Source organism: Enterococcus sp. 3H8_DIV0648, from assembly GCF_002140655.1.
In the GTDB taxonomy this organism is placed as follows: domain Bacteria; phylum Bacillota; class Bacilli; order Lactobacillales; family Enterococcaceae; genus Enterococcus_A; species Enterococcus_A hulanensis.
The window spans coordinates 1,205,110-1,257,092 of the sequence record NZ_NGLG01000001.1; the positions used below are offsets into that span (position 1 = coordinate 1,205,110).

At 39.6% G+C, this 51,983-nt stretch carries 45 protein-coding genes and 1 pseudogene; 7 read left to right on the forward strand and 39 right to left on the reverse strand.

Translation table 11 applies throughout. The annotated features are described in order from the left end of the window. The 21 genes and pseudogenes from A5875_RS05525 to pcrA form a co-directional block, all read right to left on the reverse strand. Positions 1–110: pseudogene (locus tag A5875_RS05525) on the reverse strand (enoyl-CoA hydratase); the annotation flags it as partial. Positions 111–280: 170 nt separating this feature from the next. Further along, positions 281–1,615, reverse strand: a complete 1,335-nt coding sequence (gene murC / locus A5875_RS05530) for a UDP-N-acetylmuramate--L-alanine ligase (protein WP_088932693.1) — start codon at positions 1,613–1,615, stop codon at positions 281–283. 101 nt (positions 1,616–1,716) lie between these two features. Continuing rightward, positions 1,717–2,166 (reverse strand): SprT family protein, encoded by a 450-nt coding sequence (locus A5875_RS05535; RefSeq protein ID WP_088932694.1) that lies wholly within the window; start codon positions 2,164–2,166, stop codon positions 1,717–1,719. Beyond that, the gene (locus A5875_RS05540; RefSeq protein ID WP_088932695.1) at positions 2,159–4,339 is read right to left on the reverse strand and encodes a Tex family protein; all 2,181 of its coding nucleotides are present in this window, start codon (positions 4,337–4,339) and stop codon (positions 2,159–2,161) included. The genes A5875_RS05535 and A5875_RS05540 overlap by 8 nt, the downstream gene beginning before the upstream one ends. Before the next feature lie 111 nt (positions 4,340–4,450). Continuing rightward, positions 4,451–5,347, reverse strand: a complete 897-nt coding sequence (locus tag A5875_RS05545; protein WP_088932696.1) for a DMT family transporter — start codon at positions 5,345–5,347, stop codon at positions 4,451–4,453. A gap of 161 nt (positions 5,348–5,508) precedes the next feature. After that, positions 5,509–6,237 carry a metallophosphoesterase family protein gene (locus A5875_RS05550; RefSeq protein WP_088932697.1) on the reverse strand — a complete coding sequence of 243 codons (729 nt, stop codon included), beginning with the start codon at positions 6,235–6,237 and terminating at the stop codon, positions 5,509–5,511. A 31-nt stretch (positions 6,238–6,268) separates the two neighbouring features. After that, on the reverse strand, positions 6,269–6,640 hold the full coding sequence (locus tag A5875_RS05555; RefSeq protein WP_088932698.1) for a VOC family protein: 372 nt from the start codon (positions 6,638–6,640) through the stop codon (positions 6,269–6,271). 103 nt (positions 6,641–6,743) lie between these two features. Further along, positions 6,744–8,135 (reverse strand): L-cystine transporter, encoded by a 1,392-nt coding sequence (locus A5875_RS05560; RefSeq protein ID WP_088932699.1) that lies wholly within the window; start codon positions 8,133–8,135, stop codon positions 6,744–6,746. Positions 8,136–8,410: 275 nt separating this feature from the next. Continuing rightward, complete coding sequence (locus A5875_RS24275; RefSeq protein WP_088932700.1) at positions 8,411–8,497, reverse strand: DUF1149 family protein; 87 nt, start codon at positions 8,495–8,497, stop codon at positions 8,411–8,413. Between the two features lie 231 nt (positions 8,498–8,728). Next, complete coding sequence (locus A5875_RS05570) at positions 8,729–9,112, reverse strand: DUF1149 family protein (protein ID WP_088932701.1); 384 nt, start codon at positions 9,110–9,112, stop codon at positions 8,729–8,731. 107 nt (positions 9,113–9,219) lie between these two features. Beyond that, positions 9,220–9,825: an HAD-IA family hydrolase gene (locus A5875_RS05575; RefSeq protein WP_088932702.1), complete on the reverse strand. Its 606-nt coding sequence runs from the start codon at positions 9,823–9,825 to the stop codon at positions 9,220–9,222. Positions 9,826–9,855: 30 nt separating this feature from the next. Beyond that, a complete protein-coding gene (locus A5875_RS05580) occupies positions 9,856–10,524 on the reverse strand; it encodes a 2,3-bisphosphoglycerate-dependent phosphoglycerate mutase (protein WP_088932703.1) in 669 nt (222 codons plus the stop codon). Positions 10,525–10,574: 50 nt separating this feature from the next. Further along, the gene (locus A5875_RS05585) at positions 10,575–10,988 is read right to left on the reverse strand and encodes a hypothetical protein (RefSeq protein WP_242550743.1); all 414 of its coding nucleotides are present in this window, start codon (positions 10,986–10,988) and stop codon (positions 10,575–10,577) included. Between the two features lie 23 nt (positions 10,989–11,011). Beyond that, positions 11,012–11,140 carry a hypothetical protein gene (locus tag A5875_RS24110; protein WP_010744982.1) on the reverse strand — a complete coding sequence of 43 codons (129 nt, stop codon included), beginning with the start codon at positions 11,138–11,140 and terminating at the stop codon, positions 11,012–11,014. Positions 11,141–11,142: 2 nt separating this feature from the next. Then, positions 11,143–12,507 (reverse strand): 23S rRNA (uracil(1939)-C(5))-methyltransferase RlmD, encoded by a 1,365-nt coding sequence (gene rlmD / locus A5875_RS05590; RefSeq protein ID WP_088932705.1) that lies wholly within the window; start codon positions 12,505–12,507, stop codon positions 11,143–11,145. A gap of 169 nt (positions 12,508–12,676) precedes the next feature. Then, on the reverse strand, positions 12,677–13,687 hold the full coding sequence (locus A5875_RS05595; protein ID WP_088932706.1) for a diacylglycerol kinase: 1,011 nt from the start codon (positions 13,685–13,687) through the stop codon (positions 12,677–12,679). Positions 13,688–13,795: 108 nt separating this feature from the next. Then, positions 13,796–15,226, reverse strand: coding sequence for an Asp-tRNA(Asn)/Glu-tRNA(Gln) amidotransferase subunit GatB (gatB, locus tag A5875_RS05600; protein ID WP_088932707.1), 1,431 nt, complete (start codon positions 15,224–15,226; stop codon positions 13,796–13,798). After that, positions 15,226–16,695: an Asp-tRNA(Asn)/Glu-tRNA(Gln) amidotransferase subunit GatA gene (gene gatA / locus A5875_RS05605; RefSeq protein WP_088932708.1), complete on the reverse strand. Its 1,470-nt coding sequence runs from the start codon at positions 16,693–16,695 to the stop codon at positions 15,226–15,228. The genes gatB and gatA overlap by 1 nt, the downstream gene beginning before the upstream one ends. After that, positions 16,695–17,000, reverse strand: coding sequence for an Asp-tRNA(Asn)/Glu-tRNA(Gln) amidotransferase subunit GatC (gene gatC / locus A5875_RS05610; RefSeq protein ID WP_010744987.1), 306 nt, complete (start codon positions 16,998–17,000; stop codon positions 16,695–16,697). Before gatC ends, gatA begins: the two co-directional genes overlap by 1 nt. A 141-nt stretch (positions 17,001–17,141) precedes the next feature. Beyond that, positions 17,142–19,160 carry an NAD-dependent DNA ligase LigA gene (gene ligA / locus A5875_RS05615; protein ID WP_088934638.1) on the reverse strand — a complete coding sequence of 673 codons (2,019 nt, stop codon included), beginning with the start codon at positions 19,158–19,160 and terminating at the stop codon, positions 17,142–17,144. A 44-nt stretch (positions 19,161–19,204) separates the two neighbouring features. Beyond that, positions 19,205–21,442 (reverse strand): DNA helicase PcrA, encoded by a 2,238-nt coding sequence (pcrA, locus tag A5875_RS05620; RefSeq protein WP_088932709.1) that lies wholly within the window; start codon positions 21,440–21,442, stop codon positions 19,205–19,207. A gap of 152 nt (positions 21,443–21,594) precedes the next feature. Here pcrA and A5875_RS05625 point away from each other — a divergent pair, with 152 nt between their 5' ends. Then, positions 21,595–23,169, forward strand: a complete 1,575-nt coding sequence (locus tag A5875_RS05625; protein WP_088932710.1) for a ClC family H(+)/Cl(-) exchange transporter — start codon at positions 21,595–21,597, stop codon at positions 23,167–23,169. A 7-nt stretch (positions 23,170–23,176) separates the two neighbouring features. Here the strand turns inward: A5875_RS05625 and A5875_RS05630 are convergent, their stop codons facing one another. Further along, positions 23,177–24,637 (reverse strand): alpha-amylase, encoded by a 1,461-nt coding sequence (locus A5875_RS05630; protein WP_088932711.1) that lies wholly within the window; start codon positions 24,635–24,637, stop codon positions 23,177–23,179. A gap of 157 nt (positions 24,638–24,794) precedes the next feature. Here A5875_RS05630 and A5875_RS05635 point away from each other — a divergent pair, with 157 nt between their 5' ends. From A5875_RS05635 to A5875_RS05645, 3 genes are read left to right on the forward strand one after another with little or no spacing between them, the layout of a single operon-like run. Then, positions 24,795–25,547, forward strand: a complete 753-nt coding sequence (locus tag A5875_RS05635; RefSeq protein WP_088932712.1) for a DeoR/GlpR family DNA-binding transcription regulator — start codon at positions 24,795–24,797, stop codon at positions 25,545–25,547. Next, positions 25,544–26,458, forward strand: coding sequence for a 1-phosphofructokinase (gene pfkB / locus A5875_RS05640; protein ID WP_088932713.1), 915 nt, complete (start codon positions 25,544–25,546; stop codon positions 26,456–26,458). Before A5875_RS05635 ends, pfkB begins: the two co-directional genes overlap by 4 nt. A gap of 56 nt (positions 26,459–26,514) precedes the next feature. Further along, positions 26,515–28,440 (forward strand): PTS fructose transporter subunit IIABC, encoded by a 1,926-nt coding sequence (locus A5875_RS05645; protein ID WP_088932714.1) that lies wholly within the window; start codon positions 26,515–26,517, stop codon positions 28,438–28,440. 45 nt (positions 28,441–28,485) lie between these two features. Here A5875_RS05645 and A5875_RS05650 read toward each other — a convergent pair whose 3' ends face one another. Both A5875_RS05650 and A5875_RS05655 read right to left on the reverse strand, forming a co-directional pair. Continuing rightward, positions 28,486–28,671: a hypothetical protein gene (locus A5875_RS05650; protein WP_088932715.1), complete on the reverse strand. Its 186-nt coding sequence runs from the start codon at positions 28,669–28,671 to the stop codon at positions 28,486–28,488. A gap of 201 nt (positions 28,672–28,872) precedes the next feature. Then, entirely contained in the window at positions 28,873–30,201 is a 1,329-nt protein-coding gene (locus A5875_RS05655) for a hypothetical protein (protein WP_088932716.1), read from the reverse strand. Between the two features lie 134 nt (positions 30,202–30,335). Between A5875_RS05655 and A5875_RS23555 the strand changes: the two genes are divergently transcribed. Beyond that, the gene (locus A5875_RS23555; protein WP_010744997.1) at positions 30,336–30,488 is read left to right on the forward strand and encodes an SPJ_0845 family protein; all 153 of its coding nucleotides are present in this window, start codon (positions 30,336–30,338) and stop codon (positions 30,486–30,488) included. Here A5875_RS23555 and yihA read toward each other — a convergent pair. The 8 genes from yihA to A5875_RS05700 form a co-directional block, all read right to left on the reverse strand. Further along, positions 30,485–31,081 (reverse strand): ribosome biogenesis GTP-binding protein YihA/YsxC, encoded by a 597-nt coding sequence (gene yihA, locus A5875_RS05665; protein ID WP_088932717.1) that lies wholly within the window; start codon positions 31,079–31,081, stop codon positions 30,485–30,487. The genes A5875_RS23555 and yihA overlap by 4 nt on opposite strands. Before the next feature lie 53 nt (positions 31,082–31,134). Continuing rightward, complete coding sequence (gene clpX / locus A5875_RS05670; RefSeq protein ID WP_088932718.1) at positions 31,135–32,382, reverse strand: ATP-dependent Clp protease ATP-binding subunit ClpX; 1,248 nt, start codon at positions 32,380–32,382, stop codon at positions 31,135–31,137. Positions 32,383–32,534: 152 nt separating this feature from the next. After that, complete coding sequence (locus A5875_RS05675; protein WP_088932719.1) at positions 32,535–33,908, reverse strand: GH25 family lysozyme; 1,374 nt, start codon at positions 33,906–33,908, stop codon at positions 32,535–32,537. A 277-nt stretch (positions 33,909–34,185) separates the two neighbouring features. Continuing rightward, positions 34,186–35,469, reverse strand: a complete 1,284-nt coding sequence (gene tig, locus A5875_RS05680; protein ID WP_088932720.1) for a trigger factor — start codon at positions 35,467–35,469, stop codon at positions 34,186–34,188. 103 nt (positions 35,470–35,572) lie between these two features. Beyond that, entirely contained in the window at positions 35,573–36,496 is a 924-nt protein-coding gene (locus A5875_RS05685; RefSeq protein WP_088932721.1) for a hypothetical protein, read from the reverse strand. Beyond that, the gene (locus tag A5875_RS05690) at positions 36,493–37,038 is read right to left on the reverse strand and encodes an RDD family protein (RefSeq protein WP_088932722.1); all 546 of its coding nucleotides are present in this window, start codon (positions 37,036–37,038) and stop codon (positions 36,493–36,495) included. Before A5875_RS05690 ends, A5875_RS05685 begins: the two co-directional genes overlap by 4 nt. A gap of 2 nt (positions 37,039–37,040) precedes the next feature. Next, the gene (gene sppA / locus A5875_RS05695; protein ID WP_088932723.1) at positions 37,041–38,069 is read right to left on the reverse strand and encodes a signal peptide peptidase SppA; all 1,029 of its coding nucleotides are present in this window, start codon (positions 38,067–38,069) and stop codon (positions 37,041–37,043) included. Positions 38,070–38,079: 10 nt separating this feature from the next. Then, a complete protein-coding gene (locus A5875_RS05700; RefSeq protein ID WP_088932724.1) occupies positions 38,080–38,367 on the reverse strand; it encodes a hypothetical protein in 288 nt (95 codons plus the stop codon). Between the two features lie 484 nt (positions 38,368–38,851). Between A5875_RS05700 and glmS the strand changes: the two genes are divergently transcribed. Continuing rightward, entirely contained in the window at positions 38,852–40,660 is a 1,809-nt protein-coding gene (glmS, locus tag A5875_RS05705) for a glutamine--fructose-6-phosphate transaminase (isomerizing) (protein WP_088932725.1), read from the forward strand. 77 nt (positions 40,661–40,737) lie between these two features. Here the strand turns inward: glmS and glmM are convergent, their stop codons facing one another. The 4 genes from glmM to nifJ all read right to left on the reverse strand — a co-directional run bounded on the left by glmM (position 40,738) and on the right by nifJ (position 47,964). After that, the gene (glmM, locus tag A5875_RS05710) at positions 40,738–42,093 is read right to left on the reverse strand and encodes a phosphoglucosamine mutase (protein WP_088932726.1); all 1,356 of its coding nucleotides are present in this window, start codon (positions 42,091–42,093) and stop codon (positions 40,738–40,740) included. A gap of 23 nt (positions 42,094–42,116) precedes the next feature. Beyond that, complete coding sequence (locus tag A5875_RS05715; protein ID WP_254911847.1) at positions 42,117–43,118, reverse strand: CdaR family protein; 1,002 nt, start codon at positions 43,116–43,118, stop codon at positions 42,117–42,119. Positions 43,119–43,191: 73 nt separating this feature from the next. Continuing rightward, complete coding sequence (gene cdaA / locus A5875_RS05720) at positions 43,192–44,076, reverse strand: diadenylate cyclase CdaA (protein WP_088932727.1); 885 nt, start codon at positions 44,074–44,076, stop codon at positions 43,192–43,194. A 216-nt stretch (positions 44,077–44,292) separates the two neighbouring features. Beyond that, entirely contained in the window at positions 44,293–47,964 is a 3,672-nt protein-coding gene (nifJ, locus tag A5875_RS05725; protein ID WP_088932728.1) for a pyruvate:ferredoxin (flavodoxin) oxidoreductase, read from the reverse strand. A 251-nt stretch (positions 47,965–48,215) separates the two neighbouring features. Between nifJ and A5875_RS05730 the strand changes: the two genes are divergently transcribed. Continuing rightward, a complete protein-coding gene (locus A5875_RS05730; RefSeq protein WP_088932729.1) occupies positions 48,216–48,731 on the forward strand; it encodes a thioredoxin domain-containing protein in 516 nt (171 codons plus the stop codon). A gap of 20 nt (positions 48,732–48,751) precedes the next feature. On the opposite strand, the gene whiA is transcribed toward A5875_RS05730, so the two are convergent. From whiA to rapZ, 3 genes are all read right to left on the reverse strand, one after another. Further along, positions 48,752–49,687, reverse strand: coding sequence for a DNA-binding protein WhiA (gene whiA, locus A5875_RS05735; protein WP_088932730.1), 936 nt, complete (start codon positions 49,685–49,687; stop codon positions 48,752–48,754). 413 nt (positions 49,688–50,100) lie between these two features. Then, a complete protein-coding gene (locus tag A5875_RS05740; RefSeq protein ID WP_088932731.1) occupies positions 50,101–51,099 on the reverse strand; it encodes a gluconeogenesis factor YvcK family protein in 999 nt (332 codons plus the stop codon). Continuing rightward, positions 51,096–51,983 carry an RNase adapter RapZ gene (gene rapZ / locus A5875_RS23560; protein ID WP_088932732.1) on the reverse strand — a complete coding sequence of 296 codons (888 nt, stop codon included), beginning with the start codon at positions 51,981–51,983 and terminating at the stop codon, positions 51,096–51,098. The genes A5875_RS05740 and rapZ overlap by 4 nt, the downstream gene beginning before the upstream one ends.

The window sequence follows — 51,983 nt, forward strand, 5'->3', positions numbered from 1 at the left end:
GTCAAACCTAAGTATAAAAGAATCTGATTATCTTCGATCGATTCCGTTAACGACAACGAGTCACCTTCCTCAATCTCGTCAATCGTTTTGCCTATTTTCCGAGCCTTCATATTATACAAATTCATTCCCTCCGTAATATGTTCTATCCATTATTTTATCAGAACGTAAGTAAAACACAAGTTTGTACATATCTAGTATAAAGAATTCTAAAGTTAAAAAGCGCTTCTTAGGTTAGAAAGAAGGGTCCTGACAAAAAATGTCCGGACCCTTCTTCTTTTATTTATAATACATTGCGTGTTGTGTTGCTTAAAAGATTTTCATAGGCACGTTCAAATTTTTGAACATCGCCGGCACCCATAAAGATCACTACTGCATTCTCATGATCTAATAATGGAGACATGTTTTCTTCTTTGATTACTTGTCCGCCTTTTTGAATCTTTTCTCCTAAGTCTTCAATTTTTACATCGCCGGCTGTTTCCCGAGCTGATGAGAAAATATCGCATAGATACACCTTGTCTGCTCGATCTAAAGCCTCAGCAAACTCATCCATCAAAGCGATCGTCCGAGTAAAGGTATGCGGTTGGAATACCGCGATCAATTCTTTTTCAGGATATTTTTGACGAGCAGCATCGATCGTTGCTTTAATTTCAGCTGGATGATGCGCATAATCATCAACGATAATCATGTCGGCAACTTTCTTTTCAGTGAAGCGGCGTTTTACGCCAGAGAAAGTCAACATTTCTTCTTTGACCTTATCCATATCTAACCCTTCAAAGTAAGCCACTGCGATTACAGATAAAGCATTTAAAATATTGTGTTTGCCAAATGACGGAACGGCGAAGCGTCCGATGAATTTTTCTTTATGATAGACATCGAAAGCTGAACCATTCGTAGTGCGAACGATATTGCGTGCTTGAACGTCATCATTTTCGGATAATCCGTAATAATAAATCGGAACATCCGCTTTTAGTTTACGTAAATATTCATCATCGCCATAAGCGAAAATGCCTTTTTTAACTTGTGAAGCCAATGTCTGAAACGCTTCGAATACATCGTCGATACTCTTGAAGTAATCCGGATGGTCGAAATCGATGTTCGTCATGATTGAATAATCAGGAGCATAGGCTAGAAAATGACGTTGATATTCACATGCCTCAAACGCGAAGAATTTCGCATCGGGAACACCATGCCCTGTTCCATCCCCAATCAGATAACTCGTCGGTGCCAAACCATTTAATACGTGAGCCAATAAGCCCGTCGTGCTAGTCTTCCCATGTGAACCGGTCACGGCAATGCTTGTATAAGGCTGAATAAATTGTCCAATGAAATCATGGTAACGTACGATCTCTAGACCTAATTCTTTTGCCCGAGCAATTTCTTCGTGGGTATCTGGAAAGGCATTTCCCTGAATGATCGTCATGCCTTCTTTAATATTGTCTTTGTCAAATGGCAAAATAGTAATGCCAGCTTTTTCTAAATCACGTTGTGTAAAAAAATATTTTTCGACGTCAGAACCTTGTACATCGTAGCCTTTTTCATGTAAAACCAAAGCTAGCGAGCTCATACCTGAACCCTTGATTCCAACAAAATGATAAAGCGTATCTTTATTATTCATTTAATCCTCTTCCTTATATGTACAAAATTGTTTGCGGTTCACATTATCATATAAATCAGCAAAAATAGCAATCTTTTATTCTCCCTGCAGCTTTGATGCAGTTAAGCTTCAATTGTCTTCAAAAATTTTAGTTTTCCCAGACAATCTCCGCATACGTATCTTTTTGTATCGAGTTTCCGACGGCGCTTGACCTCTTGACCACATTTCTCACATAGATAAACTTGGTAAGTCATCGTTACCAGCGGCGGTGTAAAACGGGAGCCGCCAGTTTTTTTCAATAACTGCTTAAATTCCCGATCTTTATGCTGATAGCCGCGACCCGCCATGTGCAAATGATAATGACAAAGTTCATGCTTGATGACTTTGACCAATTCGTCTACACCATATTTTTCAAATACTAGATGATTGAAGTCTAAGTCATGACTTTTCAGATGATAGCGTCCACCTGTGGTTTTCAATCGTTGATTAAAGCTGGCTTTATGACAAAACGGCTGTCGAAAAGATTCTTGCGAGATCTTTTCGACTAGAGCCTGTAATTCTTGATTAGTCATTTTTATCACTTTGAATCATTGTCAAACTGATGCGTCCTTTTTTCACATCGACGCCTTCGACCCAAACGGTTACCACATCACCAACGGATACGACATCTGTCGGATGTTTGACATATTTTTTGCTCAATTTTGAAATATGAACTAAACCATCTTGTTTTACACCAATATCGACAAAAGCGCCAAAATCGATCACATTTCGTACTGTACCTTGTAATTCCATTCCTGGTTTTAAATCTTCCATTGATAATACATCTTGTCTTAATAACGGTGCCGGCATTTCATCGCGCATATCGCGTCCAGGCTGAAGCAGCGCCTGTAAAATATCCTTGATCGTTTCTTTGCCGACCTCAAGCTCTTGTTGTAATTGATTCAATTGCAGCGCCTTGATTTTTTCTGTTGCTTCTGCTGAACCTAATGATTTCAAATCAACCTCAGCCAATGCCAAGATTTCTTTTGCACTTGCGTAGCTTTCCGGGTGAATCGCAGTCGTATCCAAGATATTTTTTGCGCCTGGAATCCGCAAGAACCCAATCGCTTGTTCATAGGCTTTTGGTCCTAAGCGCGGAACTTTCTTCAACTGTGGGCGTGAAGTAAAAGCGCCGTTTTCTTCACGGTAGTTTACGATATTTTGCGCAGTTGTCTTGTTCAGACCTGACGCATATTGTAAAAGCTGCGGACTGGCTGTATTAACGTTTACACCGACTTGGTTCACGGCCGTTTCCACTACAAAATCTAATCTTTCAGATAAACGTTTTTGGGAAACATCATGCTGATATTGACCAACGCCGACCGCTTTCGGATCAATTTTAACCAATTCTGATAATGGATCTTGTAGACGTCGCGCGATGCTGACCGCACTCCGTTCTTCAACTTGCAGATCAGGAAATTCCGTCCGCGCAATATCGCTGGCAGAATAAACTGATGCGCCAGCTTCATTGACGATTACATAGAATACCTCTTGTTGAATTTGTTTCAATTGTTCTGCTACAAATAATTCAGATTCACGACTAGCTGTACCATTTCCGATTGCTACCATCTCTACACCATATTTTTTAATCAGTGTTTGAAACGCAGGGCCTGCAGCCTGACGTTTTGCTTGCGGAGCCGGTTTATGAGGATAGATCACCTCAATAGCTAAAACCTTTCCAGTTTCATCGACAACGGCTATTTTACATCCAGTACGATAAGCCGGGTCAAAGCCTAATACAGCCTTTCCTTTCAATGGTGGCTGCAATAATAGATTACGCAAGTTTTCACCAAAAATATTGATTGCTTGTTCATCGGCATCTTCTGTTAATTCATTACGAATTTCCCGTTCAATCGCTGGTCCGATAAAACGTTTATAGCTATCCTTATAAGCTTCACGTACAAATTCAACTGTGATTGACCGATTGTTTACCACCAAATGACGTTCCAAATAATCAAAGATTTTTTCTTCTTCCACCAGAATGGAAACCTTTAAAATTTCTTCCTTTTCGCCGCGATTAGAAGCTAATACTCGGTGCGAAACCATTTTATTGATCGGCTCGGCAAAATCATAATACATTTCATAGACGCCTTTTTCATCTTTATCAGCATCCTTAACTTTGCTTTGATAGACCCCTTTGTTCTTCGTAAAGGTACGAACCCATGTCCGAAAATCTGGATTGTCGCTGATTTGCTCAGCAACGATCTCGTGTGCTCCTTGTAAAGCCTCTTCGGCACTTGCCACATTTTCTCCGATGAATTCCCCAGCTTTAGCATAAACATCGCCAGATTCTGGAAAACTCAGTAGGTATTCTGCTAAGGGCTCTAAGCCGTTTTCCTTAGCAATCGTCGCTTTGGTCCGGCGTTTTTGCTTATAAGGACGATATAGGTCTTCAACTTTTTGGACTTTGACTGCTTGCTGGATTTTTTGTGCCAATTCTTCAGTCAATTTTCCTTGTTCATCAATTAAGCGCAAGACTTCTTGTTTACGCTTCTCCAAATTTTCCAAGTAATTGTAACGCTCTTCAATCTCACGGATCTGTACTTCATCAAGCGTTCCCGTCATTTCTTTTCGATAACGAGCAATAAACGGAACCGTATTACCTTCATTTAATAAATTTAATACAACTTTGATTTGCTGCGGACGATAATCCGTCAATTCTTTATTCAATAGTTGAATGATTTCTTGGTTTAAACCTTCTGCCATTTCCATTCCTCATTTCATCCAAAATCCTATTTATTTTATCATATATCCGCTGAGATTGCTTCACTCGCTAAAACGAAAAAACTCACAACCTGAGGAAGTGAGCGAAAAGCGTTACCTTATTCTTTTTCTTTGACGCAAAAGGTTGGGCAGTTCGGATAGAACCAAACCTGTTAATGTCAATAAAATCCCAAATGCAGACTTGATGGTCAAGGTTTCTCCCAGTATTAACACTGACGCTAATGTTGTCAGCATGGGAATCGAATAAATATAAACCGTTGCCCTAACAGCACCGAGATTTTTCACTGAAAAATTCCACGTAACAAAGCATAAGGCCGATGCACCTACGCCTAAGAACAATAGATTCCCCAAATTTACTGTCTCGCTAAAGCGAGCAACATCAAATGAATCCACACTAAAAAATAAAACTGGCAGCATAAACAGCAGACCATAAAAGAAAATGCGCTGTGTTGTTGCGATCGTACTGTAGCCAAATTCGCTGATTTTTTTAATAATCAAAGAATACGATGCCCAGCAAACAGTCGCAATCAAAGCCAATCCGTCACCAATCGGATGAACATTCAAGGTTCCCGAGAAGCTAATCAATGAGATACCGATCATTGAACAAACAAAGCCTAAAACAAACAACCTAGGAATCTGTCCCTGCTTTAATATAAAACGGCTGATCAATGCAGTCATGAACGGACTCACTGACCCGATAATTCCAACATTCATTGCCAGCGTATAGGTTAAAGCAACGTTTTCTAAATAATAATAAAGAAATACTCCAAACAAACCAGCGATCATAAAATAAAATTCTTCCTGCCAACCCTTAAATTTCAAAACTTTTCTGGAAATCACCGTCAAGACGATAAAGCCGATTAAAAAGCGAATAAATAGAATTTCAATCGGTAAAAAAGCCTGTAGCAGAACTTTGGTAGAAATAAAAGTCAATGCCCAAATAAAAATAGTCAAACTGGCAGATAAATGTCCCTTCACTGTTTCTGACATAATCGTCCCCCTTCTCAGCTTATCCTAACTCATCTCAAAAAGATTCTCTTGTAAGATATTGATTCCTTTTTGAAGTATATAAAAAATACTATGTCATTATGCGAGAAATTAAGCAATAGGCTGCAGAAAAAAAGCGAGATTCCCTCGAATCCCGCTTGGTATCAAAAATCAGGCTGCCAAGGTCCCTTCGTATTTGGAATCTCATAATCGTGAACGATACCGGAATTATCAAAAACTACGCCATGGAGACTTCCGCCAAAGACCGCACCTCCGTCAATGCCGATTTTTCCATCAGATTGCCAAAGAGCTGTGGTCTGCATATCGCCATACAACATAGGCGTTATCGTATGACCAAAAACGATTGTTTTCCCAGTATTATTTTTGCCCTCATGGAACGGCTCGCGAATCCATAAAAAATCTTGTACAGACGTTTCATGCCAATCTTTTGTTAAGTTTACACCAGCATGAACAAAAAGATAATATCCCCACTCGCAATATAACGGACGCTCATTCAAAAATTCCAGCAATTTCTTGTAGCGGCTGCGAATCATCATGGCAATCTCCGTTGGTGAATACTCCTCAGTCGCACCTTTATGCAGCAAACTTTCGATCGTTTCCTTACCGCCATTATACAAATAGCTTGGAAACCAATCTTCAGGACTCTCCATAAATTCCAGAAAATATTGTTCGTGATTGCCCCGTAAATACACCGCTTGATATTTTTCTACCAGTTCCATACCTAATAACCAACAATCCTTGCTTTTACGGCCTCGATCATTCAAATCGCCAATCAAAATCAACTGCTGTTTATCTGGTTGAAACTTTTTTAAAATCTCCTGAAACAGCTCGTATTCACCATGAATGTCACCAATCACAAAAACTTGTTTCATTTATCTCCGCCCCTTCCAACCAAGGCCTCCGTTATCTTCCTGAAACGACAAAGTAATTCCCATCTGCATCAACAAAATTGAATACATACTCCTCACCGATTTGCGCTAAATCTCCTAACTGCACGTCGATAGTTTCTAACTTTTTGTACAGAGCAACCACATCATCACTACCAAAAATCAAAGCTGGTGATGGTTCAGTCGCTTCGTCATCGTTCTTTTCAATAAAGGCACGATCATAGATTACTAAATGGGTAGTGCTGTTTTTGCTCATAGCCACTTCGGCAACCTGTGACCCGTCCAGTTCCTCAAAGCTAATTTCTACAAAACCTAAACTTTGCCAAAAAGAACTAGCTTTCTTTACATCATTAGCATATAAAATTACTTTGACCTCTTCATTAAACAAATCATTTCGCTCCTTATTCAATCATTCCGCTATTTTGAACTTATAATATCAAAAAAAGTGTACCAAAAAAGGCTTGGTCGCGCTAGCCAAGCCTTTCAAATAATTATGAATTCACTTCAATTGAAGCATTTTCGTCATGTAGGATATCGCGGTTCAACTCATGGATTCGCTCACTAGTTACGACACCTGCTACCATACTACCGCTAACATTCACAGCTGTACGAGCCATATCAATCATTGGTTCAACAGAGATTACTAATCCAACGATAGCTACAGGCAAGTTCATAGCTCCCAGTACGATCAATGAAGCGAAAGTCGCTCCACCACCGACACCAGCTACACCAAATGAGCTGATAGTTACGATAGCGATCAACATCACGATAAATTTCAAATCAAAAACATTCACACCAACAGTTGGTGCTACGATCGTCGCAAGCATAGCGGGATAAACACCGGCACAGCCGTTTTGACCAATCGAGATACCAAAGCTGCCAGCAAAGTTTGCTGTCGCTTCGTCAACACCTAATGCTTTCGTTTGCGTTTCAATGTTCATCGGCAAAGTTCCGGCACTTGAACGGGAAGTAAACGCAAAGCTTAACGCTGGAAAAGCTTTCTTAAAGAAATTGATCGGATTTACTTTGACACCTAAGAGAATCACAGAATGTACTAAAAGCACAACAATCAATGCACTATAAGAAGCCAAAATAAATTTACCTAAGTTAACGATTGCTTCAAAATCACTCGTTGCTAAAACATTCGTCATTAACGCGAAAACACCATATGGAGTTAAGCGCAACACTAATGTTACGATACGCATAACGATTTTATATAGACTATCAATCAAATTCGCAAAAAATTCTGCTTCTTTTGGTGCTTTACGACGTACTCCTAAAAAGGCGATGCCGACAAAAGCCGCAAAAATTACCACACCAATCGTACTGGTTGGACGAGTCCCTGCAAAATCAGCAAAAACATTGGTTGGTATGAAGGATAGAATTTGTTGCGGGATTGAGAAGTTTTGAACCATTGTTTGGCGATCCGCCAATTCTTTGATTCGAGCAGTTTCTGCAGCTCCCTTAGTAAATGTCGCGCCATCTAGTCCAAAGACCATAACAGCCAAAATTCCGATTAAAGCAGCGATTGCAGTTGTAGCTAATAGAGTAACTAACACATTCGCACTGATCTTACCGAGCTTCTTGCTGGATTTCATTTTGGTAAAAGCACCGACGATTGAAATAAATACTAGGGGCATAACCAACATTTGTAATAAAGAAATATAACCATTACCAACGATCCCGATCCATTCCATCGCTTGAGAAATGACCTTACTACCATTACCTAAAAGTAATTGTAAAATTCCGCCAAAAATAATTCCGGCGCCTAATCCCGCAAATACACGATTAGAAAATTTCACATGCCTTTTTTGCATTTGATAGAATGCCACAAGCAATGCAACGAACACTAAGATCACTAATACAGTGAACAGAGTTGTCATTGTATTCCTCCTTAAAATAACTTTCTATAATGACAAGTCTGTCAAAGGAAGTAAAGGTTCCCGGTATTCACTCTTCAGTGAAATACCCTAAAATATAGCTGCGCGATTCCTAAATTTTAGTGACTTAAGAATTATAACCCAGATAAAATAATCTGTCTTACATTTTGCACTGTTGCATGGAAATTTTCATAATGATATTCATAAAAAAATCCACTTTGACTAGACTCTAATTACATGAACTAGAAGTCCCTCAAAGTGGAGGTGAAATTATCGTTTTAAATAGTATTTGAAGAAAAATTGATTTTTACACCTGGTTTATCCAAAGCAATTTCGGTGATTTCATAGACCATTCGCTCAATCAATCTTAAAACTGTCTCTTATACACATCTAGATGTGTGAAATACCCTAAAATATAGCTGCGCGATTCCTAAATTTTAGTGACTTAAGAATTATAACCCAGATAAAATAATCTGTCTTACATTTTGCACTGTTGCATGGAAATTTTCATAATGATATTCATAAAAAAATCCACTTTGACTAGACTCTAATTACATGAACTAGAAGTCCCTCAAAGTGGAGGTGAAATTATCGTTTTAAATAGTATTTGAAGAAAAATTGATTTTTACACCTGGTTTATCCAAAGCAATTTCGGTGATTTCATAGACCATTCGCTCAATCAATCTTAAAATTGGACGAATCATCTCATTGGCCTCAGCCTCAGTCAAATCATTTTGTTGTTTAACTTGGCGCCCGATCACATGGATGACTTGAGAAAATACACCGCCAATAATAAACTCTTCGAAAGGGAGTACGAACTCAATCCGAACACCCATAATACTATTTTCAGCTGGATATCCTGGGTCCATTGCTTCCAATGGACTAAAATTAATCAGCAATTTCTGTTTTACTACTTGGTCTTTCGGAGGAAGTCCATAATTAAATGACTCTACGACTTCCTGATCGCGTTGTAATTCCATTTCGCACCTCCTTGTTCAAATTAATCAAATAGTAAAAATTGTAGCTTATTATTTTTACTAATAGCTATTTTACCAACTGTTTCCTTACTCTAATTATAGCTTTCTGCTCAGAAAATTTGTACCATTTCTTTTAAATTATTTATAAAATAAGCTGACTTAATATCCTGTTTAAAATAATCTATATCAAAGAAGACCGTCTGAACACCTGCATTATTTCCTGCCTCAATGTCTAACTTGCGATCTCCGATCATTACTGTTTTATTCCGGTCTAATTGATAGTTATCAATAAAATAATTAATCGCGGATGGATCTGGTTTTCTAGGATAATTTGAATCACTGCCGATAATATCGACAATCAATGCATCCAATCCATCTCTTTTTAACAGATTCCAGGTCGACTCGACCGTTCGATGGGTTAAAATGAAATGCTGCCCGCCCTTATCCTGCAGTTTTTCTAACGTTTCTTTGGTTTCCGCAAAGGGATAAGAGGCTTTGTTTTGCTGTGCCTCGTAGGCATGGTACTTTTGATCAAAATCAGGCGCAGGCAATTGCCAATCGACGATCATTTGTCGAATCGATTCCATTTTTATCTTTTTGTAGACTGTTTCTTCATCCTTGTTTATATCAAACTCTTTAAATGTCCGCATTAATGCCTTCAACATAATTGGATAAGTATCATACAATGTGCCATCAAAATCCCAAATATAATTCATACGAACCCTTTCTAAGTAAACATAATAATTTTATAGAATCTCTTTTTGAATAATTTCTAAGCGCGAATTAAATGTGTAGACTATCGGAGTCGCATTAGGAATATCGATTTGATCGACTTGATCGGTTGGAACAGCTTCAAGAAATTGAACCAACGCACGCAAACTATTTCCATGACCACAAACTAACACTGTTTTTCCAGCCATCAAATTCGGTGCTAACTGATCCTGCCACAACGGTACGACACGTTGCGAAGTCATATGCAAACTCTCTCCGGTTGGGATCAATCGAGGATCAAGCTGATTATATCGTCGATCAAAATGATTATCTTTTGTTAAAGGCGGAACTTCATCAAAGCCCCTTCGCCACTTCTTTACTTGGTCAGCTCCAAAATGCTGGGCAATAATATCCTTATTCTTCCCAACTAATGCACCGTAATGTCGCTCATTTAAACGCCACGTTTTATATTCTGGAACAAAGCTTGCATCTGCTTCCTGCAAGATCATTTTTGCGGTTTTGATCGAGCGTTTAAGAACAGATTCAAACGCCACATCTATTAATAAGCCCGCATTTTTTATTCTTTTGCCAGCCTCTTTAGCCTGTTCGATCCCCTTTTCTGTTAAATCTACATCCATCCAGCCAGTCCAATAATTTTGGAAATTGGCTTCACTTTCGCCATGCCGGACTAAAATTAGTTTCATATTCTCACCTTCTCGTTGTAAGAATATCAGAAAAAGCCTAGTTTTAAAAACTAGACCTTCTTTACGAATTGCGTATGACAATTTTTACAAGTTACTTTGATTTTTCCTCGTCCCTTTGGTGCACGCAATTTTTGTTTGCATTCGGGACATTTAAAGTACCGATACGTACCATTCTTTCCTTTGAAGAAATCCTTCATCTGAGCAATCCATTGGATGAATTTTTGGTTTTCATTGCTTCGTGGATAGATTTTCTTCGAACAAAACCGATAAATCACTAACGCAAAAGCTGCTAACGCTAAAATGTTCCCGATGTAAAACGGAATCCAACGGTCAAAAATCATCATCACTGCCCAAACAATCAATAATGCCTTATTGATTTGATCCAATCTGCCATAACGTCCGCGCATTAAATACGCATATTTTTGATAAAATTTCGTTAGTCGCTGCATCCAAATACTTCCCAATGAAATTGCCCCTTTCTGTAATGCTACTTGTTATAAATCTTTGGTCCTTTACGCATGTTCTTGCGATCATTTTTCGGCGTTTCCATTTTTTTTGAACGTCCGCCGCCTTGTTTCTTTTTGATCAGCTCTAACATTTTCTCTTTTTGATTCATATTTACACCGCCTTTATCAGTAAAGTTACTGATTCTACATGATATGTTTGCGGAAATAAATCTACTGGCTGAACCTTAACTGCATGGTATCCAAGATCTTCATATCTTCGCAAATCTCTAGCTAAGGTAGCAGGATTACATGAAATATAAACGATTTTTTGAGGATTTACTGCTACTGATGCTTCAATGAATTTTTCATCCAAGCCTTTTCTTGGCGGATCAACAAAAATCACAGAAGGTTCGATGCCTTCACGAGCCCAGCGGGGCATAAGTTTTTCTGCCTTCCCAATCTCATAATTGGCATTTTCAATCCCATTAGCTTTTGCATTTGCTTTCGCATCCTCGATGGCCTGAGGAACTATTTCAACACCATAAACATGTTTGACTTTATCTGCTAATGACAAACCAATTGTTCCAATTCCGCAATAAGCATCAACAACGATATCTTCAGAATTTAACTTAGCAAATTCAATAGCTGTTTGATAAAGCACTTCTGTCTGTTCCGTATTTACTTGATAGAACGACTGCGGTGAAATTTGGTAAGTTTTGCCTAATAATGTGTCATTAATCGCTGATTTGCCGTACAACACTTTTTCTTCTCGACCCATGATGACATTCGTCTTTTCTGGATTGATGTTTTGAATCACAGAAACCACTTCAGGTAGTTCGGCTTTGATTATTTCAGCAATTTCAGTTCCTTTAAAGAAACGTTCTGTTCTAGTAACCAGAATCACCATCATCTCATGACTGTAATGACCGCGACGAATGATGATGTGACGAATAAAGCCTGTATTTTCACGTTCATTGTAGGCTTTGACGTTAAACCGCCGCAAAATATTCCGAACTGCGATGATTGCTTGATCAATTTTTGGATCTTGAATCAGATAATTTTCAATTGGTAATAAAATATGCGAATTTTTGCGGTAAAAACCGGTCATCAATTGATCGTCAACTTTTTGAACAGGAATCTGTGCCTTGTTGCGATATTCAAAAGGGTTCTCCATGCCTAAAGTTGAAGCTACTGGCAACTCAGGCAACTTCGCAATTGTTTTCAGAACCTTTACAACTTGCTGTTGTTTAAAGCGTAATTGATAATCATAAGTCATATGGCTTAAAGGTGCGATCCCACTTCTTAAAAGATCTAGATCTTTCACTTCTTGACGTTCAGGGTTTGCGTTGAAACGCTCCATTACTTTTCCATATCCGAATTTCTTTCCGACTTTAACTGCTTTAACTTTTATTTCCTCTTCCGGCAAAGCATTTTCAATAAATAGCGGATAACCATCGATATGCGCGACACCTAAACCTTCATGTGATAAATCATCGATCGTGACGGTGTATGTTTGATTTTTTTCTACTGTGGTCATTTCATTCTCCTTCAAGGCTGATTTGTCTATTCTAATGAATTCTAATAGAAAAAGCAAGGTAACATCAAGTCTATACTCTTAAGAGTTCCATAAGAATGAATCCTAGCCAGTTCATTAATAAATGAGAACACAAAAAACGTTCCCGTCTTACGACAGAAACGTTTAGATATTACTCGTCTGAATCTTCATCTTGGATTTTTTCATATTCTTTAACTAGTTCAATTCCGGCTTCACGCTTTTGATCATCTGGGCCTAAAATTGCGTCATCGTTAATTTCATCCGTATTGGCATAAAATTCAATATGCTGATGCAAATTCTCAAATCGCATCGGTGCATCGCCGCCGTATTCGCCATCTAAATTGATCATCATTTTCTTATCCGTATCAATTAAGCTGGCATCCAGAAAACTAGTCTTAACATACAAAACTTTTGAATCATTAACGTGCTTTCCGCCATTTAAGACTAAGGTAATCAAACGAACGATTTCAAAAAGATTTGCTGTTTTCACTACGATCAGTGAAAACTTGCCGTCATCTAATTTAGCATCCGGAGCAATCGTTTCAAAACCACCGATAGAATTTGTTAATCCTAGGAAAAACATCGAAGCATTGCCTTCGTATTCGCCACCCTCATAAACCAAACGCATTTTAGTCGGTTTGATTCGTGGAAGCATTTCGGCCCCTTTAGCTAAATAAGCTAAATAGCCAAAAATACTTTTCAATTCAGATGGCACCTCATATGTTAATTCAGTTAATGAGCCGCCGGCAGCAATATTAATAAAATAAGTACCAGCAGCCTTACCAATATCCATTTTAACTGTTTGTTGTTTTTGGATAACTTCAGCCGCGGCCTTCACACTATTACGCGGGACTTTCAAAGCGCGAGCATAGTCATTGGTTGTGCCGGCTGGAATGATCGCCATCTTGGGGCGTTCTTCTAAGCCGGCAATTCCATTGACGACTTCGTTAATGGTTCCATCGCCCCCTGCCGCAACGACTAGTTCAAAACCAGCTTTTGCAGCACGAGTAGCTTCATTTTTCGCTGAATCAGGTTCAGGAGTCGTAGCAAAGGCACTTGCTTCATAACCTGCTTTTTCGATGGCATCTAAAATATCTGCCAAATTATTGCGCATGATCTCTTTTCCAGATACTGGATTATAAATCAGTCGTGCTTTTCTCATGGTCGAGCTCCTTGTTCATTTAAAATAATTATTCTAAAAAAAGTTCACGTCGAATACAGTTCCACCAAGTGAATTTAAATTCATCGGTGAAACTGATATTGACATTTTTTACCTTTTCGCTAATTCCTCTTGAAGCAATTTATTTACTACGCCTGGATTAGCTTTTCCTTTAGTTGCTTTCATGATTTGTCCAACTAAGAAACCAACAGCTCGATCTTTTCCGTTCTTAAAGTCTTCAACGGATTGATCATTATTATCAAGTACTTCATTAATCATTGGCAACAATTGAGCTGGATCAGATAACTGAACGAGACCTTTAACTTCCACAACTTCTTTTGCATTTCCGCCATTTTGGATCAGCTCACGGAAGACTTTCTTCGCAATCTTAGAACTGATAGTGCCGTCTGCGATCAGCGTAATCATGCCTGCTAAATTACTTGGTGTTAATTTAGTATCGGCTAACTCCAGTTTTTCACTATTCAAATAAGCAGACACTTCACCCATCAACCAGTTAGATGCTTGCTTAGCATCTGCGCCTTCCTTCAGTGTATCTTCAAAGAAGTCAGACATTTCACGGCTCAAGGTTAGAACCATTGAGTCATATTCTGGTAATCCTAAATCATTCACATAACGTTCGCGACGTGCCGCTGGCATTTCAGGTAACGTTTCACGAACTTCTTCAATCCATGCATCGTCGATTTCAAAGCGCGGAATATCTGGTTCTGGGAAGTAACGATAGTCACTTGAACCTTCCTTAACACGCATCAAAATTGTTTTATTGGTCCCTTCGTCGTAACGGCGTGTTTCTTGTTGGATTGTTCCACCAGAAAGCAGAACTTTGGTTTGACGTTGAACTTCAAAGGTCAAGCCTTTTTTAACGAAACTGATTGAGTTTAGATTTTTCAATTCTGTTTTTGTACCAAATTCTTCTTGACCATAAGGACGCAAGGAAATGTTGGCATCACAGCGCATTGATCCTTCTTCCATCTTCACATCACTGACACCAGTAAATTGGATGATTGAGCGCAACGCTTCTAAGTAAGCATTTGCTTCTTCAGGCGAACGCATATCTGCCTCAGACACAATCTCGATCAGTGGTGTCCCTTGACGGTTTAAATCGACATAGGAATAGCCGCCGATACCATGCATGTTTTTACCAGCATCTTCTTCTAAGTGGACACGTTCGATGCGGATTTTTTTCTTCTTACCGTTAACATCAATTTCGATCCAACCATCATGACCAATCGGTTCGTCAAATTGTGAGATTTGATATGCTTTTGGGTTATCTGGATAGAAATAGTTCTTACGGTCAAAGTGCATATTTTTTGAAACTTCGCAGTTTAAGGCAAGAGCGGCTTTCATTCCAAATTCAATCGCAGCTTTATTCATGACCGGCAAGACACCTGGATAGCCCCAATCGATAATATTTGTATTGGTATTTGCTTCTGCACCAAAGTGAGCGGGCGCAGGTGAAAAGATTTTAGAGTTTGTTTTTAATTCCACATGGACTTCAAGTCCAATGACAGTCTCTAAGTTCATTATTTGTCCCCCCCTAAAATCACTGGTTTTTGCTTATGGAAATCAGTTGCTTGTTCAAAAGCATAAGCAGCTTTATACATAGTTGATTCATCAAAATGTTTTCCGATGATTTGCAGACCAACAGGCAATCCTTCTGAGAAGCCGGCTGGAACTGACATACCTGGTAATCCTGCTAAGTTTACAGGGATCGTTAAGATATCATTTAGATACATCGTAATTGGATCATCAATATTTTCACCGATGCCAAAAGCAACAGTTGGAGATGTTGGACCAATGATCAAATCATAATCAGCAAAAACTTTATCGAAGTCCTGTTTAATCAATGTACGCACTTGTCCCGCTTTTTTGAAATACGCATCGTAGTATCCAGCTGAAAGTGAGAATGTTCCCAGCATGATCCGACGTTTTACTTCATCGCCAAAACCTTCAGTACGTGTATTTACATAAACATCTTCCAAGTTTTGCACATCTTCCGAACGGAAACCATAACGGATACCATCGAAACGCTGCAAGTTCGAGCTAGCTTCAGATGAAGCGATGATGTAATACACTTCTACCCCATATTTTGAATGTGGCAAGCTGACTTCTTCAACAGTCGCACCTAAAGCTTTAAAAGTATCAACCGCTTTAGTGATTGCCGCCTTAACACCAGGTTCGATTCCTTCTGCCATGAATTCTTTTGGCAAAGCAATCTTCATTCCTTTGATATCACCAGTTAAACCAGCAGCAAAATCAGGTACAGAAACACCTGCTGAAGTGCCGTCTTTTGGATCATAGCCGCTGATAGCATTCAGTGCTAAAGCATTGTCTTTAACTGTACGAGTAAATGGTCCGATTTGGTCTAACGATGACGCAAAAGCAATCAAGCCAAAACGAGACACACGTCCATAAGTTGGTTTCAATCCTACAACACCATTGAAAGCTGCAGGTTGTCGAATACTACCGCCAGTGTCGCTCCCTAAAGAAACTGGTACTTCACCTGCCGCTACTGCTGCGGCCGAACCACCAGAAGAACCGCCGGGAACCTTTGTTTGATCCCAAGCATTTTTTGTCTTCTTAAAATAAGAGGTCTCGCTTGAACTTCCCATCGCAAATTCATCCATGTTCAGCTTACCAACTGGAATTAAATCTGAACTATATACTTTTTCCATGACTGTCGCATCATAAATTGGGTCGAAGTTCGATAAAATTTTAGATGCTGCAGTCGTTAATAGACCTTTTGTTACTATATTGTCCTTAATCCCGATCGGAATACCAGCCAATACGTTATCTTCTGTGATTCCTTTTGCATCAACAGCTTTTGCCATTTCTAATGCTTTTTCTTCATTCAAAGTAATGAAAGCATCAATATCTTTTTCTGTTTCCTTGATGCGATCAAAGGTTTCAGTTGTTAAATCAGTCGCTGTGATTTCTTTTGATACTAGCAGACTGTGTAATTCTTCAATCGATTTGTCATATAATTTTTCCATTATGCACCAGCCTCTCCATTGTCAATGATTGCCGGAACCTTAATGAAGCCATCTTCACTTTCCGGAACATTTTTCATTAACTCATCACGCGACCAGCCTTCATCGGCAACGTCTTCACGCATGACATTAATTGTTTCTAATACATTGGAAGTAAATGGCACACCTTCTGTATCAACTTCCCCAAGTTGTTCGACCATGTCGATTATTTTTCCTAATTGATCCGTAAAACCGGTCAATTCATCATCTGAAAAAGAAAGCTTCGCAAGTTTTGCGACATGTTTCACTTGTTCTTCATTAATTGCCATAATATCCCTCTTTCTTTTGTCAATTTTCAATCATTTTATCATATCAAACAAGTTTAAAATAATCGTATTCTAATAGAGTCAACGCTTTTTATAATACTCGTTCGATAATAGAATCGTCAACAGCCTTCTAGACAAAACTGTTTAGTCCGTCTGACTTTCTTCAATAGCTTGGATCATTTGTTTTTCGTCCCAGACTTCAATACCCAAACTTTGTGCCTTTGTCAGCTTACTCCCAGCTTCTTCGCCGGCGACCACAATATCAGTCTTTTTAGAGACACTGCCGGTTACTTTTCCGCCAAGATTTTGAATTTTTTCTTTTGCTTCCTCACGAGTATAATCGATCAGCTTGCCCGTCAGTACAACCGTTTTGTCTTTAAATGGTGACTCGATTTCTGCTAATTGACTTCTCCGGATTCCATTATATTTGAGATTTACACCTCGTTCAGCTAGTTCTTGCATCAGCTCATGGACTTCTTCATTTTCAAAGTAGGTCACAACACTGTCCGCGATCGTTTCCCCAATCGTGTTTAGATCAACGATTTCTTCTTTAGTTCCTTTGCTCATCGCTTCAAGACTGCCGAAATGCTCGGCCAATATTCCCGCGGCTTTCGCACCTACATGGCGGATACCTAATCCAAAAATCAAACGTTCTACTGAGTTTTCACGACTAGCATCAATCGCTTGTAAAATATTTTTGGCCGACTTATCTTTGATCTTATCCAAAGTCAGTAACTGTTCCTTATCTAATGCATAGAGATCAGCTACATCAGAAACTAATCCCTTATCAAACATTTGCGCTAACACGCGAGGCCCTAAACCTTCGATATTCATCGCATTGCGGGAAACAAAATGGCTTAATCCTTCTTTGATTTGTGCAGGACACTTCGGATTGATGCAACGAAGCGCTACTTCTTCATCCAAATGAACTAATTCACTGTCACAGATTGGGCAATGGGTAGGTACTGGATAAGGTTCGCTGTCTGCTGGTCGTTTTTCCAGAATGACTTGTGCTACTTCAGGAATAATATCACCAGCTTTGTAAACTAGAATGGTATCCTGCAAACGAATATCCTTTTTCTCGATATAATCACTATTATGAAGACTTGCGCGACCAACTGTCGTTCCTGCTAATCGCACTGGCTCCATGATTGCTGTAGGTGTCAAAACACCGGTGCGGCCAATCGTCCAATCAATGTCTAGTAAAGTCGTCTGAGCCTCTTCAGGGGGAAACTTGTAGGCTGTGGCCCAACGCGGGGCTTTTACAGTGAAACCTAATTCATCCTGCAAATCAAATTCATTTACCTTGATTACAATACCGTCGATTTCGTAAGGCAATTGATCTCTTGTCTCATGAAAGGTTTCAATATAGTCCCAAACTTCATCGATCGTATCACAAACCCGATGTTCAGGATTTGTTCGGAAGCCCAGACGAGACATTTCATTCAGTGCATGATCTTGTGTCGTAGATTCCAGCGGGCCGAAATCAGCAAGTGTATATAAAAACGTACTCAAATTCCGCTTAGCTGCAATCCGTGTATCTAATTGTCGTAAACTTCCAGCAGCAGCATTGCGAGGATTCGCAAAAACTTCTTTGCCTTCTTCTTCCCGCTGTTGATTCAGTTTCACAAATGAAGACTTAGGCATATAGCACTCACCGCGAACTTCGATGGATAAAGGTTCCTTCAATCGTAACGGAATTGATTTCACTGTTTTTAAATTCTCTGTAATATTTTCACCAACTGTTCCATCGCCTCGGGTCGCTCCTTGAACAAAGACCCCATTTTCATATTTTAAGGAAATAGATAAGCCGTCGATTTTTAACTCGCAGCAATAAGAAACCGGATGGCCTAAAGCTTTCTTTACACGTTCATCAAAGGCAATCAACTCTTCTTTGCTAAAAACATCATTTAAGCTATATAAAGGAATATCGTGCACAACTTTTTCAAAGCCTTCTAACACTTTTCCTCCAACTCGTTGGGTAGGTGATTCGGGTGTGATCAAATCAGGGTACTCTGTTTCGATCTCAACTAATTCTTGATACTTTTTATCGTAAACAAAATCTTCCACCGAGGGTTGATCTTGCACGTAATATTCATGGGCATATTGATTCAGTTCGTCGCGGAGTTCTGCCGAGCGTTTTTCCGCCGCTTGAAAGGTCATTGATTCCAAGAAGGTCCCTCCTAATTTATTTTATATGGAAAGTTTTAGATTTTTTCAATTGGTGCAAAAGCAGCTAACAGCCTTTTGACACCTTGCTGTGGAAATGCGATATCTAATTCAACGTCTTTAGCATTACCACTGACTTTTACTACAGTCCCTACGCCCCATTTCTTATGCTGAACTTTATCACCAGGGTTCCAACTTTCATTTTCTCCCCCAGATGCTGTCTTGCTAGTAACAGGTTCACGTGTAGCATGCTGATATTTTGGCTGCATGACTTTACTTTGGAACGGATTACTGTAGCTCACTTTAGGTTGAGGCTGCATACCGACAGCGTTTAATAAACTGTCGTCAATCTCAGCGACAAAACGGGAAGGCTGGTTGTATTGAGTTTTTCCATAAAGGGTCCGGGAAAACGCATTGGTCAAATACAAACTTTCTTCGGCACGAGTAATTCCGACATAGGCAAGACGACGTTCCTCTTCTAGTTCGGCTTCTTCCATTAAAGAACGGGAAAGCGGGAAAATTTTTTCCTCCATACCGATTAAAAAGACAATAGGAAATTCTAGTCCTTTCGCTGCATGCAGCGTCATCAAAGTGACTTGCGCACTTTCTTCTTGATAATCATCTAAATCTGATACTAAGGCTAGATCATTTAAGAATACCGCTAATTTTTCTTCGGGTGCTTCTTCTTCATCTTGTGTCTCATTACGTTTATCAAATTCTTGCGTGACAGTTCGAAACTCCTCTAAGTTTTCTAAACGCGACTCAGCTTCTAAGGTACGTTGATTTTTTAATTCATCTAAATAACCAGTCCGCTCCAATACTTGGTCAACTAAATCAGTCACTGGCAAATAAGTAACCATTTCTTGGAACTGTGTGATCATCGTGCCGAATTCACCGATCATACGACCCGCTTTACCTGAAATATTAGCCAAATCAATATTCTGTGCAGCTTCTACCATCGACCAATCATGCATCGCTGCAAAGCTTCTTAGCTTTTCAACAGAAGCAGCGCCGATCCCGCGTTTAGGAGTATTAATCACGCGTTCAAAGCTGACGCCGTCTCGAGGATTATTGATGATATTCAAATAGGCGATAATATCTTTGATTTCTTTACGATCATAGAATTTATGTCCGCCAACCATCGTGTAGGGAACGTTTGATTTTACTAACGTATCTTCAATCACCCGTGATTGGGCATTGGTTCGATACAATACTGCAAAATCATTGTAGCTTCGATTATTGCTTTGAATTTCTTCTTTGATCTTGCTGACGATAAACTGCGCTTCATCTCGTTCACTATCGGCACGATAATACGTGATTTGTTCGCCAGCCTGATTGTCCGTCCAAAGGCTCTTGTCACGCCGATTACTGTTATTTTTAATAACTTGGTTGGCCGCATCTAGGATACTTTTTGTTGAGCGGTAATTTTGTTCTAATAAAATAACAGTTGCATCGTTGTAATCTTTTTCAAAATCCAAAATATTCTGCATATCCGCACCGCGCCAGCCGTAGATACTTTGATCGGCATCTCCTACGACACATAAGTTGCGAAAGCGTGCCGCTAGCATATTTACTAAGGTATATTGAGCATGATTGGTATCTTGATATTCGTCGACATGCAGGTAATGAAATTTATTTTGATAATAGGTCAAAACTTTTTCATTTTCTTCGAACAAGCGAATCGTGTTCATAATTAAATCGTCAAAATCCATACTTTGATTATTTCTCAGAGCTTTTTGATACGCATCGTAGCAGCGTGCCACAATTTCCTCAAAGAAAGAACCTTGCCGTTCAGCGTAGGTTTCTGGTGTCAGAAGCTCATTTTTGGCATTGCTGATTGCTCCTAAAATCGAGCGCGGATCATATTTTTTGGGATCAATGTTTAATTCTTTTAGAATTCGCTTCATTAAGGTTAATTGATCTGAACCATCCAAGATCGTAAAATTCCGGTCATAACCAATCGCATCTACATCGCGCCGTAAGATTCTTACACACATCGAGTGAAAAGTCGAAACCCATACATCCTCGCCGCCCTGACCTAGAATGCTGTTAACCCGTTCCTTCATTTCCCTTGCTGCTTTATTGGTAAAGGTGATCGCTAGGATATTCCAAGGATTCACATTTTTTTCTTCTATTAAATAAGCAATACGATGGGTCAGAACTCGCGTCTTTCCACTTCCTGCCCCCGCCATAATCAATAACGGTCCTTCGGTATGAAGCACCGCCTCTTTTTGTTTAGGGTTTAGTCCTGCTAACAACTCCTGTTTGTTTGGCATGCAAAACGTCCTTTCTCTATTCAATCTTTTTTATTATAGCATCTCAGAAAGTTTCGCGACACTAGCAACATTTCAAAAAAACGAATTCATTGAATGATACTTGTTTTTCTTATAAATTCGCGCTAAGTTTAATAAGGGTATGGAGGGAAAACATGAAGAACGAACATGAAATTAAACGTTTAGATAGTACCAAAGTCATTTTTATTTTAAAGGGTGTCCTGATCGGAGCGATCGCCGGCGTTATCGTCAGCCTTTTTCGACTGCTGATCGAAAAAATGATGGAACACATCGTTACTCTTTACCAATGGTTCCACGACAATCCTTTATGGTTAATCCCTTGGGCTTTAGTGATGCTGGCATTTGCCAATATCGTTGGAGCCTTGATGAAATCAGAGCCAAATATCAAGGGCAGCGGAATCCCGCAGGTTGAAGGAACCTTGCAAGGCGAGATCAAGCTCAATTGGTTTTCCATTCTTTGGAAAAAATTTGTCGGCGGAGTATTATCAGTCGGCTCTGGTCTATTTCTCGGCCGAGAAGGTCCTTCCATCCAGTTAGGCGCAATGGTGGGACAAGGCTTCGGTGAGTACACACATGCCTCTACTTCGGAAAAAAAAATTTTTATTTCCAGCGGTGCGGCAGCTGGATTAGGCGCGGCTTTTAATGCCCCAATCGCTGGTTTGCTTTTTGTGATAGAGGAAGTGCATCATCATTTTTCGCCTTTAATTTGGCTTACTTCACTGACGGCAGCCTTAACCGCAAATTTAGTGTCATTGAACTTTTTCGGTTTAAAGCCAGTTTTATTCATTGCGAATGTTCCTTCGCTGCCATTGAAATATTATGGTTTATTGATTCTGCTGGGAGTTATTTTAGGGGTTCTCGGGTATGTTTATCAAGTGGTCCTTTTAGCGCTGCCGCAAATCTATAAAAAGACCCATTTACCAGACTATCTTTATGGGATTATTCCATTTCTATTAATTATTCCTATCGCTTTCTTTTTCCCGCTTTACTTGGGCGGAGGAAATCAAATCGTTTTAGCCATTGGTGAAAATGTGTTTCCCTTAACCGTGCTGATTTTTTTATTTTTCCTACGCTTCATTTTTTCAATGGTTTCTTATGGGGCAAATCTTCCGGGAGGGATTTTTTTGCCGATTCTAACTTTGGGGGCTTTGATCGGCGGGATTTATGGAACTATTTTGCACCAATGGTTTGGTTTAGATTCGATGTTGATCCGTGACTTTGCAATCTTTGCGATGGCTGGCTACTTTACCGCTATCGGTAAAGCCCCGTTGACTGCGATTATTTTAGTAACTGAAATGGTCGGCAACATCACTCATTTAATGCCGCTGGCTGTTTGTTCCTTAACAGCTTATATCATCAATGATCTATTAGGCGGAAATCCAATTTATGAGTCATTACTTGAACGTCTGCTTAATGGACATCTGCCCAGTATTACTGGAAATAAGACGATCATTGAATTCCCTGTTACTGCCGAAAGTACATTGGATGGCACGATGGTAAGAGACTTTAACTGGCCGAAGGAAATGCTATTGATTTCGATTCGACGAGGCTCGGCAGAAATATTGACCCATGGCGATACCGTCATGAAGGTTGGAGATCTGTTAATGATTCTGACAGATGAAGGCTACACGCAAAAAATCACCAAACAGATTCGCGAGCGTTCCGACGCAGCGATCGCCAAAATACAAGACAAAGCAATACGAGGCTGAGCTATGCTCAACCTCGTATTTTTTCTGCTAATTTTTCATTTACATAAACAGATACCTGTCCATCGTTGACCGGAAATATTCCTTGACCGTTTTCATCTAAAACAACTTTTGCCTCATTATTTCCTAACAAGTCGACAAACGTTGCTCCTTCGTGAATCGCACTGACGGTCATTTCCTTTTGCCCGCCTTTTGCGTTAGTCATGATAATCGCCGCACCAGATTCAGCATCGTCAAAATCGCCTGTCAATGTCCAACCAATCACATCTGGATCATCAAAATAATCTGCTTGATTACCGAAGTTTAGGGTTTCACGTAATTTAATCAAGGCATTCAGTCCTTCTCCAACTGCCTCGGCATTTTCAGTTCCATAAAGATCACCCCAGAAAACAACCGGGGTTCCTTCGTTTCTCAACAAGATCAGGCTATAGGCGTGTAATTTGAACCAGCCTTCAACCCACGATTCTAAGCTTTGCCCATGCTGGGTATCGTGGTTGTCGACAAATGTTACGGCCCAGTCAGGTCGTGTTTCAATCAACGTACCGGCAAAGATTTGCCGCATGTCGAATGCTCCCATAGTCGAAGCTGCTTGAAATAGATTAAAGTGCAGCGGTACATCGAAAAGTGAAATCAAGTTGCCAGACGAATCTAAATATTCTTGCAGCTTCTCTAATTCGTCAGACCAATACTCGCCGACGACAAAAAGCTCTTCAGCTTTTTCTTCGCGTCGATGTAAAATCCAATCAACGAACAAATCAAATCGAATATGCTTTACAGCATCCAACCGATAGCCGTCAACACCGGTCAACTCTTGATACCATTTACCCCATTTGTCTAATTGTTCAACCGTTTCAGGATTTTCCATATCCAGGTTGCAGCCCATCAAGTAGTCAAAGTTCCCATTCTCATCATCGACTTTCGGCTCCCAGCCTTTATCGGCAAAATTAAAAATCGCATGATCTTTTTCACGTGCATCATAATCAACGCCAGAAAAATTCTTCCAGGTCCATTGATAGTCATTATATTTTCCTTTTCGGCCGGGAAAAGTAAATTTTGTCCACGCTTCGATTTCCTCTTCACCTGAACTTGGCTTGGTTCGATCATCAAAGTGATAAGAAACTGCAGAAACCACTTCTGTTTCATCCGCTCCCATAAAATGATCGAAAACGATATCCGCATAAATCTTTAATCCTGCCTTCTTCAATGCAGCGATACTGCTTAAATATTCTTCCTTTGTTCCGTACTTCGTAGCAATGCTGCCTTTTTGATCGAACTCACCCAGATCATAAAGATCGTAAGTTCCGTAACCAACATCATTGGCTCCCTCTGACCCTTTATATGCTGGCGGCATCCAAATTGCGTTCAATCCCAAATGATGCAGCTCTTCCGCTTTTTCGGCTAACGTTTTCCAGTGGTTGCCGTCTGCAGAAAGATACCATTCAAATCCCTGTAAAATTGTTTGTTTTCTCATAACCTTCACCTCTATATCCATCATACCTAAAATGAGAGTTCTTTCATAATAAGACGACCCGAAAAATAATTTTTAAATGTTTTTGAACGTTTATGACTGTTTGTGGTTGAATTGGAAAAACAATTGTGGTAGTATTTCAATTGAAGGAGGATTGAAAATGCTTACAGAAGAACGACATAGAAAAATAATTGACTGGCTAGAACGTGATGGATTAGTAAAATCACAGGATTTAATCCAATGGTTACATTCCTCAGAGTCGACAGTTCGCAGAGATTTACAGGAATTGGAAGATATGGGAATGTTAGAACGCATCCATGGCGGTGCGAAACGTCCGCAACATTTAGAGCAAGAACTGGGCATGATTGAAAAATCAGCCAAAAACGTTCAACAGAAGAAATTAGTTGCCAAGTACGCAGCAGACTGCATCACTGAGGGTGACGTAATCTATCTGGACGCCGGTACAACGACTTCTGAAATGATTCCCTTTCTGAAAGATCGTGCAGTTACGGTTGTAACGAATTCCGTTGGTCTTGCCGCTCACTTAGTTGAAGCGCAGATCGCTACGATCGTCTTGGGCGGCCGCATAAAACTTACTACTGACGCAGTTGTCGGCTCACAGGCGTTAGAACAATTAAAGCAATATCGTTTCAATAAAGCCTTTATGGGTATGAATGGTGTGCATCTCGACAGCGGCTACTCTACTCCCGACCCTGAAGAAGCGATTTTGAAAAGAGCAGCGATCCAGCAAGCAGAAGAAGCTTTTGTTCTTGTTGATCACAGTAAGTTTAACCAAACCAGCTTTGTCAGTGTCGCGCCGCTATCAGCAGCTTCAATCCTCACAGATACCTGTCCTTTGGTTATTCACGATCAAATCACAGAGCAAACTACCTTGAAGGAGGTTTCTGTATGATTTATACAGTGACACTAAACCCATCGATCGACTATATTGTTCACGTCGATCAACTTGCGATTGGCGATGTCAATCGAATGAAAAGCGATTTGAAATTACCCGGCGGAAAAGGCATTAACGTTTCACGAATCTTAAAACGAATCAATAATGAATCCACAGCCTTAGGTTTCCTTGGTGGTTTTACCGGAAACTTTATTAAAGAATGGCTGGAACGTGAGACTATAAAGACAAACTTTACACCAGTAGCTGACGATACACGAATCAATATCAAGTTAAAGGCCAATGAAGAAACTGAGATCAATGGACAGGGCCCGGTCGTTTCAGCGGATAAAATGAATGAATTAAAAAAAGTGTTGGCTCATTTAACTGCTGACGACATCGTGGTGTTATCAGGCAGCAAACCAGCCAGCATACCAACCGGCTTTTATCAAGAATTAATTGAAATCATTAAAGCTCAAGGTGCTGCTTTTGTCATTGATACCACTGGTGCTGATTTGATGGATGCTTTAGAAAAGAGTCCTTTATTAGTGAAACCAAATAATCATGAATTAGCAGATCTATATCAAACAACATTCCACTCAGTAGAAGATATTTATCCTTTTGGTCAACGTTTATTAGATGAAGGTGCTCAACATGCTCTGGTTTCTATGGCTGGCGACGGTGCATTACTTTTTACCAAAGATGGGATTTACCGTTCAAATGTTCTAAAACGCCCTGTTAAGAATTCTGTCGGCGCAGGCGACTCAATGATTGCTGGTTTTGTCGGCAACTTCACTAAAACACAAGACCCTGTTGAAGCATTCAAATGGGGCGTCGCTTGCGGCAGTGCCACTACTTTTTCCGATGATTTAGCTACCGCAGAGTTTATTCAAGAATTATTACCAGAAGTACAGATCACAAAAGTAAACTAATTTGGATCTTCCCTTCTGTAAAAATATGTATCAAATTAAAATTTGGAGGAATTATGATGGATATTAACGACTTATTGATCAAAGATGCCATGATCATGGATTTGCAAGCGACAACTAAAAAAGCAGCAATCGATGAAATGGTTCAAAAAATGTATGATGCCGACCGGATTTCAGATATCGCTGTATATAAAGAAGGCATTTTAAACCGTGAAGCGCAAACGTCTACTGGTCTAGGCGACGGCATCGCTATGCCTCATGCGAAAAACAGCGCCGTAAAAGAAGCAACCGTTTTATTCGCTAAAAGTAAAAATGGTGTAGATTATGAATCACTAGATGGTCAGCCTACTTACCTATTCTTTATGATCGCTGCTCCAGAAGGTGCCAATGATACTCACCTTCAAGCCTTGGCTGCACTATCCAGACTTTTGATTAACCCTGATTTTGTAGCAAAACTAAAGGCTGCGGAAACTCCGGATCAAGTTCAGGCAACCTTTGATGCTGCTGAAAAAGCAAAAGCTGCAGAAGAAAAAGCTGAAGCCCAAGCAGATGCAGAAGAAAAAATCAAAGACACGAATCGCCGCTACGTTGTTGCCGTAACAGCCTGCCCTACTGGTATCGCCCATACATACATGGCCGAAGACGCTTTGAAGAAAAAGGCGAAGGAAATGGGCGTGGATATCAAAGTTGAAACAAACGGCTCTGAAGGAATCAAACATCGTCTGACAGATGAAGAGATTGCTCGTGCCGACGGAGTTATCATAGCCGCAGATAAAAAAGTTGAAATGAATCGTTTCAATGGAAGAGAATTAGTTAACCGACCTGTCAGCGATGGGATTCGCAAACCAGAAGAATTAATCAACTTAGCGTTGAGCGGCAAAGCCCCTGTGTATCACGGAAGCGGAGAAGATACTTCTGCTGATGAAGAAAAAAGTGATAACGGAACTGTAGGTCAACAGATCTATAAAGATTTAATGAACGGCGTTTCTCATATGCTGCCATTCGTTATCGGCGGCGGGATCATGATTGCATTATCCTTCATGATCGACCAATTTATGGGTGTGCCTCAATCAGAACTTGCGAATCTAGGTAATTACAATCAAGCTGCCAGCTGGTTCAACCAAATCGGCGGTGCTGCATTTGGCTTCATGCTTCCTGTCCTTGCTGGATTTATCGCATCAAGTATCGCTGACCGTCCTGGTTTGATCGCAGGTTTTGCTGCTGGTGCTTTAGCTAACGCCGGTGGTGCTGGATTCCTAGGTGCATTAATTGGCGGTTTCCTAGCTGGTTATGTCATCATCTTCTTGAAGAAATTGTTTAAAAACTTGCCTAAATCACTTGAAGGAATCAAGGCAATTCTTTTCTACCCATTCTTCGGCTTAATGATTACCGGCTTCTTGATGCTATTAGTCAATGTTCCCATGAAAGCAATCAATGACGGCTTAAATGGTTTCTTAACTGGACTAAGCGGCTCAAACGCTATCTTATTGGGTGCTTTACTTGGCGGAATGATGGCGATCGACTTAGGCGGTCCTATTAACAAAGCTGCATATGTATTCGGAACTGCCACTTTAGCTTCAACTGTTGCTCAAGGCGGCTCAATCGTGATGGCAGCTGTTATGGCCGGCGGAATGGTTCCTCCATTAGCTATTTTCGTTGCTACTCGTTTGTTCAAAAACAAATTTGAAAAGAGCCAAGTTGACGCTGGTTTGACGAACATCGTCATGGGGCTTTCCTTTGTAACAGAGGGCGCAATTCCTTTTGCCGCAGCCGACCCTATCCGTGTGATCCCAAGTTTCGTCGTTGGTTCAGCTTTAGCTGGCGGTTTAGTTGGTGCTGTAGGGATCAAATTGCTTGCTCCTCACGGCGGAATCTTTGTTGTTCTGCTGTTGAGCCATCCATTGCTTTACCTTTTATTCATCGCCATCGGTGCGATCGTTTCAGGCGTTATCTACGGTTTAGTTAAAAAGCCGGTAGCACAATAACAAAATAAAAAATCCACTCTCTAATTTGCGAGAGTGGATTTTTTATTACATCCAGCGATCTTTTCTATGAACGCGGACTGGTTGAGGTTTAGGTTTGACCGCAAATAGGATCATACCAATAAAGAAAACTGCAATTGACAAAGGAATTTCTAATGATGCAAGCGGCAACGCAAAAATTATTCCAACGATCAGTAAACAACTACCCATAATCTTGATATATCTTTGATCCATAGCAAACCTCTCCTTTTTTAAATTAAAGAACTAATTTTCACATAGTATACACTACCCGAGTTTCTAAAGCTCTGATATTGCTCAACTACAGCACCTGTAAAATTCCACATCTAGATGTGTATAAGAGACAGAGTATACACTACCCGAGTTTCTAAAGCTCTGATATTGCTCAACTACAGCACCTGTAAAATTCAGCCCCTCTTAAATTTCAAGTATATCCAATTGATTTTTAGCCGACACCTTCTTTTGATCTATAAACGAAACGATCAAGTGCTTGGCTTCTTTCTCCAAGGAAAACGTAAGCGAATCATTTTTACGACTCACCTGATGAATCGTCATATCCTTTAATGCCGACTTCAATTCTTCCAAAGGAAAATCCAAGAAGGCCTTTTTAGGAATAAACAGTTGTAAAACAGCCGTATAATCCTTGTAGCGCATATCCTGAATCTCAAACTCGATCGAATCCCGAATATAATATTCAAAAGCGGCCAAGCCCTTATCCAAAGTCAGCTCTGGATACAAAATATGGTAATTCATCATCCGTTCACTCTCATCATCGATCCAAGGAAAATAAGCTAACGCATTCAATCCGCCCTTCATCCGATTGACTCGATATTGATTCGTTAAAAAATTATAGGTACGAGTCACAAAGTAAGAGGCTTCACTTTTTTCCGTTGGTTGAAATTGATCATTTTGATATTGAACTGTTTGAATCACTGTATCCTCAAAAGCAAATTCAATATACGGCTGCTTCAGCAATCCCACACCATTCGTATAAGATAACTGAGATATTCCTAATTGATCACGAAATAGCTGTTGAAACCGCAGATTCGCCTCTTCTTTCCATTGAAAAGGATCCTTATATAACTCAAAAAACACACCCGCACCCAGCTCAGCAACCTCTTCTACTTGTTGAACCTCTAGCAACAACTGCTTAGCAAAAAGCTTTTTGTAAGGAGCTCCCAAGAATAACCACCAGCAAGCAGTCAAACAAACTCCCTTATAAAAAACATCATAGCCAGGAAAAGCATTGCAATCGACAACGACATCACCATTAAGCCCTTTCATTTTCGGTAAAGCATTGGTCTCCTCTGCTGTTTCGAAGGTTCTTCGCTTAGCTAATTCGCTGGTATTATGATACAAATATTCCTCGTAAGAACGAATGTACGCAAAAAAACCATGTTCAATCAACCGAGCCTTCAAATAATCCAAATAGACGTTTTCCCAATAATAGAAATTTTTCTCTTTTAGAATAGCTTTTTCGAACAGCGTTTCTCCTAATATATGAATCGTCATTTCCTCTTCTTGATTCTTCAACTGAAGCCAACAATCTTCCTTCGTACCAAACTCATCAATCACCTGTTGTAAGTGACCAGGATCAAAAGACTGCTCTTTCCCATTAATCAACATTTTCTCTGGTTCCAGCAATAGACGACTCATGACTAACCAATCTCTGGTCTTCATTTGGATATCGGCTTGCTTTAAATCGTAAAGCTGGCTGACACTGTAAATCTTCTGATTATTTCCCATTGCCTTCCCCTTTCTCATTGCTCTATTATAATTATATCTTAAAGATTTAAAAAACCCTATGAAATTGACTACGAAGTTTGAAAAAATTGTATACTATAATAAATTGTGTTAAAACTAAAAATGGAGGTGTTCAAATGGGCTTGAAATTTGAAAAAACCGATGATTTAGATAAATTATTCGAATCGTTTGTCGTAGATCCAGACAAAAAGGTACAAAAAGACGAAGACATCCAGAAGTTCTTAAAACCAAAAACTGAACAAAATGATAAAAAAAAGGATCAGGCTTAAGCCTGATCCTTTTCGATTGCCGCTTCAATTGCCTGCCATGCTTCTTCTTTTCCTTTTTTTGTCTGAGAAGAGAAAAGAATGAAGGTGTCATTCGGATCGAAATCCAATTTCTTTTTGATAGCACTCGTATGCTTATTCCATTTTCCGCGAGGAATCTTATCTGCCTTAGTGGCAACAACAATCACAGGAATACCATAATACTTTAAAAATTCATACATTTGAATATCTTCTTTACTTGGATCATGACGTGCATCGACTAACGATACGACCGCACGCAATTGTTTGCGAGACGTAATGTAGGTTTCGATCATCTCTCCCCATTTCGCCCGTTCTGTTTTAGAAACCTTCGCATATCCATAGCCTGGTACATCAACAAAATGCAAGGCATTTTCGATCAAATAGAAATTCAAGGTTTGTGTCTTGCCGGGTTTCCCTGAAGTTCGAGCTAAATTTTTCCGGTCAATCAATGTATTGATAAAAGAAGATTTACCAACATTCGAACGTCCAGCCAAAGCAATCTCAGGCAAATCCGTTTCAGGATATTGTTTCGGTGAGACCGCACTAATCACGATCTCTGCATTATGCACTTTCATTCTTTCACGCCTTTCAAAAAGGGTTCACAAATTACTTTGTGAACCCTCACTTGCTAACCTGCTTTTTTCTTATTGTTATGGTACTCGATGATCGGTTTTCCAGATCCTTCAACAGAATCTTTTGTCACGATTACCTTTTCGATTGATTCGTCAGAAGGAATGTCGAACATGACATCCATCATAACATCTTCAATAATTGAACGTAATCCGCGAGCCCCTGTATTGCGAGCAATCGCTTTGTCGGCAATCGCATTCAAGGCGTCGGCATCAAATGCTAAATCAGTATCATCATAAGAAAGTAATTTTTGATATTGCTTAACTAACGCATTTTTTGGTTCAGTCAAAATCCGTACCAAATCTTCCGTAGTCAACTTCTCTAATGCAGTCGTTACTGGTAAACGCCCAATAAATTCAGGAATCAAACCAAATTTCAATAAATCCTCTGGGATGATCTGCTGCATAATACTTGCATCTTCATCGATTTTTTTATTGTTTTTACCAAAACCAATCGTTTTTTCGCCTAAACGATTTTTAACGATTGTTTCAATTCCATCGAATGCTCCACCGACAATAAATAGAATATTCGTTGTGTCGATCTGGATGAATTCTTGATGCGGATGCTTGCGTCCTCCTTGAGGTGGAACACTAGCAACAGTTCCTTCAAGAATTTTAAGCAATGCTTGCTGGACACCTTCACCTGAAACATCACGAGTGATCGAAACATTCTCACTCTTACGGGTGATTTTGTCTATTTCGTCGATATAGATAATTCCTTTTTCTGCGCGTTCAACATTGTAATCGGCAGACTGTAAAAGCTTCAATAGAATATTTTCAACATCTTCACCGACATAACCGGCCTCAGTTAGACTCGTCGCATCAGCGATGGCAAACGGTACATTCAGTGTTCTTGCCAATGTTTGAGCTAAGAATGTTTTACCAGAACCTGTTGGTCCAATCAAACAAATATTGCTTTTTTGCAACTCAACATCGTCAAGCCCATCATTTTCAGTATTCACTCGTTTATAGTGATTATACACTGCAACCGATAACGCTCTTTTCGCCCGATCTTGTCCAATAACATATTGATCTAAAACATCCAATAGTTCTTTGGGTTTTGGCACATCAATAAATTCACGAATAGCTTCTTCATGGAATTCTTCATCTATAATCTCTTTACAAAGGTCGATACACTCATTACAAATGTAAACTCCTGGACCCGCAACAACTTTTTTTACTTCTTCTTGGGTCTTTCCGCAAAATGAACAGCGGACTGTTTCACCTGCGCCTGTGCTTTCATACATGGCTGTCACCTCTTGCTTCTTTCTCTACAAGTGTTTCCACGATTGCAGTCTTTATCTATAATAACATAAAGCATAAAAAAGACAAAGAAACCGAAGCCAAATAAAAAGGAAATCTAAAGAAAAAAGTTCTCGAAAAATCGAGAACTTTTTGTCTATTTTGCATACCAAGCCAAGCCTTCGTATTTCCAGCCATGCTTCACTAAATTATTTTTTTCATTGGTATTTAATGTATAGTGATGGGAACCTGCTTTTGCATTCGGATTATATAATCGATGCAAAGCATTTGAACCGCCAGAATACCAAGAAATCCCTTCATAACGCCAGCCCTTTTTAATCAGATTATCCTTCTCATAAGCGTGCAGCGTGTAATGATGATCTCCGGCATTTGGATTATACAGCCGATAAACTGGATTACCTGATGTTGGTCCATTCCAGCCGATTCCTTCATATCTCCAACCCTTAGAAACTAAATTATTTTTTTCAGCAACATTTTGTGTATAGAAATGTTCGCCGCTATTTGGATTGTACAGTCGATACATTTGTATACTATTTGCTGGAGGTGTTGTTGCTGGATTACTAAAAGTAGACGTATAATCCGCATTGATATCAAAGTTTCCGCTAATTCCAGGGAATGAAAATTGCGAAGACCATTGCCAAGCACCATATTGAGTATAGAAATTCGTCGTTGAAAGATTATATGGATATGCAGCCACCCAGATATTTTTATTACCGATAGTTGCAGCATTTATCCGACCAGTAGTCAGCCAGTTCAATCCAATATAATGGCGTACATTTCCGTAACCCAAGGCCTTCAAGCGATTTTCAAAAGCTCTGGAGTTATTCGTATGGTTCCCTTTACCAAGAATTTGAGGTTCCTCGATATCGTTTACCATAACTGCACCGCTGCTCAAACCGAATTTCTTAGCAGCCGCAGCAAAATAATTTGCTTCTGCAACAGCCTGAGCATCACTTGTAAACCAGCTATAGTGGTATGCAGAAACCTTCATCCCTGCTGCCATGGCATTGTTGATCTGTGATTGAGCATAAGGATTTATATAACTCGTTGCTTCTGTTAACTTGACAACTACCCCTGTAACGCCGTAACTTTTCATTTTTTGGAAGTTCGCAACAGAGATATTTCCGTTATGAGAGGAAATATCAATAAAACTCTTGCTTGGTGTATTAGCATTCGTCGCAGATACAGAAGGTAATGATGCGAACAATTGAATCGTTGGATACAGATCTGAACGTCCTCTAGGTAAAGACATCGTACCTTCAGCCGTTTCGATCTGTGTCTCTGGTACAATTGCTTCGTCTGCATCCGTACTCTCTGTTGTTTGTTCCGCTGCGCTACTTTCAGTTGATTCTATTGTTGGTTGTGAAGCGGCTTCAGTTGAATCAACTGTCGAAGAACTTTCAACCGTTTGTTCATTAGGTACTACTTGACTCACTTCAGCAAAAGCTGGTGATACAAAGCTCAAGCATAAAACTGATAAAAAACATAAACCTAAAATTTTTTTCTTCATTTTCTCCTCCTTAGTGAATTTAAGCACAAATTACTTTTTATAATTTAAAACGAGAAATAACCTCATTTCATTAATAATTCAATATTACCAAATTTAAGAGCTATTTTGAAGGTATTCGTTATAAACATCTATAAAAAAAGTGAAAACTAATTTTTTAAACTTTTTTAATCGTGGTCATTTCTAAATCATTCAAAGGTTAAAAGTAAAAAAATGTGGCGTAAAATTACGCCACATCCCTAAATAAAGCAATTTGCTCATTTAATTTTTAGTAATAGAATTATTTTTCTACAGCTGTTCCAGTTACTAGTTCAACTGCTTTTTTCATTTTGATGTCATGTTCTAACATATCTTCTGTTAATACGCGACGGATTTGGTCTTCTGGCATTTGGTACATTTCAGCCAAATCTTTGATTTCTTTAGCGATATCTTCTTCAGAAGCTTCGATTTTTTCTGCTTCAACAATAGCTTCCATCACTAAGTTTGTTTTAACTCGGCCTTCTGCTTCACCTTCAAATTGTGTATGAAGATCTTCTTCAGTAGAGCCAGTTAATTGATAGTACATTTCTGGAGAGATTCCTTGACGTTGCATGTTGTTTAAGAACTCATCCATTGAACGATGAACTTCATCGTGTACCATTACGTGTGGAAGTTCAACGATTTCAGCATTTTCAACAGCTTGCTTGATTGCAGCTTCGTCTTTTGCTTCTTTCGCAGCTTCTTCTTTTTGTTTAGTTAGTTCATCACGATATTTTGCTTTTAATTCATCTAAAGATTCCACTTCTTCATCAACATCTTTAGCAAAATCATCATCTAATTCAGGCAATTCTTTCGCTTTCACTTCATGAATCGTTACTTTAAAGATAGCTTCTTTACCAGCTAAATCTTCAGCTTGATAATCTTCTGGGAAAGTAACCGTTACATCTAAGTTTTCTCCTGCTTTGTGACCAACTAATTGTTCTTCAAAGCCAGGAATGAATGAACCAGAACCTAATTCAAGAGAATAGTTTTCGCCTTTTCCGCCTTCAAATGCTTCATCTCCAACGAAACCTTCAAAATCGATTACTGTAGTATCTCCATTTTCAGCAGCTTCATCTTCTTTGATTACTAATTCTGCTTGAGATTCTTGTTCTGATTTCAAACGTGCATTTACATCTTCGTCTGAAACTTCAACATCTTGTTTTGGAACTTCTAATTCTTTGTAATCCCCTAATTTAACTTCAGGTTTCACAGTAACTTCGGCTTTGATGACCCAAGCTTCGCCTTTTTCCATGCTGTCTACGTCAATTTTTGGTTGAGAGACTGGATCAATGCCTGCTTCTTTTACAGCAGCTTCATAAGCTGTTGGTAATACATCATTCAAAGCATCTTCGTACAAAGCTTCTTCACCGTACATCCGGTTAAATACTTGGCGAGATACTTTTCCCTTACGGAAGCCAGGTACATTAAGATTTTTTTTCACTTTGTTGAATGCATTTGTTAATCCTTTTTGGATCTCAGTTTGTTCAATTGAGAATGTTAACACACCATCATTGGTGCCTGTTTTTTCAAAATTTGCAGTCACGTTTGTTCCCTCCGAATACTAATATACTTGCATTTTGCATACCATTAAATATTACACTACTGATTGTGAATTGTAAATATAAAGCTTTTACTCTCGGCATTTTTTAATGATAATCGAACAGCAGTTGTTTTATTTTCCCACGGATTGCTTCAATCCCTCCATCAAGCGGTTCTCTCCACTCGGAATACTCGGACAAATAACTAGCAACCCAAGCCTCAGGGTTCATGAAAGAACTCTGCAGCGGATATAAAAATGCCATTTCTACCTTCATCTGTTCCAGTAAACTTGATAATAAAACTGGATTATCATCGCCCAAATATTCATCTAATCGAGCTTCGATACTATTTTGTAAGGAATCATCAAATCCGGAATTCGCTGGAGACAGCTCTGCGATTTCATCTTGAATAGTTAAATAGCGAACCTTTTCGGTAACTCCAACACGCGCCAAGCTTTCAAATAAATAGCTGCGAACTAATGGCGCTATCTGAGGATCCAGCATAAATTTTTCAGCTAACGATTGTAACTGTTCTTCAGGCAACTGCTTAATTTTTCGAACCATCACTAGCTGCTCCATCGCTTTCATTGAGGGCAGCTGCTTTAATTCGGCTTCAATCTGTTTGATTACCGCTTGCTGTTGCCGTTGATAAAAGGCCTCTTGATCGTCAATACGCATTGACCAAAAATTTTTTTGCTCTTCTGTTAAGAATTTAGCCTTTTGTGCCCGCCACAGAAATTCACGAGCAGCGAAAAACTTTTGAGAATACAGTTGAATCTGTATAAATAAATCGATCGTTTCCGGTGTTTCAAGGTAGCTCTCTGATTCTTCTTCTGCGTATTCTAAAGCAGCAGAAAACTCCCCTTGCTCTAGAGCTAAACTGGTAATTAAACGGTTTAGTTTAGGCGAAGGATTTTCCTGATAAGCTTGTTTATAATTCTCTAATGCCTGCGAATAATTTCCTGCAGAAAAAGCGTCTTCCGCAAGTGTTAAATAATAGTGATCATTGTTTGGAAATTCAATTGGATTCATTCTTGCATAAAACCCTCTCTAGCTGCTAATAAGTTTAACGTCACAACACTTGTTTCTGAAAAATAATCTCCGATGTGTTGTTTATTTGGCGTAAAAATAGTTACAAGATAGCCTAACATAAAAAACGATCCTCGTAGAATAAAACGACAAGCACCTTCACGAACCAAAACTGTTTGCCAGCTTAATTCCTCTTCAGTAAAACAAACGACCCTGATTCCAAAAACCATCTTGCCAATTGTTTGGCCGTGGTTCATTTTTGTCAGCAAAATAAAATATGCTAAATAAATCAAAAGTGTTAAAAATCCATAAAGGCTGAATAATTCTGAACTCTTTTCTACATTGAGTAAATTTGCAGGTAATCCTAGAACGATTCTCGTAATTGCCGAGATACAGAACAAATCTAACAGGTAAGCAAAAAGACGAATCCAGAAGCCTGCATAGAAATAATCTGGATAATGATGAAATTGACGCTGCCGTTGTTTCTTCTCTAGTAATTGAGTTACAGGTCCTACTGCAGGTCTTTGACTACTTTCAACTGACATGGCTACTCACCTCCGTAGAGATACATTGCTTTAGGAGCTTGAGGAGTACCGACACTCTCAACGATATTTCTAATCAATTCTTCTTGGGATGGCTTGATCCCTTGAAGTTCAGCCAAACTGTTCCCCAACCATGTATTCATAAAATTAGTAGAACCGTTTGTATAAGATACAACTTTTGCTCCGCTCAAATTCTGATCTTTTTTCAAAGCCTGCAACGCTTGGTCAGGATAGCCGATATCATCTATTAAGCCGTTGTCAAGAGCCTGCGCTCCATCGTAAATTCTCCCATCAGCTAATTTACGCACTTGTGCTTCATCCATATCCCGTCCTTCAGCTACAGTCTTAACGAAGCGTCCGTACATGCTATCTACAAAAGCTTGCAGGACTTCTTTGTCTTCTTTCGTTTGAGGTCGAGAGGATGAACCGATATCCTTTAAAGCCCCGCTTTTAATTGTCGCATCAGTAATACCTAGTTTCTCCATCAAGCCAGAATAATTCATACTAGACATTATTACGCCAATAGATCCCGTCATAGTATCCTCTGTAGCAAAAATCCGGTCCGAGTTCGCAGCAATATAGTACCCGCCGCTAGCCGCTTGGCTTTCCATCGAAGCGTAGATTGGAATGTTCTTGTCTTTTTGAATCTCCTTTAAAGCTCTCGTAATTTCTGCCGTCTCATATACCGAACCGCCAGGCGAGTTGATTTCCAACAAAACACCTTTAACAGTTGAATCTTGTTTGATTTTATCTAACTGTTTCATAAACGAGCTATGATTATACCCGTCGGTAGAAAACAAACCGCTGGTACCATCATTGATGATCGTCCCCTCTACTACTAACTTAGCAATTTTTTCTGTACTCGATCCATCTTCTTCTACTTGTTCTTTAGGTTCATCATTTCCATATAGTATTTCATTGACTTGGCTAAGTTCCTTTTTACTATCGTTGCTACGACTGATCGTTGATGAGATCACTGAAAAGATTAACAGCACTACTGCAATACCTACTGCCACCCAACGTCTTTTATTCATTTTTTTCCTCCTAATATAAGTTACGTATAATCAAGACTTTTTCTACTGGTCCCTCAGCCTTCATTTTTTTCGCTTTTTCCGTTAAAGAGTAGCCGCCGAAAAATTCATGAGTCAAAGGATCCTCAATTTCAAAAGTTTGCGCGTCCTCAATACTCAAAGCATCAGGGATGATTTCTTGAATACTATCCCAGCCAGTATCTAGGAAAATTTTTGTTTCATCACTGATTTCAGGATTGTCAGCAAGCTGCTCTAAAAATTTGCGTAATTCACCAATTGTTAAATTTTCTGGTCGATTCATATTGTTTTCCCCTCTCGTTTGATTTTTGTGAAAAATGATTTTCACAAAAAAATCGTCTATCGTAAGTAAGCAAGTTTTCTAAACTACAAAATGCACTCTTGGAAACCGCTCCTTAAATGATACTTCTCTATTTTACCTTATTCTTCTAACAGATGAAATGAAGAAGCAACTTTGTTTTTCAGATCCTCATTTTCACAAATTTCATATATACCAATTATCTAAAAATAAAAAAAAGTTTGACTATTCGGAAAGTATGTATTATATTAGTCATTGTTTCCGATGTTAAAACAAAAAAAATCTTAGATGTACCAATAAGATAGCGCCAGACCTTTTTTAAGGTGACGAGGAAGAAGCTAATCGAAATTTTCGGCGGGTGGCTTCAGGGTTGCTGTGCTCTACAGACTATTACAAAAACTTTATAAAAGAACAAAAAAGTAGTCAGACAGCTCGGAAACATATAATGACAGGAAAGTAGGAAGACATTATGTGTGGAATCGTAGGAATTGTAGGAAATGAGCAAGCGACAAGTATTTTGGTGAATGGATTAGAAAAATTGGAGTATCGTGGTTATGACTCTGCTGGTATTTTCGTAGCAGATCAAAATGAGGACTTTTTGATCAAATCTCAAGGACGCATCAAAGAATTAGCAGAAAAAATTGGTTCTGATGTTCATGGTTCAATCGGAATTGGTCATACGCGTTGGGCAACTCACGGCGAACCAAGTGAAGAAAATGCTCATCCCCATACTTCACAAAGCAAACGATTTGTTTTGGTCCATAACGGTGTGATCGAAAATTACGATGAATTGAAGGAAAAGTATTTAGCAGATGATAGGTTTTACGGCGAGACAGATACTGAAATTGCTGTTCATTTAGTTGAATACTTTGCAGAACAAGGCCTTTCAACAAAAGACGCCTTTCGTAAAGCGTTAAAAGAGATTCGCGGTTCTTATGCTTTTGGTTTAATCGACAAGAACGATCGTGAAACAATCTATGTTGGAAAAAATAAGAGTCCATTATTAATCGGATTGGGCGACGGATTTAATGTCGTCTGCAGCGATGCCATGGCAATGTTGGAACAAACCAATCAATTTGTCGAAATCAATGACGGCGAAATGGTTATCGTGACAAAAGAACGGATTGAAATCGAAGACGAAGCCGGCAATGAAATTCAACGTGCCCCATACGAAGCTAAAATCGATCTTTCTGATATGGAAAAAGGAACTTATCCTTACTACATGCTGAAAGAAATCGATGAACAGCCTGCTACGATGCGTCGGATCATCAGTGAATATACCGATGAAACAGGAACCGTCGTAATCGAAGACGAATTGTTGCAAAGTTTATTAGACAGCGACCGGATTTATATCGTTGCCTGCGGTACAAGTAATAATGCTGGTTGGGCAAGCAAACAAATTATTGAAGGTCTAGCGAATATTCCAGTTGAGATTCATTTATCTAGTGAGTTTGGTTATAATATGCCATTGCTTTCAGAAAAGCCATTCTTTATTTATTTGACTCAAAGCGGAGAAACTGCAGATAGTCGTCAGGTGTTAGTTAAGACCAATAAATTAGGGCACCCGTCTCTTACTGTAACAAATGTTGCTGGTTCGACTTTATCTCGTGAGGCAAGCTATACTATGCTCTTGCATGCTGGTCCAGAGATCGCTGTAGCTTCTACCAAGGCCTACACAGCTCAAATCGCGGCTTTAACTGTTTTAGCTAAAGCTGTCGGTGAAGCGAAAGGTGTAGTCGCGGCGAAAGAATTCGATTTAACAAAAGAATTAGGGATCGCTGCTAATGCAATGGATGTAATGATCGCAGAAAAAGCCATGATTGAAGAAATTGCTGAAGAGTCTCTAGCAACGACTCGCAATGCTTTTTATATCGGTCGTTCCGAAGATTATTATGTTTCTATGGAAGTTGCTTTAAAACTAAAAGAAATTTCTTATATCCAAGCTGAAGGCTTTGCTGCCGGCGAATTAAAACATGGAACGATCGCTTTAGTTGAAGAAGGTACGCCAGTTATCGGCATCATTACTGAAGCCGTAACTGCTCCTCATACTCGCGGCAACCTGCGGGAAGTAGAAAGCCGTGGGGCTCACACATTAGTGATCGTCTCTGAGGAGTTAAGTAAAGATGGAGATCAAATCATCTTGCCAATCGTTCATCAATTCTTGCGTCCGCTTGTCTCTGTAATTCCAGGGCAGCTGATCGCATACTATGCTACATTGTTACGTGGTTACGACGTTGACAAACCTCGTAACTTAGCAAAATCAGTTACAGTTGAATAATCAAAAAAGGTTGAGAAATTCTCAACCTTTTTTTTACGCAGAAAAACGCCCGACCATTCAAGATCGGGCGTCTCTTATTAATCTAAGCCAATTTCCTCACGAACAACTGCTGCGATTTTGTCTACATAGTAATCAACTTTTTCATCTGTTGGTGCTTCAGCCATGACACGCAATAACGGCTCTGTTCCTGAAGGACGAACCAAGATGCGGCCATCGCCATTCATCTCTGTTTCTGCTTCTTCAATGGCCTGTTTGATTGCCGGTACATCCATCGCACCATATTTATCGCTAACACGAATGTTCACTAATTTTTGCGGATAGATTGTCACTTCACCAGCTAGCTCAGAAAGTTTTTTGCCTGTTTGTTTCATGATGTTTAATAACTGTACTCCGGTTAACATTCCGTCACCGGTTGTATTGTAATCCAAGAACAATACATGGCCAGACTGTTCACCACCAAGGTTATAGTCATTTTTACGCATTTCTTCAACCACATAACGGTCTCCAACTTGGGTAATCACATCTTCCAAACCGATTTCTTCAATCGCTTTATGGAAACCTAAATTGCTCATTACTGTAGTCACTACAGTATTTTTTTTCAAGCGTTTGCGTTCTGCTAAATATTTTGCACAGATAAACATGATACGATCACCATCGATAATATTTCCCAGCTCATCGACTGCAATCACTCGATCGCCATCGCCATCAAAAGCTAAACCAGCATCCGCACCTTTTTCAACGACCATTTTAGCTAATTCTTCCGGATGCGTCGAACCAACCCCAGCATTGATGTTCAAACCGTTTGGTGAAGTTCCCATCGTGTAAAAGTCTGTTTCTAAATCTGCAAATAAACGGTTGACGCTAGTAGATGTTGCTCCATTAGCTGCATCAACACAAACAGTTAGACCTGATAGATCTCCTGAAATTGTTTGTACAAGAAATTGTGAATATTTCAAAAGGCCTTCATGGAATTCATCTAGAGTTCCTAACCCTTCCGCTGACGGACGAGGCAGCGTGTCTTCTTCTGCATCAATCAATGCTTCGATCTCAGCTTCTTGCTCATCCACTAATTTAAAACCGTCTCCACCGAAAAATTTGATTCCATTATCTTCTGCAGGGTTATGAGATGCAGAGATCATTACACCAGCAGATGCTTTTTGTAATCTTGTTAAATAAGCTACTCCAGGTGTTGAGATTACGCCAAGCTGAAAAACTTCGATTCCTACAGATAACAATCCAGAGATCAAAGCTGTTTCTAATAATTCTCCTGATATTCGAGTATCGCGTCCAACTAACACTCGTGGACGATCTTCACTTTCATGATGCTGGCTTAAAACATAACCGCCGCAACGACCTAATTTAAACGCTAGTTCAGGTGTTAACTCCTTATTCGCGATTCCGCGTACTCCGTCTGTTCCAAAATATTTCCCCATTAAATTATATTTCCCTTCTTCATCTAGTTAGTAGATTGATTTGTCGGCTCTTCTTCACTGTTGGCTACTTTAGTAGAGCTTGTTTCAGAAGTTTTCGAGGCTCCGCCCGAACTTCCTGCAGCTTCAGTTGTCGACGAACTAGAATGATTTGTACTGCTAGTTTCTGATTCCTGGGACTTCTTAAATACCGGTGTCACTTGTGCGCTCACCGTTTTAGGATTCACTTGATAATCTCCTGACACTGGTACGTCAATGAATTTTTTAACCGTCCCTTGAATTTGACTTACATCGACTGGAATGCCGATACTGTCTATTTGATCAATTACTGACTGCACGCCGGTAATTGTTGCCTTTGTTCGATTCAAATCAATTTTGACACTTTCCACTGTTGAAGGCAGGTCACCTTCTTGAATCGGGTAAAGTGAAACTTCCTTACTGGGTGTCTGAATCTCAAAGTTTACCGTCACATTTTGTGGGTCAGATTGAATCGGCAACGCTTCTCCGCTAGCATTCAATGCTTGAACAGGTGCTTGAATACTCTCTTGATCCGTTGTCAATTTACTGCTGTCCACTGAAGCAACGACGCGATCAATCTCTTTCATCGTATTTTCGCCAGTAGTGATTTCGACTTTTTCTGGCTGAGTAGACATCTCGCCGATTTTCAATCCATTACTGCTAGTTGTACTGCTTAAAATCGGTGATACATCAAATTTCTTTTTAACTTTCTTTTCGATTGTCACGGAAATCCGCTCAGGTTCAATCGTTGCAAAAAGCGAACTTGATAAGTTCTTGGTTTTCAAACGAACTTCGTGTGTCCCAGAGGATAAATTCGTCAAATCTGCAACAACACTAAAATCCCGAGTATCCGGATCAATCTCCTTATTCAATTGAATCCGATTTGCTCCGCTTAACTTGACCGAAACATTTGATGAAAAACCATGAACAAAATATTGATCCGAATCATAAAGAACATTGATTGGTACGTTTTGAATGGATTCCTCATAACTGGTTTCGGAAGAAATCAAACGGCTAAAATTTTGACTATTAACATTAAAAAAATCAGCATATAAGGTGCATTGCTTTTTTTGAATTTGATTCTCATTTTTGTCCTCCTTTGGTCAAACCTTCCAAAAAGGTTTGCAGAAGACTCTTTTTGCCAGCATTTTTTTCATCCGGCAGTAATTCTCTGCGCATCACAGCCAAATATTCTTCTTGTGACAGGTCATGCAGAAAATCATTGTTCAAGGTAATACTGACTCCGCCTGTTTCCTCAGAAACAATGAACGTTAGAGCATCGCTGACTTCACTAATCCCCACTGCTGCACGATGCCGCGTACCAAATTCCTTTGGTATCAGCATACTATCAGAAAGCGGCAAGTAAGCTGAAGCAACTGCGAGTTTTCCATTTTTGACAATAACAGCACCATCATGTAACGGTGTATTAGGTATAAAAATGTTGATTAACAACTCTCCGGTAATATCCGCATCCAAATCAATCCCAGTTTCGATATACTCCTCTAATCCTGTAAAACGTTGTATCGTTACTAGTGCACCGATTTTTCTTTTTGACATATACTGAATCGCTTTGTCAAAAGCTAGGATCATCCGCTCATCATCACGCTCTTCTTTCTTCGATGTTTTAAAGAAAGAACTGCGACCTAAATGCTCCAGACCGCGTCGAACTTCTGGTTGAAAAATAACGATCGCTGCAATCACACCGTAAGTGATAATTTGGTTCATTAACCACGATAACGTGTGCAGACCGATCAGCTCAGCCACAATTCGAATCCCAATAAAAACCGCCACACCTTTGATCAATTGAACGGCTTTTGTTCCGCGAACAAGTTCAAACAAACGATAAATCAAAAACCAGACAACAAATATATCTAAAAGGTTGACGATGATATCCCAAGTTGAAAGGTTCTCAGAAAAAAAGCTAAGCCAGTATTCCGGTTTGAATAATTCAATTAGACGATTAGGCATAGATAACCTCTCTTTCTATCCAAAATTCTCTACAATTATACCACAGTGGTACAGGTCTAGCATAAAATTTAAGAAGGAAAGGAGCCTTAATAAACTAAGACTCCTAACTCTTAATACTAATTTCAATTTCTCGAGATAATAAACATAATATTTTAGCTTTCTAGCATTTCCTGTTCTTACTAAAACGTGTTTGTAACAGGTGCGACCTGTTTAAAGTTATTTGTTGCGTTTTTCAGCACGAGCAGCTCTGCGGGCGGCACGTCTTGCTTCCGCTTCCGGGTCAGCTTTGCGTTCCCTTTTTGGTTTTGCTCCAGCAGTTGCTTCGTCTGATTCTACTTTAGTCCCTTCAAGTTTGGCCCGAATTTTTTCTTCTTGACCTGCTAAGCGAGCATAGTTATAAAAACGTGTCTGCGCATCATTCACTGTTTTTTGGTATAGTCGCTGCGCATCATCTGGCTGGATTCTTTCAAGTGCCGAAAAACGTGTTTGTTGTTTCATAAATCCAATCATATCGTCAAAGTTCGGCTTTTTGTAATCTAATGTCATTGGATTTTTACCCTTTTCACGTTGAAGCGGATTGTAGCGATACAGTGACCAGTATCCTGAGTTTACAGCATCCTTTGCTTCTTGGAGCGTTTTACTCATACCGCCGCGTAAACCATGGTTAATGCATGGTGTATATGCGATAACTAGTGATGGACCAGGGAATTTTTCAGCTTCGTCTAGCGCTTTGATTGTTTGCATCTGGTTGGCACCTGAAGCAATTTGTGCCACATAAACATTGCCGTAGGTCATCGCCATCATTCCCAGGTCTTTCTTAGATTGATACTTACCGCCTGCGGAGAATTTTGCAATAGCTGAAGCAGGAGTAGCTTTGGACGTTTGACCACCAGTATTTGAGTATACTTCGTTGTCCATAACTAAGATATTTACATCTGCACCGCTGGCTAAAATATGATCAATTCCACCGAAGCCGATATCGTAAGCCCAGCCGTCACCGCCGAACATCCATTGACTTGTTTTAACAAAGAGATCACGATTGTCATAAATTTCTGCCAGGTCTGGATCTGATAATCCTTCTGCTTCAAGAGCCGCTGTTAATTTAGTCGCCCGTTGCTGTGTGCCATCTGATTCAAACATATGGTCCATCCAATCTTCCATCAGCTCCCGCAAGTCATCAGAAACAGTTCCTAAAACATCATTGATTTTATCGGCTAACTCTTTTCGCCGTGTTTGATTGGCTAAGAACATCCCATAACCGTATTCTGCATTGTCTTCAAATAACGAATTCGACCAAGCAGGACCCTGCCCTTTATCATTCGTCGTATAAGGACTAACCGGTGCTGCTGCTCCCCATATGGAAGAACAGCCAGTCGCATTTGCAATCATCATACGGTCACCAAACATTTGAGTCATTAATTTCACATATGGTGTCTCGCCACAGCCAGCACAGGCTCCCGAAAATTCTAATAAAGGTTGATTGAATTGCGAGCCTAAAACCGAATTCGTTTTTGCTGGATTTGCTTTTTGCTTCAAGGTCATTGAGAAAGCCCAATTAATCGCCTGTTCTTTTTCTTCTTCATAAGGCTTCATAACTAAAGCCTTACCTTTAGCAGGACAAGCCTCAACGCACAAACCACAGCCAGTACAATCTTCAACTGAAACTTGAATACGATATTTCAAGCCATCAGCTCCGCGCATTTCGCGAACGATGTACCCTTCTGGAGCTTCTTCTAACTCCTCTTCATCTGCTAAGAACGGACGAATCGCCGCATGAGGACAAACGAATGAGCATTCATTACACATCGTACAACGATCGCTGATCCAATGAGGAACCTCTAGAGCGATACCGCGTTTTTCAAACTTCGCAGTGCCTGTCGGAATCGTCCCATCAGTCATTCCATTTGCCACAAGATCGTTAACAGTTAAATCATTCCCACGTTGCGAATTGATTGGTTCAACAATCTGCTCCACGTATTGAGAAACTGGGGACTTACGAACTTGTGATGGAACTTCGACGGTTCGCCAAGCTTCCGGAACCTGAACTTGATGTAATAATTCAACCGTCTGATCGATCGCAGCGATATTTTTCTCAACAATTTCCAAGGATTTACGCCGATAGCTTTTATCGGCTTCTTCCTTCAATATCTCTAATATTTCATCAAACGGAATAATACCTGTCAGGCTAAAGAACGCCGTTTGCATAACTGTATTGATCCGCGAACCAAGTCCCACTTCCATCGCTAATTTTACAGCATTAATTGTATAAAATTTTATATCGTTTTCAGCAATGTAACGCTTCATTTTGGCAGGTAATAATTTATCGATCTGCGCATCATTCCACATCGTGTTCATTAAAAAGATTCCGCCTGGTTTCAAACCCTTCAATAAATCATAGGTATGAATATAGGCCGGCGTGTGGCAGGCGATAAAGTCGGCACTTTCAACAAGATAAGTCGAACGAATCGGCGTATCACCAAAACGCAGGTGAGAAACCGTTAATCCGCCAGATTTTTTAGAGTCGTAGCTAAAATAGCCTTGAGCAAATTTATCGGTATGATCACCAATGATCTTGATTGCTGATTTATTTGCACCGACTGTTCCGTCAGAACCAAAACCCCAGAATTTTGCTTGAAAGGTGTTTGGGTTGGTCAGGTCAAGTGTCCCCTTAGTTTCCAACGACAGATTGGTTACATCGTCAGTAATCCCGATTGTGAAGCGCTTCTTAGTTAGCTTTTTATCTTTTATAAGTTCATCGTATACAGCAATAATTTGATCAGGAGTTACATCTTTTGAGCCCAAACCAAAACGGCCACCGATAATTTTAGGTCGAACATCTGCTTCGTACATCACGCCTTGGATATCTAGTAAAAGCGGCTCGCCATCGGCCCCCGGTTCCTTTGATCGATCTAAGACAGCGATCGACTTGACTGTATTAGGCAATTTTTCTAAAAAGTTTTCAGTTGGAAATGGACGATATAAATGGATGTTTAAAAAGCCGACTTTGCGACCATTTGCATTTAAATAATCGACTGTTTGTTCGATCGTTTGCGCAACAGACCCCATTGCTACAATGACCTCTTCAGCATCATCCGCACCATAATAAGTAACTAAATCGTAATTAGTTCCACGTAGTTTGTTGATCTCGAACATATATTTTTGCACGATTGCTGGCAGTTCATCGTAATAGCGATTCACTGTTTCTCGTTGTTGGAAATGGACATCCGGATTTTGATTCGTTCCGCTGATTGTTGGATGATTTGGATTCATACTGCGTTTGCGAAACTCTCTTAACTTTTCTTGATCAATCAATGGAGCTAATTCTTCGTAATCTAATACTTCCACTTTTTGAATTTCATGACTCGTACGGAAACCATCGAAAAAGTTCATGAAAGGAAGACTGCCCTCGATAGCCGCTAAATGCGCTACCGCTGATAGATCCATTACTTCCTGAACACTGCTTTCTTGCAGCATCGCAAATCCTGTTTGACGAGCAGCCATTACGTCACCATGATCACCAAAGATATTTAAGGCATTTGTTGTAACCGCTCGACTGGCAACATGAAATACGCCCGGCAACAACTCTCCTGCGATTTTATACATGTTCGGAATCATCAATAATAAGCCTTGCGAAGCGGTATAGGTGGTCGTTAACGCGCCCGTTTTCAATGCGCCATGAACCACACCAGCAGCTCCAGCCTCCGATTGCATTTCTGTGATTGAGACAGGTTGTCCAAATATATTTTTCTTCCCTTGCGAAGCCCATTGATCCACAAGTTCAGCCATAGTTGAGCTAGGAGTGATTGGGTAAATTGCAGCTAACTCTGTGAATCCATATGAAATATAGGCTGCTGCTGTATTTCCATCCATCGTTTTTGTCTTACGCATGTTTTTCCTCCTTAATATTTAGTAGCTTTTTCCTATAGAAAAAATTACTATTCTAACGTGTAATACCATTTATTTTTATGTGATCCTTTTCAGAATAAAAAACTTAAGATATTTATAACAACGGACTTATTATAAACGAACCTCCCTTAATTTCAAACACGAGTTTCAGTATTTTTAACTTATTTAAATGAAAAGAGTTTGTTTTCTTAAAAATTTTTTGTACACTGGTAAGAGAAAGGACGTGTTTTCTCATGGATATTTCTGTTATAAAAGCAAGTTTGGTCAATGACTTTAATGGCATCAAAATCGGTTCAGATACAGCACCAAAGCGGCTGATTGAGTTTATCAATCTTCGGTGTCCTTACTGCAAGCAATGGTTTGAAGAATCTTATGACACTTTAGATCAGGCAGTCGCCGAAGGAAAAATCCAGCGCATTATCAAATTATTAGATAAAGATAAGATTAGTTTGCAACGCGGTAACGTCATGCACGAGTACATTGATGCTGATCCTAAAAAAGCCCTGATTCAGATTCAGCAGGCTTTCGAAACACAAGAAATTTGGCAAGATTTTGAACTAGAGGCGGTTGCTAACTACGCAGAAAAAACATTGTATTTCTCCCAACAAGCAAATCAAACCCTACAGGGAGAAATTCGCAACGAAGCTGAACAGGCAAATATCAAGTTCGTTCCAACCGTTATATTAGGCGACCATATTTTTGATGAGTCAATTGATGAAGCTACATTAAAAACTTATATCTCAGAATAAATAGAAAAACCGTTTGAGACTCAAACGGTTTTTTTGCGCAATTTATCTGCAAAATCATTGATTTTTCGTATCCGATGGTTGATCCCCGATTTAGAAATCGCTCCAGACGGGATCATCTCTCCCAATTCCTTTAAGCTGATTTCTGGATTTTGAATCCGCAATTCTGCAATTTCTTGCAACTTCTCAGGCAATGATTGTAATCCGACAGTTGCTTCAATAAAATGAATATTCTCAATCTGTTTAGAAGCTGCATCAATCGTTTTATTCATATTAGCTGTCTCGCAATTGACTAGTCGATTAACCGAATTACGCATGTCTCGGACAATTCGAACGTCTTCAAACTTCAACATTGAATTCGTTGCGCCGATCAACGTTAAAAAGTCAGCAATTTTTTCCGCACCTTTTAAATAGGTGATGTACCCGTTGCGTCGTTCCAGCGTTCGCGCATTGAGATCGAACAGATTCAGCAAATCGCAAATATCTTGATTATGTTCCTCGTAGATCGAAGAAATCTCTAAGTGATAACGACTTGTTTCAGGATTATTAACCGAGCCCGAAGCTAAAAAAGCTCCTCGCAAATATGCCCGTGTTTTTTCATCAGATTGTTTTACTTCATTCGATATGTGGGATTGAAACATCATTCCATCCATAATATCCAAATCTAATAATATCTTCTGTGTTTCTTGCTTCAATCGAACAATGTAAACATTATTTTTCTTTAATTTCATTTTTCGGCGTACCAATAACTCGCTGCGCACTCCATAATGTTCCTTCAACAAAGTAAAAATCCGACGAGCAATCGCCGCATTTTCAGTTTGGACATTTAAAATAAATTGATGATTACTCAAGCTTAGCGAACCATTCATACGTATCAAAGCGGCCAGCTCAGCTTGTGCGAGATTCTTTTGAACTGCCAGACCCGTTAGCTCTTTTTTTACTTCTGCTGCAAAAGACATGACGAGCCCTCCTTTTTCATAATAAAGACTTAATTTTTCTAGAGAAAAATTAGGTCTATTTTCAAGTCGTATACCATTCCACTAGTTATCTCGCATGACTATCTATCAGCTGTCTCTTATACACATCTAGATGTGTATAAGAGACAGGTGGAACTGTCATCCTTTTTCATAATAAAGACTTAATTTTTCTAGAGAAAAATTAGGTCTATTTTCAAGTCGTATACCATTCCACTAGTTATCTCGCATGACTATCTATCAGTTCTGCGTGAAAATATTATTCGTTGTTTGAATAAAAAAGTGGAACTGTCATCCTTTTTCATAATAAAGAACTAATTTTCTTTGACAAAAATTAGTTCTAATTAAGACTACATAACTATATTTTTCTTCCGTCAATCAGATGAACTGAAGATTTTTTAAATTTTTGCGCCGAATACGATTCGGAACAACTCATCTACAACCTTATCGCCATCATGAAAAACACCGCCATCACGCAATTTCAAAAAATCAGTTGAAACGACACGACAGCCCTCATCTCTCAGACCATTAAAATCATGGGTAACCTGTACCAAGTACTCGTCATAGATTTCAGGATCCATATAACCTTCAGGAACTTTTTCTGTATTGACCAAAACGGTGTCGATAAATTTGCTTTCAAGGTGCTTGTGCAGAACTCGAATATGATCTGCATCGCTAAAATGCTCTGTCTCACCTTTTTGAGTCATGATATTGCAAATGTAGACCACTTCTGCCTTAGTCGTACGGACTGCATCGCCTAATTCCTCAATCACTAAATTAGGGAGGATACTAGTAAACAATGACCCCGGACCTAGTACGACCATATCTGCTTCATGAATAGCATTAACAACTTTACGTGCTGCATGAACAGCTTGCTCACCATTTTTCTCTGTAACATAAACTTTTTCAATCGTTTTGCGATCAATAGCAATTTTTGACTCGCCTACCGCACTCGTTCCATCATCGAAATCTGCATGCAAAACTAACGGTGTTTCCGAAGAAGGATAGATGTGTCCATCGACATGCATCATCATCGAAAGCAATTGAATAGCTTCATAGGTGCTATTGCGCATTTCTGATAAAGCCGCAATCAGGAGATTTCCAATCGTATGATTCGCTAAAAATTTGTCATCCTCATGAAAACGATATTGAAATAAATCTTCATATAGTTTTGGCATGTCTGATAAAGCAGCCAATACATTTCTCAAGTCGCCTGGTGGTGCCATATCGATCGAATCACGCAATTCACCGCTGCTGCCGCCATCATCTGCGACAGTCACGACTGCTGTAATATCTGCGCTTTGGTTCCTCAGGCTTTTCAAAATAACCGGCAGACCAGTTCCCCCGCCAATCACCACGATTTTAGGTTTGCGGATACGGTATGTTTTCATTTTCATGAACGATTCACCGTCTCTTTCCGCTTATCTTTATCACGATGGGTGATGTTCACTTTATAATCAGCTTCTTTAATAGCTTTACCCACACGCTCAGTCAGGGCAACTGAGCGGTGCTGACCACCTGTACAACCAATAGCGATGGTTAATGAACTTTTCCCTTCTTTGATATAACCTGGCAAGATATCCATTATTAGCCGTACAAAATTTGTATAAAAACTTTCCGTTTCAGGAAACGACATCACATAATCATAAACAGGCTTATCTAGCCCTGTTTGCGGACGCAGCTCTGGAATATAATGCGGGTTTGGTAAGAAGCGTACATCCATGACGATATCAGCATCAATCGGCAGCCCATATTTAAATCCAAAGGAAACAACTTCCACGTGGAAACCTACATCATCTTTTTGCTTAAATGATTGATTGATTTTTTCCCGCAGCTGACGCGGTGTCAAATCGGTTGTATCAATCATTAACGTTGCGCGATTTTTTAGATCTTCCAAAATCGCACGTTCTTTTCGTATCCCCTCTGTAATCATACCGTCCATTGCAAGCGGATGAGAACGACGCGTCTCTTTATAACGAGAAACCAGCTCCTCATCAGAACAATCTAAAAACAGGATACTTGTATCGATAAATCCGGTATTTTCGATCTCTATCAACATTTTTTGAATGTCTTCGAAAAATGAACGGGACCGTAGATCAACAACTAAGGCAATTTTTGTTACCTTTCCAGACTCACGAATTAATTCCCAAAATTTTGGAATTAAACCTGGGGGCATATTATCTACACAAAAATACCCCATATCTTCAAAACTTTGAATCGCAACAGTTTTCCCCGCGCCACTCATACCAGTAATGACAACTAAATGTAAACTCTCTGTCAT

What these genes read in the sequence shown, in the direction of transcription:
- murC (WP_088932693.1), bottom strand. Translation starts at nt 1,615, where the DNA reads ATGAATAATAAAGATACGCTTTATCATTTTGTTGGAATCAAGGGTTCA.
- A5875_RS05535 (WP_088932694.1), bottom strand. Translation starts at nt 2,166, where the DNA reads ATGACTAATCAAGAATTACAGGCTCTAGTCGAAAAGATCTCGCAAGAA.
- A5875_RS05540 (WP_088932695.1), bottom strand. Translation starts at nt 4,339, where the DNA reads ATGGCAGAAGGTTTAAACCAAGAAATCATTCAACTATTGAATAAAGAA.
- A5875_RS05545 (WP_088932696.1), bottom strand. Translation starts at nt 5,347, where the DNA reads ATGTCAGAAACAGTGAAGGGACATTTATCTGCCAGTTTGACTATTTTT.
- A5875_RS05550 (WP_088932697.1), bottom strand. Translation starts at nt 6,237, where the DNA reads ATGAAACAAGTTTTTGTGATTGGTGACATTCATGGTGAATACGAGCTG.
- A5875_RS05560 (WP_088932699.1), bottom strand. Translation starts at nt 8,135, where the DNA reads ATGACAACTCTGTTCACTGTATTAGTGATCTTAGTGTTCGTTGCATTG.
- A5875_RS05570 (WP_088932701.1), bottom strand. Translation starts at nt 9,112, where the DNA reads ATGGAATTACAACGCGATCAGGAAGTCGTAGAGTCATTTAATTATGGA.
- A5875_RS05575 (WP_088932702.1), bottom strand. Translation starts at nt 9,825, where the DNA reads ATGAATTATATTTGGGATTTTGATGGCACATTGTATGATACTTATCCA.
- A5875_RS05580 (WP_088932703.1), bottom strand. Translation starts at nt 10,524, where the DNA reads ATGAAACTAATTTTAGTCCGGCATGGCGAAAGTGAAGCCAATTTCCAA.
- A5875_RS24110 (WP_010744982.1), bottom strand. Translation starts at nt 11,140, where the DNA reads ATGAATCAAAAAGAGAAAATGTTAGAGCTGATCAAAAAGAAACAAGGC.
- rlmD (WP_088932705.1), bottom strand. Translation starts at nt 12,507, where the DNA reads ATGACCACAGTAGAAAAAAATCAAACATACACCGTCACGATCGATGAT.
- A5875_RS05595 (WP_088932706.1), bottom strand. Translation starts at nt 13,687, where the DNA reads ATGAGAAAAGCACGACTGATTTATAATCCAGTATCTGGAAAAGAGATC.
- gatB (WP_088932707.1), bottom strand. Translation starts at nt 15,226, where the DNA reads ATGAACTTAGAGACTGTCATTGGACTTGAAGTCCATGTGGAATTAAAA.
- gatA (WP_088932708.1), bottom strand. Translation starts at nt 16,695, where the DNA reads ATGGAAAAATTATATGACAAATCGATTGAAGAATTACACAGTCTGCTA.
- gatC (WP_010744987.1), bottom strand. Translation starts at nt 17,000, where the DNA reads ATGGCAATTAATGAAGAACAAGTGAAACATGTCGCAAAACTTGCGAAG.
- ligA (WP_088934638.1), bottom strand. Translation starts at nt 19,160, where the DNA reads ATGACCTTTCAAGCGGCGGAAAAACGCTCGGCAGAACTCCGCGACGAA.
- pcrA (WP_088932709.1), bottom strand. Translation starts at nt 21,442, where the DNA reads ATGCCAAACAAACAGGAGTTGTTAGCAGGACTAAACCCTAAACAAAAA.
- A5875_RS05625 (WP_088932710.1), top strand. Translation starts at nt 21,595, where the DNA reads ATGAAGAACGAACATGAAATTAAACGTTTAGATAGTACCAAAGTCATT.
- A5875_RS05630 (WP_088932711.1), bottom strand. Translation starts at nt 24,637, where the DNA reads ATGAGAAAACAAACAATTTTACAGGGATTTGAATGGTATCTTTCTGCA.
- A5875_RS05635 (WP_088932712.1), top strand. Translation starts at nt 24,795, where the DNA reads ATGCTTACAGAAGAACGACATAGAAAAATAATTGACTGGCTAGAACGT.
- pfkB (WP_088932713.1), top strand. Translation starts at nt 25,544, where the DNA reads ATGATTTATACAGTGACACTAAACCCATCGATCGACTATATTGTTCAC.
- A5875_RS05645 (WP_088932714.1), top strand. Translation starts at nt 26,515, where the DNA reads ATGGATATTAACGACTTATTGATCAAAGATGCCATGATCATGGATTTG.
- A5875_RS05650 (WP_088932715.1), bottom strand. Translation starts at nt 28,671, where the DNA reads ATGGATCAAAGATATATCAAGATTATGGGTAGTTGTTTACTGATCGTT.
- A5875_RS05655 (WP_088932716.1), bottom strand. Translation starts at nt 30,201, where the DNA reads ATGGGAAATAATCAGAAGATTTACAGTGTCAGCCAGCTTTACGATTTA.
- A5875_RS23555 (WP_010744997.1), top strand. Translation starts at nt 30,336, where the DNA reads ATGGGCTTGAAATTTGAAAAAACCGATGATTTAGATAAATTATTCGAA.
- yihA (WP_088932717.1), bottom strand. Translation starts at nt 31,081, where the DNA reads ATGAAAGTGCATAATGCAGAGATCGTGATTAGTGCGGTCTCACCGAAA.
- clpX (WP_088932718.1), bottom strand. Translation starts at nt 32,382, where the DNA reads ATGTATGAAAGCACAGGCGCAGGTGAAACAGTCCGCTGTTCATTTTGC.
- A5875_RS05675 (WP_088932719.1), bottom strand. Translation starts at nt 33,908, where the DNA reads ATGAAGAAAAAAATTTTAGGTTTATGTTTTTTATCAGTTTTATGCTTG.
- A5875_RS05685 (WP_088932721.1), bottom strand. Translation starts at nt 36,496, where the DNA reads ATGAATCCAATTGAATTTCCAAACAATGATCACTATTATTTAACACTT.
- A5875_RS05690 (WP_088932722.1), bottom strand. Translation starts at nt 37,038, where the DNA reads ATGTCAGTTGAAAGTAGTCAAAGACCTGCAGTAGGACCTGTAACTCAA.
- sppA (WP_088932723.1), bottom strand. Translation starts at nt 38,069, where the DNA reads ATGAATAAAAGACGTTGGGTGGCAGTAGGTATTGCAGTAGTGCTGTTA.
- A5875_RS05700 (WP_088932724.1), bottom strand. Translation starts at nt 38,367, where the DNA reads ATGAATCGACCAGAAAATTTAACAATTGGTGAATTACGCAAATTTTTA.
- glmS (WP_088932725.1), top strand. Translation starts at nt 38,852, where the DNA reads ATGTGTGGAATCGTAGGAATTGTAGGAAATGAGCAAGCGACAAGTATT.
- glmM (WP_088932726.1), bottom strand. Translation starts at nt 42,093, where the DNA reads ATGGGGAAATATTTTGGAACAGACGGAGTACGCGGAATCGCGAATAAG.
- cdaA (WP_088932727.1), bottom strand. Translation starts at nt 44,076, where the DNA reads ATGCCTAATCGTCTAATTGAATTATTCAAACCGGAATACTGGCTTAGC.
- nifJ (WP_088932728.1), bottom strand. Translation starts at nt 47,964, where the DNA reads ATGCGTAAGACAAAAACGATGGATGGAAATACAGCAGCAGCCTATATT.
- A5875_RS05730 (WP_088932729.1), top strand. Translation starts at nt 48,216, where the DNA reads ATGGATATTTCTGTTATAAAAGCAAGTTTGGTCAATGACTTTAATGGC.
- whiA (WP_088932730.1), bottom strand. Translation starts at nt 49,687, where the DNA reads ATGTCTTTTGCAGCAGAAGTAAAAAAAGAGCTAACGGGTCTGGCAGTT.
- A5875_RS05740 (WP_088932731.1), bottom strand. Translation starts at nt 51,099, where the DNA reads ATGAAAATGAAAACATACCGTATCCGCAAACCTAAAATCGTGGTGATT.
- rapZ (WP_088932732.1), bottom strand. Translation starts at nt 51,983, where the DNA reads ATGACAGAGAGTTTACATTTAGTTGTCATTACTGGTATGAGTGGCGCG.